Annotated in this window: 30 protein-coding genes and 1 tRNA gene (2 of these 31 only partly in view); 2 read left to right on the top strand and 29 right to left on the bottom strand. The window is 58.2% G+C overall.

Going from position 1 to position 57,671, the window contains the following annotated elements; genetic code table 11:
- The 7 genes from EXY20_RS04970 to EXY20_RS05000 all read right to left on the bottom strand — a co-directional run.
- Positions 1-1,563: the 5' portion of a CARDB domain-containing protein gene (locus EXY20_RS04970; protein WP_167858996.1), read on the bottom strand. It extends 4,593 nt beyond the left edge of the window; only the first 1,563 of its 6,156 coding nucleotides appear in the window; the start codon lies at positions 1,561-1,563; its stop codon lies beyond the left edge, outside the window.
- Between the two features lie 41 nt (positions 1,564-1,604).
- A complete protein-coding gene (locus EXY20_RS04975) occupies positions 1,605-3,950 on the bottom strand; it encodes a glycoside hydrolase family 2 protein (RefSeq protein WP_135548270.1) in 2,346 nt (781 codons plus the stop codon).
- A 266-nt stretch (positions 3,951-4,216) separates the two neighbouring features.
- Positions 4,217-4,921 (bottom strand): GDSL-type esterase/lipase family protein, encoded by a 705-nt coding sequence (locus EXY20_RS04980; RefSeq protein ID WP_135548272.1) that lies wholly within the window; start codon positions 4,919-4,921, stop codon positions 4,217-4,219.
- A complete protein-coding gene (locus EXY20_RS04985) occupies positions 4,922-6,514 on the bottom strand; it encodes an FAD-dependent oxidoreductase (protein ID WP_135548274.1) in 1,593 nt (530 codons plus the stop codon).
- Between the two features lie 60 nt (positions 6,515-6,574).
- Complete coding sequence (locus EXY20_RS04990; protein WP_135548276.1) at positions 6,575-8,128, bottom strand: ABC transporter substrate-binding protein; 1,554 nt, start codon at positions 8,126-8,128, stop codon at positions 6,575-6,577.
- Between the two features lie 85 nt (positions 8,129-8,213).
- Complete coding sequence (locus tag EXY20_RS04995) at positions 8,214-9,092, bottom strand: carbohydrate ABC transporter permease (protein ID WP_135548278.1); 879 nt, start codon at positions 9,090-9,092, stop codon at positions 8,214-8,216.
- 17 nt (positions 9,093-9,109) lie between these two features.
- The gene (locus EXY20_RS05000; RefSeq protein WP_235885355.1) at positions 9,110-10,102 is read right to left on the bottom strand and encodes an ABC transporter permease; all 993 of its coding nucleotides are present in this window, start codon (positions 10,100-10,102) and stop codon (positions 9,110-9,112) included.
- Between the two features lie 251 nt (positions 10,103-10,353).
- Here EXY20_RS05000 and EXY20_RS05005 point away from each other — a divergent pair, with 251 nt between their 5' ends.
- Positions 10,354-12,675, top strand: coding sequence for a helix-turn-helix domain-containing protein (locus EXY20_RS05005; RefSeq protein WP_135548280.1), 2,322 nt, complete (start codon positions 10,354-10,356; stop codon positions 12,673-12,675).
- A gap of 14 nt (positions 12,676-12,689) precedes the next feature.
- On the opposite strand, the gene EXY20_RS05010 is transcribed toward EXY20_RS05005, so the two are convergent.
- From EXY20_RS05010 to EXY20_RS05105, 20 genes are all read right to left on the bottom strand, one after another.
- Positions 12,690-13,751: an extracellular solute-binding protein gene (locus tag EXY20_RS05010; protein WP_235885356.1), complete on the bottom strand. Its 1,062-nt coding sequence runs from the start codon at positions 13,749-13,751 to the stop codon at positions 12,690-12,692.
- Positions 13,748-15,190 carry a HAMP domain-containing sensor histidine kinase gene (locus EXY20_RS05015; protein WP_135548284.1) on the bottom strand — a complete coding sequence of 481 codons (1,443 nt, stop codon included), beginning with the start codon at positions 15,188-15,190 and terminating at the stop codon, positions 13,748-13,750. Before EXY20_RS05015 ends, EXY20_RS05010 begins: the two co-directional genes overlap by 4 nt.
- Positions 15,187-15,870 (bottom strand): response regulator transcription factor, encoded by a 684-nt coding sequence (locus EXY20_RS05020; protein WP_135548286.1) that lies wholly within the window; start codon positions 15,868-15,870, stop codon positions 15,187-15,189. Before EXY20_RS05020 ends, EXY20_RS05015 begins: the two co-directional genes overlap by 4 nt.
- 76 nt (positions 15,871-15,946) lie before the next feature.
- Entirely contained in the window at positions 15,947-16,918 is a 972-nt protein-coding gene (locus EXY20_RS05025) for an FTR1 family iron permease (RefSeq protein WP_167858997.1), read from the bottom strand.
- A 90-nt stretch (positions 16,919-17,008) separates the two neighbouring features.
- Entirely contained in the window at positions 17,009-18,490 is a 1,482-nt protein-coding gene (locus tag EXY20_RS05030) for a copper amine oxidase N-terminal domain-containing protein (protein WP_135548290.1), read from the bottom strand.
- Positions 18,491-18,515: 25 nt separating this feature from the next.
- Positions 18,516-19,553: a hypothetical protein gene (locus EXY20_RS05035; RefSeq protein ID WP_135548292.1), complete on the bottom strand. Its 1,038-nt coding sequence runs from the start codon at positions 19,551-19,553 to the stop codon at positions 18,516-18,518.
- Positions 19,538-20,287 (bottom strand): glycosyltransferase family 2 protein, encoded by a 750-nt coding sequence (locus EXY20_RS05040; RefSeq protein ID WP_135548294.1) that lies wholly within the window; start codon positions 20,285-20,287, stop codon positions 19,538-19,540. Before EXY20_RS05040 ends, EXY20_RS05035 begins: the two co-directional genes overlap by 16 nt.
- Positions 20,235-21,773, bottom strand: a complete 1,539-nt coding sequence (locus tag EXY20_RS05045) for an alkaline phosphatase family protein (RefSeq protein WP_135548296.1) — start codon at positions 21,771-21,773, stop codon at positions 20,235-20,237. The genes EXY20_RS05040 and EXY20_RS05045 overlap by 53 nt, the downstream gene beginning before the upstream one ends.
- Positions 21,774-22,404: 631 nt before the next feature.
- Positions 22,405-23,772 carry an MFS transporter gene (locus EXY20_RS05050; RefSeq protein ID WP_135548298.1) on the bottom strand — a complete coding sequence of 456 codons (1,368 nt, stop codon included), beginning with the start codon at positions 23,770-23,772 and terminating at the stop codon, positions 22,405-22,407.
- Positions 23,773-24,021: 249 nt separating this feature from the next.
- Positions 24,022-37,017 carry a fibronectin type III domain-containing protein gene (locus tag EXY20_RS05055; RefSeq protein ID WP_135548300.1) on the bottom strand — a complete coding sequence of 4,332 codons (12,996 nt, stop codon included), beginning with the start codon at positions 37,015-37,017 and terminating at the stop codon, positions 24,022-24,024.
- Positions 37,018-37,237: 220 nt separating this feature from the next.
- Positions 37,238-38,374: a response regulator gene (locus EXY20_RS05060; RefSeq protein ID WP_135548302.1), complete on the bottom strand. Its 1,137-nt coding sequence runs from the start codon at positions 38,372-38,374 to the stop codon at positions 37,238-37,240.
- Entirely contained in the window at positions 38,349-41,513 is a 3,165-nt protein-coding gene (locus EXY20_RS05065; protein ID WP_135548457.1) for an ATP-binding protein, read from the bottom strand. Before EXY20_RS05065 ends, EXY20_RS05060 begins: the two co-directional genes overlap by 26 nt.
- Before the next feature lie 35 nt (positions 41,514-41,548).
- Entirely contained in the window at positions 41,549-44,488 is a 2,940-nt protein-coding gene (locus tag EXY20_RS05070; RefSeq protein ID WP_235885357.1) for an ATP-binding protein, read from the bottom strand.
- Between the two features lie 116 nt (positions 44,489-44,604).
- Complete coding sequence (locus tag EXY20_RS05075; RefSeq protein ID WP_135548306.1) at positions 44,605-44,832, bottom strand: hypothetical protein; 228 nt, start codon at positions 44,830-44,832, stop codon at positions 44,605-44,607.
- 56 nt (positions 44,833-44,888) lie between these two features.
- Positions 44,889-44,975: transfer RNA gene (locus EXY20_RS05080), tRNA-Leu, on the bottom strand.
- Between the two features lie 239 nt (positions 44,976-45,214).
- Complete coding sequence (locus EXY20_RS05085; RefSeq protein ID WP_135548309.1) at positions 45,215-46,918, bottom strand: right-handed parallel beta-helix repeat-containing protein; 1,704 nt, start codon at positions 46,916-46,918, stop codon at positions 45,215-45,217.
- 30 nt (positions 46,919-46,948) lie between these two features.
- Positions 46,949-48,778 (bottom strand): right-handed parallel beta-helix repeat-containing protein, encoded by a 1,830-nt coding sequence (locus tag EXY20_RS05090; RefSeq protein ID WP_135548311.1) that lies wholly within the window; start codon positions 48,776-48,778, stop codon positions 46,949-46,951.
- 18 nt (positions 48,779-48,796) lie between these two features.
- Complete coding sequence (locus EXY20_RS05095; protein WP_135548313.1) at positions 48,797-50,611, bottom strand: right-handed parallel beta-helix repeat-containing protein; 1,815 nt, start codon at positions 50,609-50,611, stop codon at positions 48,797-48,799.
- 177 nt (positions 50,612-50,788) lie between these two features.
- The gene (locus EXY20_RS05100; RefSeq protein ID WP_235885358.1) at positions 50,789-51,697 is read right to left on the bottom strand and encodes a Gfo/Idh/MocA family protein; all 909 of its coding nucleotides are present in this window, start codon (positions 51,695-51,697) and stop codon (positions 50,789-50,791) included.
- A 54-nt stretch (positions 51,698-51,751) separates the two neighbouring features.
- The gene (locus tag EXY20_RS05105) at positions 51,752-52,717 is read right to left on the bottom strand and encodes a Gfo/Idh/MocA family protein (RefSeq protein ID WP_135548315.1); all 966 of its coding nucleotides are present in this window, start codon (positions 52,715-52,717) and stop codon (positions 51,752-51,754) included.
- A gap of 314 nt (positions 52,718-53,031) precedes the next feature.
- Between EXY20_RS05105 and EXY20_RS05110 the strand changes: the two genes are divergently transcribed.
- Entirely contained in the window at positions 53,032-53,901 is an 870-nt protein-coding gene (locus EXY20_RS05110) for an AraC family transcriptional regulator (RefSeq protein WP_135548317.1), read from the top strand.
- A gap of 54 nt (positions 53,902-53,955) precedes the next feature.
- Here EXY20_RS05110 and EXY20_RS05115 read toward each other — a convergent pair whose 3' ends face one another.
- Together EXY20_RS05115 and EXY20_RS05120 are read right to left on the bottom strand one after the other, a co-directional pair.
- Positions 53,956-54,849, bottom strand: coding sequence for a phytanoyl-CoA dioxygenase family protein (locus EXY20_RS05115; RefSeq protein WP_135548319.1), 894 nt, complete (start codon positions 54,847-54,849; stop codon positions 53,956-53,958).
- Between the two features lie 180 nt (positions 54,850-55,029).
- Positions 55,030-57,671 carry the 3' portion of an S-layer homology domain-containing protein gene (locus EXY20_RS05120; protein WP_167858998.1) on the bottom strand. Its footprint extends 1,660 nt past the window's final position, so only the last 2,642 of its 4,302 coding nucleotides appear in the window; its start codon lies beyond the right edge, outside the window — the gene reads right to left on this strand; the stop codon is at positions 55,030-55,032.

Raw genomic sequence — 57,671 nt, forward strand, 5'->3', positions numbered from 1 at the left:
CCAGTCCCAGTACTTCTCGGAAATATCGAGCAGATGCGGAAAATACAATCCGATCCATTCGTCGTACGACTGAACCGTGACCGGGCCGAATTTGGCCGGCAGGTCGAGCTTCTCGTTCACGTCTTCCGCGAAGCCGTCCAGCACCATGTCCTTGTACTTGTTCAGGCTGAAATCGGTCAGCTTCTCCCACAGCCGGACGTCGGAAGCGGCGCCGAATTGCAGCTTGGCCTCTGTCGGGTATCCCTCCAGCTCGACCGTCGACGTGTTGTGAATGTTGTACGTTTGGAACGTACTCGAGCCGCCCGCATAGCCGGAGATGACGAGGTCGCCGTGCGGAATGGCCGACAGCGCCCAGTGCCGTTCCGTCCCTTCGAGCCGCGTCTGCATCAGCTTCTTCGGCGTGGCGTCGACCGTTTCGTAGAAACGCAGGTTGCCGTAGCTCGGACTGTTCCAGACGAGCTTGCGGTCCATTTTCCAGTCTCCCGGCCGGTTGACGGCGAATTGCAGCGCTTCGCTGCCTGCCGTTTCGTTCCAGAACGCGGTGGAGCGAGTGATCGCCAGGGAATTGGCCGCGAAGAGGCCCAGCTCGTAAGGCAGCTTGCCGAGCAGAGCCGGCGTCGGCGTGGCGGACGTGATTTTGCCCCGACCGTAAAAGCCGCTCAGCTTGTTCGTTTCGATGTTGTAGCCGTTGTTCGACATCGAGATGCGCCCGGTCGGATCAAGCCCGCTCGTGTAGTCGAAGCGGTAGAACAGCCCGCCGCCGTTATCGGTGCCGCTCGCGACATAATCCGCGTCGTCGAAGCCGCTCAAATATTCGTCGATCGCCGCATACGTCTCGTTATGCCGCACGGTGATGTCGACGGTGTAAACACGTCCGCCGCTGAACGTATAGGCGATCCGGTACACGAGGAACAGCGGTCCCTGCTCGACAACGGAAGTGGCGATCGAGCTGACCGTAAATCCGGTGTACTTGGCGTTCTTCAGTTCGGCAAACTGTCCTTGGCCGATGAATGCGTCCGCGGACGAATAACGGGTCGCCAGCACCGGCGCAAGCGCGTAAGTCGCGGCAACGGCCGGACTGTACGCGACCGGGCCGTACGGCACCTTGACCTGCTGCTTGTTCGCCGCGATGACCGCCGTATGGGCGACCGTGTCGATGTCGGTCAGCGCCACATGCTGCGTGAAGCCCGGCGTATACGCGCTGTCGTACGCGACGGTGAACCGCCGGGACGCCTTCTTCGGCAGATCGGCGCGGAAGCTGATCGTGGCGCCGATCAGGTCGCCGCCGCTCTCCGTTACGCCGGACAACTGGTACTCGAGCGCGTTGCCGGCCTGATCGGTCACTTTCAAATGAGTCTTGTCGACATGCGCCGAAGACGGCGGCGCAATGGCATAGCTGATCAGCTCTTCGGGAAAATCGTACAGGTTCAGCTTTTCCTCGATTGCGAACGTCTGGCTCCAGGCAACAGCCGCCCGGGCAACCGGCGCCGGGACGGCGACGAACAGTCCGGTGCAAACCAAAATCACCGCCAGCAGACAAGCAATCCATTTTTTCATAAACATCATCGCTTCATCCTTTCTCTCGATAACATAGGGGTTTCTTCTTACTTGCCGATGTACAAGTCGCGCATATACGCCGTCATTTCCCCGCCGAAAGGGGCCACCTCCTCATCGGATGCGAATACGTAGTCGTTGCGGTGCGCTTCGCTTCCGGCAGCATTGAACAGGCGCAGCCGGATGTGCAGCCGTTTCCCCGCCGCCAGCCGGGTGCGCGGCAGCGCGCGCACATAAACCGACTCCCCGGCGCCGCAAACAACGCTGCCGTCGAGCTTCTCCGCCACTCCCGCGGCAATGTCGATCAGCTCCGCCTCGTAGCGGCCGATGAACGTCTCTGTGCCGTCGTGGCTGATCCACAGCTCCGGCTTGACGGCGCGCGTCACGCAATGACTGTATCGCAGCGACGCGATCGTCGGGCGGAACGCGTTTGCAAGGAACGACCAGCCGAGCTTCGGTCGGCCGAAGTAATCGAGCAGCGCGTTGCCGGCCAGCCCGGGCCACGGCTCGTTGACGCCCCACCAGACAACGCCGGCGACGCGGCCTTGCTTGCGGCGCAGCTCCTCGATCAGGAACCGGGCCATCTCCGCCTGCATCCACTGGCTCGCGAACGCGAGCTGCTCCAGCCGGACGAAAGGCCCGAAAAGCCGCTCCGCCGACGGGATGTCGAGCCACAAGTCGTCGAGTCCGTCCCAGGCGCTGCCGAAAGCATGGTGGAGCCGCCAAACGGGATCGGTACGCCCCGGCAGCGGCAGCCCGGGCGTCTCCGCAACGGAGGCGCCAAGCACGTCGCCGATCGTCGCGAGGTTGGCGATCGACGGCACGCTCGCCTCCGAGTACAGCTGCCGGTTGGCTTGCAGCCAGAAGTCGTATGCGCTGTCGTAGTCGCGATAGCGATGGTCGCCGATGCGCGGATTCCAGCTCCAGATGCCGTGCACTTCGCCTTCGCCTTCCAACGCCGACGTGATCTGGAACGGCCGCGTGCCGTCGAGCCGGGCGCACAGCGCGCCGAGCAGCGCCAGCGCCGGCTCGTCGTAACGCCCGGCGCCCGCCAGCCATTCGCGGCTGTCTTCCGCGATGCCGAACAAGCGGCGGACGACCGGCTTCGCCCGCTCCATCTCCGCCGTCCCGGAATCGACGGCGTCCCAGTAATGATAATGCTCGTTTCCTCCGGACCAGAGCACGAGCGACGCGTGATGGCGCAAACCGCGCACGATCGCCGTCCCCTCCCGTTCCAGCAGCTCATAGAACCGCTCCGTGCGGGCCAGCAGCTGGCAAGCAAGCGGAAATTCCTGCATAACCATCAGGCCAAGCTCGTCAGCGATGTCGTAGAAGACATCCTTCTCCTTCAGTCCGCCGCCCCAGACGCGCACAAAGTTGACGCCGGCTTCGCGGAACCGCTCCAGAAACAGGCGGTAGCGCGCTTCGTCGACATCGGCGGGACAGGCGTCCGCGGGCACCCAGTTGACCCCTTTCAGAAACACGCTCCGACCGTTCACCCGCAGCTGCAGCGGCGTATCCTCCTGCCCCTGGCCGGGGCACGGCACGCGTTCGACGGCGCGCAGCCCGACGCGCCGCACGAACGGAGCCGTCTCCCGGCCCGGCACGTCCAGCTCCAGCGTCAGCTCCGTCAACTGCGGATCGCCGAGGCCGTTCGGCCACCACAGCGGCGGCGACGGCACATGCAGCGGCAGCGCCAGGCGGCTGCCGTCGTGCACAAGCGGGAACCGGCGCGTGGCGCCGCCCAGACGGACGACGATCGCGCCGGACGTCACCGCTTCGCTCAGCTCGGCGAAGACGGTGACGTCGGCCCGCTGCCGGTTCGCCAGCTTGACGTCGACGCAAGCCGACGTCACCCGCAGCTTGCGGCGCACGAGGACGCCGGCTTCGTCCCAGATGCCTGCGGATCGCAGCCGGGGGGCGAAATCCCAGCCGTCGCCGAAGCTGTACCGCGCCTTCAGCGTTTCGTACGGTTCGGCGCCCTTGTCGAACGGGAAGATGACGACAACCAACTCGTGCCGGCCGACGGGAAGCGCCAGCTCGATCGGGCTGAACATCCCTTCGTGGTCCAACACGCGCTCCCCGTTCGCATACACGGCGCAGCGATAATCGACGCCCTTCAGCAAGAGAACGGCTTCTTCCTCTGCCGTCACGGCCGGGATGTCGACCTCCGTCCGGTACAGCCAGCAGCGTGCCTCCATCCACGCCACTTCGCCAATCCGGTCGCCGGCATACAATTGACCTGCCGGCAAACCGTACGCCGACGTCTGCACATTGGACGGCACCGTCGCCGCCCGCCATTCCAGTTCTCCCCACGTCTGAGGATCGAGCCGCTCCGGCGCACAATGCGCGAGCCGCCACTCCCGGCATATGCGCCAAGCTTCGCTCCCACTCATGCCCGCACCTCTTTCTTCATTGATTCGTTTCTGGCCCGGCCAAATATATACGAAAAATCATATCCATTTCCGGACAAAGCTGCGATCTGGCAAAATATATTCGAAAAATCATATATATTTCCCGCATACAGCCGCAATTAAGCGAAATGTATGCGAAAAATCGCCTATAATCCCGGCCGCCGATAGCCATGGATCTCGACTTTGGCCGTGAAGCCCGGCTGATAGCCGTTGCTCTCCGCTCGCAGCAGCCCGTCGTGTTGTGCCTGTCAAATCTCCAGCCCATGCTCCGCCAGCGTTTCCCGCAGCGCCGCCGCCATAATGTCGTAGCCGTGCACGTTCAGGTGCACGCCGTCTTCGGCCAGTTCGGGCCGCAGCGTACGTCCGTCGGGGCCGGTGAGGCGGGCGTGATAATCGACGTACACGCCGCCGCCCGCCGCCTCGGTCGCCAAACGCAAGCCTGCATTGATCTCTGCGATCAGCGCGTTGCGCCGGTCCGTGTTGGCGTTCACGTCGACTACGGTCGGCAGCACCGAACACACGACCGGCACGATGCCGGCTTCCTGCGCCATGGCGATCATCGCGGCCACGTCCGACACGACCCGGTCGCGAATGTCGGCCGGCTCCCTTCGGTCGCCGGGCACCCAGTGATCGAGGTCGAACGTGTTGTTGACGCCGATTTTGATCACGGCAAGCTTCGGCTTCAGCTGCAGCACGTCCGCCTCGAACCGCTTGCGCGCATACTGCGAAATGTCGCCGCCGATCCCCCGGTTGACGACGAACCGCCCGGTCCGGCCGAAATAGGCGCACACGTTCCAGCCGAGTGTAATGGAATCGCCGATGAACACGATGTCGACCGGAACCTCGTGGCAGACGAGCACTTCGTTATGCTTGTCGTACAGCCCGCGCAGCTGGTCGGCGGCAACCGCCGTGCCGAACCGGCCGGGCTTGATCACTTCCTCGCGCGATTTCATTTACGCCTCCGCCTCCATCATCGCCGGCCAATGCGTCTCCACGCCATTCGCGTGCAGCAGCGACCGATAATCCTCGAACAGCTCCGCACCGGCGCGGACATCGCGCGGCCGGCACTGCCGCTCGAGGCAGAACGCGGCCAACAGCCCCGCCGCTTCGCCGACGTTCCATTCCACCGGATGCAGCCGGTAGCAGCCGTTAGTCACATGCGTTGTGCCGATGTTTTTGCATGCCGGCAGCAAATTGTCCATTCGCACCGGAATGAGACAGCCGAGCGGCAGTTGGAACGGCAGCGTGGCGAGGTCGACATACGCCCGCCCGGAAGTGCTCGGATGCAGGTCGAGCCGGTACGAGCCGAGCCCGACCGAATCGGCGAACGGCTCGGCCAGTGCGGCCCCCTGCCGGCTATCGGCAGAGATATGCTGCTCGAGCACCGTAAATTCGGCGCGAATTCGACGCGACTCGCGGATGTACGGCGCCATCGCCAGCCCGTCCTCGGTGCCGACGACATCCGGCCGCAGCCGCAGCCCCGGATAACCCGCCTTCCCGTCCGGACGGGGCGCTTCGGTCTGCATCCAGTACAGCAGCGAAAGGCTGAGCTGCTTGGCCGCCTCCAGATGCCGCACCCGCTCCGCCTCCGCCACGTCGATCACCGGCCCGAGCCAATAGTCGTTCTGCGGCCAATTGACCAGCGTGACATCGCTTTCATACAGCCCCTGCACAAAATGGCCGCGATCAAGGATGCGACGGTACAGCCATAACGAGATCCACTCGTTGTCCCCCGGTTGCGGGAACAGTGTCTTATGGTGCGGCTCCATGCTCCACGGCAGCGGCACCGTCCAGCCTAGCAGCGGATACGGCCAGAAGGCCGGCTTGTATCCGCGCCAGAACTCGTACATCGCCGGCCGCGCGATTGTATAATCCGCGCCTGGGATGAAATCCATCGCGAAGCAGTACGTGATCGCCTGCATGTCGGACGGATCGGCAGCGCCTGCCAAAGCATGCGGCTCGCCGGTTTCCCGCACCGACTCCGCGCCCGTCACGTACTCCGTGCCGGTCATCGGCAGCAGATCGCCGCACTCGGTCGCGTCGAGCACATAAGAGGCGGCGATGACGGTTTCATCGCCGGTCCGCTTGCTGCGCACCCGCACCGATCGCACGACGTCCCCATCCGTCTCCGCCGACACCGGCACGTGCTCCGTCAGCACGATCAGCCTGCCGGCGTGCACATACGGCGCCAGCATGCCCTGCAGCGCGGCGAGCGCCGCCCGCGGCTCGTGGCAGATGCGGCTGACATTGCCGCTGCCGGGATTTAGCCGCGCCTCGGCCCGCGCCCGCTCCGTCAACGGGAACCGATCGTGGTAATACCCGCGTATGGCTTCCCGCAGCTCGCGGTAGCTGCGCGTGCAGCCGAAGCGCTCGATCCACGGATGCTCGTCGGGCGGCACCGCCTGGCTCGTCAGCTGGCCGCCGATCCAGGCCGTCTCCTCGGTCAGCACGACCCTCTTCCCGGACCGCGCCGCAGCGAGGGCGGCCGCACAGCCGCCCAGTCCGCCGCCGATGACGGCGATATCCGCGCGTCTTTCTTTCGTCATACGGTTCCCTCCACCAGCTCCGGCAGCTCCGCTCGTTTGCTTGCGGCGCGAGCGCCGCGTTTATTTTTTCGCCGCCAGAAAATCGTCGAACTGCTTCTGGAATTCCTGTTTGATTTTGTCGTAGCCGGCTTTTTCCGCCTCCGATTTGAGTTGGGCCAAGCCTTTGTCATATTCCAGCACGCCGACTGCAAGCGGCGTCACGATTTGCGCGTTAAGCGGCGTAAACTTGGCCATCTCCGTCTTCACCGGATCGAGATTGACCGAGAAGCCGGCAGCGACCGTCGGACGGAAGTTGTTCGCGTCCTTGGCGAAGTCGAGCCATTTCTTGTCGTCCGGCAGCATGTTGTCCGGCGTGCGCTCCAGCTTCGGCCGCCACGACATCGTGTAGCCCGGAAACGCATATTTGCTGAGCGTCTGCATCGAGCTGTCGCCGATCGGATTCCAGTCCTTGCCGACGATGCCGTATTCGAGCAGGTCGTGATTTTCTTTGATCGACAGCCAGTTCATCACATCGATGACGCGGTCCGCATGCTTCGAATATTTGGGAATGCACAAGTAGTTCGCCTGCTTGAAGTCGGAAATCGGCTTCCAGCCCGCATCGGCGGGCACGACGACTTCGAGCTGGGCGCCCGGCACCGTTTTCAGCACATCGAGGTATTTCAGCCCTTCCGCTCCATCGGCATAATACGACGTAGCCGCGCCTTTGCCCTGGTTGAACAGCGTGACCGCGTTTTGCTCCTGCGCCACGTTTTTGGCGAAGATGCCGTCCTTGAAAAACTGCTCGCCCTTCTTCCATCCTTCCAGCAGCTGCGGGTTCTCCCACACCATGTGCACCTTCTTGTCTTCCCACACCTGGAAGCCGGTCGTGATCGAGAAGCCGTCCAGCTTGTTCGTATAGTACAGGCTGTTGAACTTGATCGCGTTGTGGGCGGCCACGCTGCCTTGCACGAGCAGCGGCGTGATGTCCTTGTCCTTCTCCTTGACGGTATAAAGGAACTTCTCCATGTCCGCGATCGTTTTGATTTCCGGCAAGCCGTACTTGAGCCGCAAGTCCTTGCGCACCGTAAAACCCATCACCGTGCCCTGCGTCGTGCCGAGCGGGATGCCCATGATTTTGCCGCCGAACTTGTTGGCGTCCCACATCTGCTGCGGAATCGAAGCTTTCAGCTCCGGCGCCTTGGCGACAAGATCGTCGAGCGCCATCAGCGAATTCGACGCGATCAGTTGGTTCATGTGCTGCCACGGCGCGTCGAGCAGCATATCGAAATCTTCGCCGGCGGCGATCTTCACGTTCGTCAGGCTCGCATAGTCGTTCCACGAAACGAACTGGATTTTGAGCGACGCACCGACGTTGTCCTTCTTCAGCTTCTCGTTTACGGCCGCGAGCACCGTATCGAAGCCTTGCGGCGCATCGCCCGGAAAAATCGCCTTCAGCTCGACAGTTTCCTTCGGCGCCGCGCTCGGCGACGGCGTTGCGCTGGCGCTTGGCGCCGTGCTCGCCGCCTTCGTCGGCGACGGAGACGCCGATCCCTCCTGCTTGCTGCAGCCCGCCAGCAAGCCCGTTGCGACCATGGCTACCGCCAGCAGCGCACTTCCCGCTTTTCGTTTGTTCACGCTGACAACCTCCCGATAACTCGATTGTATTTTCTATAATAACAGGGTTTGGCCCTGTTTATAGACACTCGCACCGTTCCCCCGCTCAGCCTTTGACGGCGCCGACCGTCAGCCCTTTGACAAAATATTTCTGCAGCAGCGGATACAACAGCACGATCGGACCGATCGTCATGATCGTCGTCGACATGCGCACGCCCATCAACGGCACGTCCACGGCCATTCCCGCCGCGTCGGGGATGAGCGTCTTGGCCGCCGCCACGTTCGAGATCATCCGGCGCAGCAGCAGCTGCAGCGGCAGCTTCTTCTCCTCGTCGATGAACAGGAGGCCCATGAACCAGTCGTTCCAATAAGCGAGCGCATAGAACAGCCCGGCTGTCGCCAGTATCGGCTGCGCGATCGGCACGACGATGCAAAAAAATACGTCGACCTCGCTCGCCCCGTCCATGCGCGCCGACTCCTCCAGCTCTTCCGGCAGCGTGCGGAAGAAGTTCACCATCAGGAACACGAGAAACGGCTGGCACAGCAGCGGCAAAATAACCGCCCACAGCGTATTCGACAGGTGCAGCGTCTTCGATACCGTAATGTAGAACGGGATCAGCCCGCCGCTGAACAGCATCGGAAAATAGGCGTACGACAGCAAGCCGCCGCGCACCACGTTGCGCTTATTCGCAAGCGAGTAGGCGAGCATCGCGGATACGCACAAGGCGAGCAGCGTGCCGACCGCGGTGATGAACATCGTGTTTCCGTAGCCGGTCCACAGCGACTTTGAGCGGAGCAGCACCGCGTAAGCGTCGGCCGAGAACGGCCGCGGCAGCAGCGAATAGCCGTGCAGAATGAGCGCAGACTCCTTCGTCAGCGAGCCCGCCGCCATCAGCCAGAACGGAAGCAGGCAGAACAGCGCAAACGCCAGCACGAACGCATGGGCCAGGGCGCCGAATGCCCGGTCTGCCGCGCTTTGTTTCATCGTGTACCCCTCCCCCGCTAAAATAAAGCCGAATCGCGCGACACTCGTTTGACGATCGCGTTCACGCCGAGCACGAACACGAAGCCCATCACCGACTGGAACAGCCCGACCGCGGACGACATGCCGAAATCGTTCAGCTGCCGCATCGCGCGGAACACATACGTATCGATGACGTCCGTCGACGGGAACAGCAGCGAATTGTCGCCGGCGATCGCGTAAATCATCGCGAAGTCGCCGTTGAAAATTTTACCGATGGCGAGCAGCGTCAGGATCGATACCGTCGGCATCAACAGCGGCAGCGTGATGCGGCGCATCGCCGCAAGCCGCGAAGCGCCGTCGATGCGGGCGGCCTCGTACAAGTCTTCGGGAATGGCGGCGATGGCGGCCAAATAAATGATCGAATAATAGCCCGCGCCGTGCCATACCTTTAACACCGTAAAAATCCACGGCCACAAGCCCGGTTCGGTAAACCAGCTCACTTCGGGCAGCCCGAGCCGTACAAGCCACTCGTTCACCATCGGCTGCTGCCCGCCGAGCAGCGATTCGACGATCATGCCGACGACGACCCAGGACATGAAGAACGGCAGGAACATGACCGACTGCGAGACGCGCTTCAGCCACTTCGTCCTCATCTCGTTCAGCAGCACTGCCACCGCCACCGCGAATATCGTCGTAAAGAACAAGAACGCCACATTCAGCAGCAGCGTATTGCGGATCACCCGGTACAACTGGTCCGAGGTGAGGAAGAAAGCGAAGTTGTCGAAACCCGCCCACGGGCTCCGCCATACGCCCGACGTCAGGCTGTAGTGCTTGAACGCGATCAGAATGCCGTACATCGGCAGGTAGCTGAACAGGAACAGCAGCGCCACGCCCGGCACCGCCATGCCGTACAGAAACGGCGCGCCGCGAATTCGTCTCCATTTGCAGGCGAAGCTTCCTTCCTTTCCGGCCGCCTGCAGACGCCCGGCCTTCCTTTCTCGTTGCCCGGTCTTGACTGCATTCAGGCCCAAGCCGCGTCCCCTCCTTCGTTCGTACACCGAGTGGCTCGGAGTTCTCAGACACACCTTAGCACGGCCGAATTGCGCCGCCTATTCCGAAAAACGAGCACGGTTCAGCAAAGTATCGATTGCCCTTGCATTCAGGAAAACATCACTTTCACAAATCAATCGGTGCCCGTACCGGCCGGCGCTTGTGTGATACAATGGGGGCATGCAACGGGGCTGTTCCACACCCAAGTTATTAATTAAAGCGGGGAATCGAAATGCGGCTGCCTTTGAAACGAATCCGGGGCAAATGGAAGTGGCGCAAAACGTATGCGCAAATCTGGACTTACCTGGTTATCGCCGGCGTCGGCGTGCTCGTCATCAGCACCGTGTTTCTGTACATGTTGTCCTCGCGCACCATTCTGCGCAACATCGGGATGCATACGGAGTCGCAGCTGTCGCAGCGGGCGGAATCGCTCTCCTTCGCGATGAACTGGATCGTCGAATACGCCCAGCGCTCCAGCCAAAATCCGGCCGTACGCGCCTATGCCCTGCAGCCGCAGAGCACCCCGTTCGAAGACTACAACTTCTGGAACCTGCTGGTCGGGATGAAAGATACGAATCCTTATATCGATTCGATTTATGTGATTAACGGCTACTCCGGCAAAGTGATCGATACGCGGCTTGGCGTTTCCGACACGGAAGCGTTCTACGACCGGGAGACGCTGCGGCTGCTGAAGCAAGGCCGGGCGGAGGTGGTGCCGTTCATGACGCCGCGGTCTGTTCCTTCCACCGTCTCCTTCTCCCCCCAGGAGCGCCTGCTGACGATCGTCATCCCGTTCGAAATCGAAAAATCGGCGACCGCATTCGTCGTCAACATCAGCTCCGACGCGCTGCTGCAGCTCAATCCGCGCCCGCCCGCTCCGTCCGGCAGCGATACGTTTGTGCTCGACCGGGACAACCGGATCGTCGCCAGCACGCGTGCGACCGACTTTCTGAAGCCGTTCTCCGAGCTCGACTACTCCTTTTCGCTTGCCGGCAAGCAAGGCTGGTTCGAATATAGCTCCGCCGCCGACAAGCTGCTGGTCGCCCATTCCGACGTAATCCTCAAAGGGTTCACGCCATGGAAAATCGTCGACCTGCTGCCGGAGCGCCGCGTGCTCGGCGACATCCGTTATTTGCAGACGTTTACCCTGCTGTTTTTCGTCTGTTTGCTGGCGGTTACCTTATGGATGATCCGGAAGCTGTCCAAAAAAATATACACTCCGATCCAGGAGCTGATCATGGACGTCACGGCGGGCCTCGAAACGCCGCCCGATGCGGGCGCCGGCGGCACGAACGAGCTGCGGATGTTGTCCAGCGTGTTCTCCGAGCAGCACCGCCAGATCGGCGACTACTCGCGCAATCGGAAATTTCTCGCCAAGGAAGCGTACTTGCGCAGCTTGCTGGAGTCCGCCTCCGCTCCCGACGTCGAACAGGTGCAGCGGCACTCCCGCGAGCACGAGCTGCATCTGGCTACCGACAACATCGGCATCGCCCTGCTGCGCATCGACCATTACGCCGCATTTACGCTGCGTTACCCGGAGCGCGACCGCCGGCTGCTGCGTTTCGCGATGGGCAACATCGCCAAGGAGCATCTGCAGCCGCTGCTGCATGTCGAAGCCGTCGACATGGGCAACGACCATATCGCGCTGCTGTTCAATCCGGAGCAGGACACCGTGCCCGACTCCATTAAAGACGCCGTGGCGCAATGCCAGCAGCTCATTCGCCAATATCTCGCGATCGACACGACGGCGGTCGTCGGACCGGTCGTCGAAAACTACCGCGAGCTGCACGACGGCTGCAAGGAAGCGTACGAGTTGTCGAACGAACGCTTTCAATCCGGCTGGGGCCGTACGATTGCGGCGGCGGAGACGGACCGTCCCGCCTATACGAAGGTGCCTTATCCGAAAGGGAAAGAGCGGCTGCTCATTCAGGGGTTGAAAAAAGGGGATGCGGACCAGACGCTGGAGGAGCTGGAATCGTTCCGGCGGCAGCTTGAGGGCAATACGCATTCGGAGGCGAAGCTGGCGATCGCGATGCTGCTGCTCGGCATCGGCGAGGCGCTGCATTCGCTGCCGCTGCCGTCGTTCCGCACGGCGCAGTGGAGCTTGTCGCCGATTCAATCGCGGATCGAGCAGCTTGAGACAAGCGAAGCCGTGTTCGACTGGCTGCGCGAGCTGCTGTCGCTCCTGTGCGCAGACGTCGCCTCGCTGCACAAGCCGTCGCGCAGCAGGAGCCTGATCGACGAAATGCGCCAGCTGGTGGAGGAGCAACTGCTCGACCAGAACTTGTCGACGAAGACGATCGCCGACCAGCTCGGCTTGTCCGTCAACTACGTGCGCAACCTGTTCAAAACCGAAACCGGCCAATCGCTGATGGATCATATCAACGACCGCCGGCTCGCTCGGGTCGTGGAGCTGATGGGCGGCACATCGCTGTCGATCGACGACATCGTGCTGCGCTGCGGCTTCGCTTCCACGGTTTCCTTCTATCCGATATTCAAGAAAAAGTACGGCGTCACCCCGGCCAAGTTCCGCAAGGATATGGCGACAGAGTGACGCCGTCAGCCGGCTTACTGCCAGCCCGACGCCTGAAAAAGCTCGTTCGCTTCGCGCTGGCGATCGCCCAGCTCGGAGAACGCCACGAGCTGCGACTTGAACGTTCCCCAGGACGCAATCAGCTCGGGCAGCTTCGCTTCCTCGTTGACCGGGTACTCGAAGCTTCGGCTCACCAGCAGCGTCTGCCCTTCCTTGCTCGTCATGAATTCGACCAGCTTGACCGCGTTGTCCTTGCGGGGAGCATAGCGCGCGAGCCCGATCCCGCTGATGTTGACATGCGTGCCGGTTGTCGCCTGATTGGGGAACACCACGCCGAGCTTGTCCGGCGCCTTCGCCTCGTCCGGGTCGGCGGAGATCGACAGCTGGCCCAAATAATACGTGTTCATAATCGCCACGTCTCCGATCCCGTCGACGATCGCCAGCGCCTGCTCGCGATCGCCGCCTTCCGGCTGGCGGGCCAGATTGCCCGCGATCCCCCTGGCCCATTGCGCGGCTTGCTTGCTGCCGTTCAGCGAAATAAAGGAAGCCAGCAGCGACTGGTTGTACAGGCTTGCCGACGACCGGACGAGCAGCCGGCCTTTCCACTTCGGGTCGGTCAGCGCCTCATAAGTCGACAGCTCTTCCCGCTTGACCCGGTCCTTGGCATAAACGAGCACTCTCGCCCGCGTCGTAACCCCGATCCAGTATTCGTCGGGATCGCGCCACTTCTTCGGCACCTGGCTGTCGATCGCCGCGGTGCGCAGCGGCTGAAGCACCTGCTCCCGCTTGGCATAGCTTAATACGCCGCCGTCCACGGCGAAGAACAGATCCGCGGACGAGTTCGGCCCGTCCTGCTTCATCTTGCCGACCAGCTCTTCGGCCGTTCCTTTCACTTCGTTCACCGGAATGCCGGTCATCTTCGTAAACGCTGCGAACAGCGCGGAGTCGGCTTCGTAATGACGCGCCGAATAGACCGTGATCGTTTCGCCGGCGGCGCTTGCCGCTTTGGCGTCGTATGACGATTCGTTGTTGAAACCGATCAGGTCGCAACCCGAGCAGAGGATGGATACGGACAAAAGGATCGCGATCACTCTCACGATAACGTTTCCCCCAATCGTCGCCCGTCCGCGGAACGGAGCAAATAGATGGTAACCGCTGTGCCCCTGTGCTCCCGGCTCTGAATCGTCAGCTTGCCTTCATACCGTTCGACCAGCCGCTTGGCGATCGCCAGCCCGAGCCCGTTGCCGCCCAGGTCGCGGCTGCGCGCCTTGTCCACCCGATAGAAACGTTCGGTCACATAGGGCAAGTCGCCCGCCGGGATGCCGATCCCCCGATCTTCGACGACGATGAACGCCTTCCGCTCCAGTTGCCCGGCCCGAACAACGATCGTTTTTTCGCGCGATGAATATTTAACGGCATTGTCCAAAATAATATGCAGCAGCTGTTCCAGATGCGGGGCGCTTACGAGCAATTCGACGCCTGCCAGCTCGTCCAGATCGAACGTGACCGCGAAGCCGGGATGCAGCGACATGAACCGTTCCGTCATGGCGCGAATCGCTTCATCCGGACGGGTCAGCAGCGCATCCGGGTCGCCCGCTTCCTTCTCCGCCCGCGTCAAGGCCAGCAGCTCCGTCACGAGCCCCTTCAACCGGCCGAACTCCTGCAGCGACGCCTGCAAGGAGTTGTTCAGCACTTCGGCGTCGTCTTTCCCCCATCTGTGCAACAGCGACAAATGCCCCTCGATGATGGCGATCGGGGTGCGCAGCTCGTGCGACGCGTCCTCGACAAACCGGCCCTGCTGCCAGAACGACTCCTCCACCTTGTCCATCATGTCGTTGAACAAGATCATGAGCGTCGATAGTTCATCGCCGTTATGGGCAGGTATCATTCGTTCCTGTATGCCCTTGCTGTTCACGTCCCGAATCGTTTGCGCCATCGCCTGCAGCGGCTTCAGCAGCTTCCGCGCAATAAGCCAGCCGACCAGTACGCTGAACACGACCGCTCCGGCCGCAAACGCCAGCATCACCTGCATAATGGTATGGAGCAGCTGCTCATAGGCAGCCAGGCTTTTCACGATCTCGACCGTTCCCGCAAATTCGAAAATCGTCAAGGGGCTGCGCATGATCAGCACGGGATTGTCGTCAATCCGGTAAAACTCGATCTGCTGCTGCGAAACGAAGCGGGGAACAATTCCGTTCTCCGTCACATCGTTGGCCACCGTAACGAGCGGCACTCCGTCGCTGCCGACGATACGAATCATTTGATCGTCCCGATTCGCTTTTTCCAGGTACAGCTTGATCTCCTTGATACGGTCCGGCGTGAAGGCGGCTTCCCGCTCCAGCAAGTCGTTCAGGATGCCGTTCATGGTGCGCTGCACGCCGCTCTTCTCGCGGTGAATGATCCATTTATCCATGACGAGATACTGCAGGGCGTAATTGCCGATGAGCAGCACCATAATGAGCACGGTCGACCATAGCGTCAGCTTGAATTTGATGGGCACGCGGAACAACAGGCCCGTCCAGCGGGTTACGCTCATTTGCGCATCACATAACCAATGCCTCTCAGCGATTTAATGTAGCTCGACTTGCCCGGAGGATCGATTTTGAGCCGCAAATACCTGACGTAAACATCGACGACGTTCGTGTCGACGGCCGCTTCGAAGCCCCATACTTTATCCAGCAGCGTCTCGCGCTCCAGCACGCGATTCACATGAGTCAGGAATACGATCAGCAGATCGTATTCGCGCTTGGTCAACTCGATTACCTTGCCGGCCCGGCTGACGATTCTCGTCTCCGGATCGAGGCTGAGGTCCTGGAACACGAGCAGGGGCGACATCCTGGGCGCCGCTTCATGGCTCCCCTGCCTGCGGAACACGACGCGCATCCGGGCCAGCAATTCTTCCATCGCGAACGGCTTGGGCAAATAATCGTCGGCGCCGCAATCCAGCCCGACCACCCGCTCGGTCACGCTGTCCCTGGCGCTCAGCATAATGATCGGCGTCATCTTGTGCATGCGAATGCGCCGGCATATTTCCAGACCGTCCAGACCGGGCAGCATAATATCGAGCAGGATGAGGTCCCACTCTTCGGCCATCGCGATATTCAATCCTTCATAACCTTCGAAAACGACGGTAACCGCAAAAGACTCGTGCCCCAGCTCGAGTGCAATGAAGGATGACATGTTTTTCTCATCTTCAATCAGCAGTACTTTTTTCATGCCGTCCTTTCCGCCCATCTCGCGTGAAAATGATTATCATTATTATTTACTATCATATTGGATTTTGCCGCTATGTTCAAGCCTCGTTTCCTGATGAACGGCTGGAGACCGACGCGTCCCGCTGCCGCGCCGCAGCGGTCGATCCGTTCGCGGACACGCTCCCGTCGCGCTTCTTCAATCGGCCGATCAAGATCAGCAAGACGAGATAATACGTCCAATACAGGACGAACTCTTCTACGGACGGATTCTGCGTATAACCGAGAAACGCTTTGAAAAAAATGCCCGCTTGCCCGTTGATAAGCGGTTTGTCGCCCGTGTCGCGAATATACTGCGTTTCATCGAGCGGATGCTCCGGCATGAACGCCGTCAAGTTGTACACTTCGCCGATTTCGCCGCCGGGCGTCCGGTATACCGAGCCGATCAGCCCGATGTCCTGCATGATCCCGACCGCTTGCACGAGCAAACCGCCGGCAATCATCAGCAAAAAAATCGAGGTAATGCGGAAAAACGTTTTGAGCTGGATTTTGCGGGAACCTTTAAAAAAGAAATAGCCTACCGCAATCGCCAACAGCAGGCCGAACAGCGCTCCCCAGCTTTGCAGCGCCTGCTGGATATCGCCGCCCGTAATCGCCGCGAAAAAAAATACGGTTTCGACGCCTTCCCTCACGACGACGAGAAAGGAGTGCACAATCATGTTGGCCACGCCGCCTGCCGTCAAAACCGCGGACAGTTTGTGCTCCACCTTGTCTTGCATATTGCGGCTTTGCCGGCTCATGAACAGCACCATATGCGACAGCAAGACGCAAGAGGCGAGCATAATGCCGATTTTCAAATAATTTTGACTGCCCATGGTAGCGAAGCCGGTCAATACGGTTTGGAACACGAGCGCAACGCCGTAGCTGGCGATCAGCGCCAGCACAACGCCTACCCATACCCACTTGTTCCACTGCGTCTGATCGATCCGCTTCAAATACGTGACAATAACGCCCACGATCAGGATCGCTTCAAGCGCTTCGCGGAACGTGATCAGAAACGACTGCAATTCCATGCGCCAGCCTCCATTTCTGCGCCCGGATGCAACAAGCGGAAGACACCCGCGCATGAAGCGCAAGCGTCCTCCCGCCTGGAATGCACCGGATTACCGGAGAATGATAATGTTGCCCTTGTCGTAAAATACGCCTTTGCCGAACAGCTCGGCGACTGCGCGCAGCGGGATGAAGGAGCTGTCGTCCTTGATCACGACCGGTTGATCCAACGCAACCGTTTCGTTCGTCTTGCCGTTCTGCACGATCGTGCTGGAGCCGACCTTGAGCTCGGTCGTTGCGCCATCCTTGACGATGCGGACCGTGCTTGTATTGCCGTCGTAGCTCACTTCGGCGCCGATCGCATCGGCGATCAGACGCACGGGAACGAGGGTCCGGCCCGTTTCCTTGCTGATGTAGGGTTCGCTCACGGCGGTGTGCGCCTGACCGTCGACGCGATACGTTTTGTCGCCGATGGCAAGCTCGATGCCGTCCACAGGAACGATATATTTCAGCATCTGGAAGCCGGCCGCTTCGGCCGCTTGCAAATTCGCTTGGTCGACGGCTTCGACGAATTGCTGCGCATATGATGCAGCAGCCGCATACGCTTCTTTCGTGAAGAACGGCTCCTGCGTCGACAGGAACATCGTGCCTTCCATGGCGTAGCCGCGCGCCCCTTGCAAATCGCCGGCAGCCAGCTTGACGAAAGCGTTGTTGACGTATTCGGACACTTTGCCGATCATCGTGCGCTGCAGCGCAAGCTTGATCCGGTTCCCGTCGATTTGGCCGGCATCGCCGGAAGCGAATGCATCCAGCACATCGTTGGCGTCTTCCACGCTTCCCCCTCTAAGATACGTGTAGACAGGGAGATACAGGAAGTAGCCTTCCGTGACGGCTGCCGGCTGGTCGGCCGCCGGCTTCGTTGCAATGCTCGACGCATAGGTGTTCGTCGCGAGCGCATACGTCTTGATCAGGAGCTTATCCAGCACCTGGCGATGAATGTTGAAGTCGTTGACGTTCTTATCCGCCAAATCCTGCTGGAGTTGTTCGATCGTCCCTTTCAGAATGCCGACCATATCAAGGCCGTACGAAGCGTCGCGCTTGGTCACCGTGCTTTGCAGCACGCCTTCGTAAATTTGCACGACTTTGTCGAAGCCTTTGGTCGCCGCTGCGTAATCTCCCTGGTTCAGGGCAGGACGAACGGTATTGCTGATCAGGTCGCGCAGCGCGAAGAAGAAGTACCATTGCAGCCCCTTGTCGACCGCTTGCTTGGCCTGGTTGACATTCAAGTCGCCTTTGACGGCGTTGTTCAGCACGAACGTAATGTTTTCGTCAATTTTGGGATCGTCGGCTTTAATGGTAGCATCGATCCGTTTCGTTTCCGTCTGGAACTTGCTCACATAATAAGCTTGCACCTCCTTGAGGTCGGTGTTGTCCGTGAACAGCGCCTTGATGTCGGCAAAAGCTTGCACCCGCGCCGCAATTTCCGGATCTTCGGCGATGTTGAACTTGGATGCGGCACCCGCCGCGGAAGCCAGGACGAACAAGGACGATACCAGCAAGGAAAAGCTCATTGCCATCGACAACCATTTACGCATGTTTATCTCTCCCAATCGTTTTTGGTTAGAAAAAGCCTTTTTTGCGGCTGTACCATAACGCCCCGCCGCCCGCAAGAACAACGCCGGCAATCACGAAAACTGTCACGAGCGGATTCACTTTGTTCGTCCGCTCCATCGGCGCGTGCTCGCCTTGCTGCAGCGCTTGCCCGGAAGCAGCCGGCGCCGCAGCGGAACTTGCCGCGGGTGTCGGTTTCGGCGCCTCTGCGGAAGCGGATGATTGCGCGGCCGATGACGCGGCCGGGGTCGTCGACGATGCGGCCGTAGGCGACGCCGACGCGGAAGCCGTAGGCGAGGCCGACGCGGAAGCGGAAGGGCTTGGCGACGCTTGAGCCGGCGATTCGGCGGCTTGCGGCTTCTCCGGCTCGGCTGTCGCTGCCGCCGGCTTCGCTTCCGGTGTGGCGGCCGCAGGCGCCACGCTTGCAGCGGCCGGCTTCGCCGGCTCCGGCGCGGGCGCCGCATACGCCTGGTAAGGGAACAACGGTTTGACCTTGTCGTAGATGAACGTGACCTTCGTCTTGAACAGCTCCGGGTCCGCCTTCTTCTTCCCTACGCCGAACAAGCCGGGATTGCCGAGCGCGTCCAACGCTTCATCGAACGACCGGTCGATCTCGTCCTTGCCGGCGCTCATATACGGAGCCAGCGTGTCGTACGTCGCTTTCGCTTTGGCCAGCAGCAGCTTGGCGCCGGCATAATCGCCCACATCTTGCAGCGCGTACGCGAACCGGCGATCCAGGTTCATGACGAGCACCGCCTTGTAATTGGCGATCAGAAGCGCGTTGTCCGCCGCTTCGATATTTTTGTCGAGCGTGGCGGCAACGGCATCTCCGAAATGCGACTGGATCTCGCTGCGCCTGACCTTGTGCGCTTCCGTTGCCGTCTTCCAGTCGGACTGCCCGCCGCCGAGCGCGGCTGCGATCGTCTTGAACGTTTCCGCCACGTCCTCGGTGTTGGCATCGCCGTAAGAGTAGGCGAACGCTTGCGCCGGAGCGAGCCAGATCAGCAGCGCCAGCGCTGCCAGCGCGCTTCTTATCCCTCTGACCACTTGCGAACTCCTCCTTCGTTGTGACGGCAAACGGGCCTTCTCATCTCCCGATAGATGGCCGGGATGACAGATGCGACATACTGCCGGAATTTGATGAACGACCGCCCTTGCGTTCTTGTCCGATACGCGATCGGCACTTCCTCCAGGCGAAAGCCTTTGCGCAGCAAGTTCAATGTCAGCACCTGGGCGTAGTTGTAATCGTGAATGATTTCCGCGCTCTCCATCGCTTGCCGGGAGAAGCCGCGCATGCCCGATTGCCCGTCGCATATCCATTGCCGCAGCAGGATCGACTGCAGCAGTGTAAACAAATAGTTGCCCAGGCGGCGATGAAGCTTCATGCCCGTTATGCTTCCTTTGAAGCGCGAGCCGAATGTGTAGTCCGCCGTCCCCCGGATGATCGGAGCGATCACGTCCGGAATTTGCTCCGGCGGGTATTCGTTGTCCGCGTCGATCATCAGCCCGATGTCTGCATCCAGCAGGCAGCATTGCGCCAAGCCCTCCCTGACGGCGGCGCCGAGCCCGCGATTGGCCGCGAAGGAAAACACGAAATCCGCCCCCGCCTGTTTGGCGACCGTCGCGGTGCCATCCGTCGAGCCGTCGTCGATGACGACGACTTGAACCGTATAGTGCGGGTGAAAGCTGCGCGGAACACGCGGGATGACCCGTTCGATATTGCCGACTTCATTGTGCGCGGGAATGAATACGACCAGCTTCTTGAAGCGATCCGCCTTCATGTCGGCCCTCCTGTCTTGTGCGCAGCGCGTCCGTCAACACGCTGCCGCGACTTGCGTTCGGAAACGGAGCGCCGAGCAAGTACGCCAGCGTGGGGGCGACGGAAACAAGCGAATGGCGTTCGTCGACTCTTACCCCCGCCCGAATCGCCGGTCCGTGCATGAAGAACGGTACGAACCGCTCCCCCTCGTCGAGGTGGCCATGCCCGCCGATGCCGTCTGCCTGGCCGTGATCCGCGCATACGACAAGGGTCGCGTTTTTCGTCAGACCGCGTTCCTCCAGCCATCCGACGAACTGCTCCACGAGCCGGTCGGCCTCCGCGATTTTTTGCAAATATTCGTCATAGAGCACGCCCATACTGTGTCCCGTCTGATCGACGGCGATCAGTTGGACGACCAGCAAGTCGGGATTTTGCTCGACCACGATCGTTTTCGCGCGCTCGATAATGTTGCGGTCGGCCGTATCGTTATGCATGACCGCGGTGATGCTCTCCACATCGTCGCCCATCGAATCGATCAGATGCGCGATCCCGAGCAGCCGGCCGCGTTTCCCGACTTTGCGCAGCGAATCGAAGATGCTCTCCACCTTGATCCCGAGCCGCCACACCATATTGGAGCGGATGCCGTGCTGCCTCGGATAAGCGCCGGTAAACATGGAGGAGAAGCAAACGACAGTGCGAGCCGGATATACGGTTTCCATCTGCGTATATTCCGTCCCTTCCGCCCGCAGCCGCTTGAGGAACGGCGCATCGGCTTCCTCGAAACGTTCCTTGCGCATGCCGTCGATGACGATGACGAACACTTTGTCGCTGGGTGTCCGCTCGGGCCGGTCCGGCGCTTCGGTCGGCTGTGTCCGCTCTTTCGGTTTCCAATCGAACAAATAGCGGTGAAGCAACCAGCTATACATCAACAGGCATCCGGTAAACACGCCGAGCGTTGCCGACTCGCCCGCGAACCCGGGCACCGGGCCGGGGGTTCCGTGACGGGCAGCCAGCAGCCGGTAAAAGTAGTCCCATACGAGCAGCACCAGCATCAGCTTCGGCAGCTGCTCTTGCGCATTGCCGCTGGTGGAGTCGCTGTTCTTAAGCACCAGCTTCCAGAACCTTTTGAAATTCCACCATGAAGTGCCGATCCGCAGATGGTAATAGAACGTTCCCCAGAAGAACACGGTAAAAAAGAAATAGAGCGCAATCGCCAGCGCGTACAGCGCTAAATGCCCCGCACCCCAGATCAGCAGCGCGGATACGACCGGGAACCACAAATAGTTGCGCAAAAATAGCGGGTAATCGAACAGGTAGTACAAGACGAGCAGCGGCGCGATCAACAGCAGACTTGCGCCTGCGCTGGCCCAAAAGCCGACGTCCGACCACCGGTCGATACGGTATAGCATAAAAGTCGCAACGGCGAATAACGGCGTAAACGGCTTGCCTTCGTTAAGCAAATTCCAGCAGCGCGCCGCTGCGATTTCAACTCGTGACGCTTGCTTCATGTCCCTTTCCTTTCCTGATGAGCGTTCATCTTCCAGCCTCCTTTCCTGGACAGTCGGACGGTCGCATGGATGGTCGCATGGATGGTCGCATGGATGGTCGCATGGATGGTCGCATGGGCGGTCGCATGGACGGTCGACCGGCAATCGACATAAGCGGCATCCGGCAGTTAGGTACGATCGAGACTTATTGAGAATGATAATCATTATTTGATCATGGACATTATAACGAACGAAAATGAGAAAATGATGTGAAACGCGGAATGCGTTTGATTTTTTGCTCGGGGGAGTAGCTATTTTCCGGTGCAGGTTGGATAAGTCAGTGGGGGAATGTTGGAGGAGGGGGCACAAGCCCCCTTGTTGCCCGTATGCGGCGTTGGCGAAGCGAAGTAGTCAGGTTTAACGGCTGCTGCTCGCGAAATAGGCCATAAAAAATGGCCTATTTCCCCGATTTCAGCCGTCTCATCAAAAATAACCAGTGAAAACACTGGTTATTTGGGCTGAACAGCCCCAATTGGGGCTGTTTGATACGAATAGCCAGTGAAATCACTGCCTATTTTGTGAAGGCTGCCTATTTTTAACGAAATAGGCCATAAAAGATGGCCTATTTCGCCATTCTGCTCCTGCATCGCCGTCACTCCCCGGCGAGCTTCCCGCTTCTTCCCGGCATCCGCACCGTCAGCGCCAGCATCAGCAAGCCCAGCACCGCACAAATCCACGCCATGCTGTGCAGGTGCGGCGTTGTGATCGTTTTGCCGAAGAGCGCCGCGAGCAGGCTCGACGACAGGATCGTCCCGAGAAAACGGGACGTCATGAACAATCCCGAGGCAATGCCGGTCTCTTCCTTCGCGACAAAATCGTAAAGCGCCGTCTGCATGCCCAGGTTGTTGAAGCCGTTGGCGATGCCAAGCACGCAGAGCACGAGGAAAATCGTCGCCGCGCTCGCCTGATCGCGAATGAGCAGCAGCAGCAAGCTTCCCGCCACGACCGACACCGTGCCGACCAGCAGCGACGGCCTGGAGCCGCTGCGGTCGATCCAGCGGCCGACGAGCGGCGTGACCAGCACGCTGAAGCCGGCGATCGACAGCATGACCAGCCCCGTCTTCTGGGCGTCCATATTTTGCACGCGCTGCAAGTACGACGGTATGCCGAACATGACCGAATAAAACGCGATATTTGTCAAAACAAACTGCACGTAAATGAACGTCACGTTCTTGTTGCCGCGCAGGAAAGCGACGTTGATGAACGGTTTGCTTCGCCCGAGCTCGAACCGGTACAGCCCGTACGACAGTCCCGCGGCGACGACCAGTTGCCACCAGCCGAATCCGTCCGCCAGCGACAGGAAAAACAACAGCCACATGAAGATCGCCACGGAGAAAAGCGCAACGCCCGGCCAATCCATGTCGGCCGCGCTTCCCGCCGCTTTTGCGTCTTTCGGGAACAGCTTCCACGCCAGCACGAAGGAACCGATAATAAACGGAAAGTTGCACAGGAAAATAAGCGGCCAGTCGCCATAATGCAGCAGCAAACCTCCGAGCGACGGCCCGAACGCGGCCGACGTGCTGGAGAAGATCGAGATGATGCCAAGCGCTTTGGCCTGGTTGGCCGAAATTTGACTGCGGATCATCCCCATGCCGGACGGGAACAGCGCCGAGCTGCCCAGCGCCTGAATGATCCGAAAGCCGATCAGCCAGCCGAACGTAGGAGACAGCGGCGCAAGACAGGAGGCCAATGTGACGAGCAGCAGGCCGGCCAAAAATACTTTTTTGCGTCCGAACAAGTCGCTCCACTTGCCCATCAGAGGTTGTCCGATCGCGCTGGCCAAGTAGTACGTCGAAATCAGCCACGACACGTCGGCAAACGAAAGCCGAAAATCCTCCTGCAGCCGCGACAACGCAACGGAAATCATCGTCGTATTGAGCGGGTTCAGCAGCGTGCCGAGCGCTACGGCCGTAATGAGCAGCAATTCCTTGCGCTTGATCGTGTTCTTAACGTGTGCCATGTTGTTCGTTGTCGCCTCGATCCCGTGGAGCGTCTCGTTGTGTCGTTTAAATGGCATTTTCGCATAGCCAAATGGTCATATTAGTTTATCAGTTTTTTACGAGGAGGTATATACGATGAAGTGGAATGAAGTCCGGAAACCAAGAAGTTGGTCCGCTCCAAGGTATCCCCACCCCCGTAAGACAAAAGCTCCGGAAAATTTCCCGGAGCTTCCTGTTTTCCGCGCTATTCGCCAAGAATCGGCCGTCCGTCAGGAATGCTTCACCCCGTAGCTCACGAGCTGGACGATTTTTTCAATCGCGAATTTGAACTTGTCCCAGTCCTTGACAATTTGACCGAAACCGGAGCTGGCAATGGCGGTTAGCACCTGGATGCCGATTTCGACGCGATAAGTCGACAACACGGCATCAAACACGTCCTCGACGCCGTATCCGGTCATAAACAGAATGAGCAGCGCGTTTTTCCAATCGCCGATGCCGCCGTCGACCTTCAGAATCGGTGCCGCTGTCGCCGCGCTGATGCCGATGGAGCGCAGCACGGTCAAGGCCACGATGTTGGAAACGTGCACGCCAAGCACCGCGTCCGCCACACCAAGCTCGGCATGAAGCGCCGTCTGCTCCTTGGTCGACAGTTCCCTGATGATCCGGAACGTCTCGTTTAAGTTGTTGTTATTGGCGTAATTGATCAGCGGCGCCAGCGCCGTCAAGGTGATCGTCTCGTTGGCGAGCAACTGTCTTACGACGTCCATCAACGGCCAACGATGCGTTTCCCCGCTCCCGTAGGTCGTCCCAAACTGGTAAATATCGTGAATGACCCATTGGAGCGGTTGACCCGAACGGTAGTAGGCCGTAACGAGGGTTGAGAGATCAGTGAAGCCGCCTTCGTCCAGGTACCGTATAATCCAATTCGCGCCCAAGTTCGCTCGATAAAGCTCCTGAGCGATTTCGGTCGCCGAGTAGCCGTTGCTCTTCAGAAGCGCGACCAGCGTGCCATCCCGGTTGCCGAGCGTAGGGAAGTAATCCTTCAGCGGATACCCGAGCCGCTTCAGCCAGACAATCTTGCTCTCGGTCGAGTAACCGGCGCTATGCAATATCGCCGAAGCTCTCGCAGCCGTAAATCCAAGCTCCTTGAGCATAGCCGCTACGGAGTCGTTGAACCCGATCGTGAGCATGCCGCTAATGACCGCCTCGTTTGTGAAGCCTGCGTTCTTCATCCCGGCTGCGATGCCGCCTCTGGTTGCGCCCGGCAGAGCAAGGGCGATGATGCGCGCAGGCGTATAGCCCTGGTTCGGGTTGAATGGCGCCCGCAACAGCTGCTTGGCGATGCCTGTCGCATCCGTGAAGCCCGCCTTGACAAAAGCCGACGCGATTTCGTCTTCGGCCGCATACTGACGAAATCGCATCAAATACTCGTACAGGACGCTTTCCTTGTCGTAGCCGAGTTTGATCAGCGTTTCGATCAAGCTGTTCCGTCCCGCGCTGCCGCCAACATTCGCAAGCTTATCGAATTCGTTCGCGGCCTGGTAGGCGGTGGCGCCTTTTATTTTCAATTGGGCCAGGTAACCGAACGTCGGGTCCGTTCCGTAAGCGGTCTGAACGGCGCTGAAAATATCCGTCTGCGCATACCGCGAAATGACGCTCAACCGGGAAATGGCGGTAATGCTGTCCACCTGATAGATTTCTTTGAGCACGCGCGCCGTCAAACCGATGCCCGCATATTTGTCGGCCATGTAACGGACCGCCGAAGCCGCGTCCGTTATACCCGCGCCGATCAGCACCTTGGCCATCGTGCCGATTTCGTTATTCGCTTGATAGACCGCCGTTATGCCGCCATTGATGTCGACCGCGTTGTAAGACCCATCCCGGAGCAGCGCGTCCGTCGCCTGTCCGGCATCCAGTCCATAGCCGTTCTTGAGCACGCGGACGACGATCGTCAGGTCGGTGCGGTTATCGATCCTGTCGTAGCCCAGCCGGCGCATCGTGGCGATTGCGGCTTGCGGGGTCGCGGCGTTCGCTGCCGCAAGCACGTCCATCAGCGTGCTCTCCTCCGTCGAGCTGTAGCCCATCGTTACTTTGGAGAGAATTTCGCTGAGCGGAATGCCGCCGTTGCCGCCGAATCGGCCCGCAAGCAGCGACGTCGTCTCGCCGGATGTTTTGTTGTACACCGATTTCAGCGCTGCAACCATCTGCGGCAGCTCATACCTGTGTGTCGCCATGAACTCCAGCGCGTCTTCCGCCTTTGTAATGCCCGCGCCCGCAAGCACCTCCGCGATGCCCACTTCTTGCCCGCCGTATACGGAGCGCAGCGCGGCAATGGCGCCAGGCATCTCGTTCACGCCGTAGTAGCGCTCCAGCACGACCTTCGTTACTTCGGCTTTTGTAAATCCGGCAGTGGCGAGCGCATTAATGAACACGCCGGCATCGGTGACGTTATGGTTGCTCAAATACGTGCCGACCTGCGCCGCGCTGTAGCCTTGCAGCTTCAGCAGCTTGACGGCGACGTCGCGCTCGGCTTCGCGATAGACGTAGCCGACTGCCCGGCTGGCTTCATCCGGCTTGCCGAGCGGCGCCAGCAAGGGCAATACTTCGGCTGCGCCCAGCCCAAGCTCCGAGCGCAGCGCCAGCACGATTTCGTTCATGCTGTACGAGCTGATTTTCGTGACGATATCCGCATTGGACGTGCCTTTGTTCTTGAAATACGCGACAGCATCGCCCGCCGTCAGCCCGTATCGCTTGAACTTGCTCACCCAGTCCGTGCCGTAACGCGCAGGGTTCGCTTCAATTGTGCCAAGAATATCCTGCATCGGCACGCCCGTATTCTTGAGCAAGGCCATAATGCCTTCTACGTTGTAGGAGCCCAGGAAGACGGCGATGCCGTCGATCAACTGGTTCAGGCTGAACTTGTCCGAGGTGCTCATTGTGTTGACGACATCCTGCAGTGTAACCGTACTGCTGCCGAACAGCGCCAGCGTGTCGCGAATGATCGCCCAGGTCGACGACGCCCCGTTGCCGCAGACTCTGCCGTCGGACGCTTGGAGCTCCATCCATTGCTTCATCGTCATGCCCATCCGGTTGCGCAGCTCCTTGGCCCGTTCGTAGCATTCGGTCGACCATCCCGTCAAGCGGATGCTGTAGAAAGCCTGTCCTACGGACTGCACATCGAGCGAAACGCCCGGATCTCCGGCAAAAGCATACAGCACGGCGGACAACACTTCGTCGCTCGTGAAGGAGTTGAAACCCGGAAAGAGGTCAAAGGCGCTTTCCAGAGTGAGCGGGTTCCCGTCCGCTTGCAGGATGTCGTGAACGATCCGCAACGCCTGATGCGTTCCCAAACCGGCAGCCCTCAGCTCGAGGATGACAACCGCCTTGTACCTGGGTTTGTAACGATCCAGGTAATACCTGGCTAACGCCTCGGGCGCGTAGTTCGCGCCGATCATCGCCTGGAATATCGTGACAGGCGCTTGATTAGTGACATAAGCGTTACGGAAGCGCTCCTCAAGCACGGGATACGCGCCTGCGACATCCAGCTCGTACACTTGTTTAACGAGAGCCGCCAGTTCAGGCAGCCCATACCCCACCGAGAGCAACGCGTCCGACGAGGCCTGAACGGAATATCCGTTTGATTTGAGCGCTACGAACAGCTCGTTGATGTCGCGACCGGTGTGCTTGACCGCATACGCGATCGTCTTCGCGCCGTCCGAATCTCCCGCAGCTTTGACTGCACCCGACACGCTGCCGAACGGATGGCCCTCGCTCAGCAGCGTAATCGCGACATCATGGCGTGCGAACGCTTTGCCCGCTCCGATGTAGACCTCATTGACGCCGAGCCCGGCGTCCTCCAGCGTTCGTACGAGCGTGCCGGCGGAAAGTCCGTAGAGCGGCGCGATTGCCGCTCCGATGTCCGGCAGTCCGTAACCGGCATTGTTCAAGAGCAAGGCCGCTTCCACCGCTGGTCGTTCGCCTGACGGCGAACTGCTCGCCCCTGCATCCGGCGCCGACGGATTGCCGGACTGTCGGTCACGCAGCACCCCGGCCGCTTGAGCAGCGGAAATATTGGCATCCTTCAGTGCCCTGTAAAGGTCTGCGGCCCCCAGTCCGTATTCGGTCGCCAGCAGCCCGGCTGTATCCGACAGGCTGACGCCGATGTCGCGCAGCAGCACCGCCGCCACGCTTGCGGGCTCCGGCAGATTTTTCAGAATGGCGGCAATATCCGCGTTGGTCAACCCGATCGTGCGCATCAGGGTCGCGATCCGTTTGCTCGAATAGCCGGTCGCCCGCAGTGTCGGGACGAAAATCGCCGCTTTGTAGCCGACGGCGACAAGCGCCTGCATCAACGGATCATCCTCTCTCGACATCGTGCGCAGCGCTGTCAGCGCCGTTAAGCCGTCTACTTGCATGTCGCGAAGTACAACCGCCATTTCCTCCACCTCATGCAATTCGTAAGCTCGGCTAATCGATCGCGCATAATTGTCTGTCCGGAAGCCGGCCTGACGCATGATGCTGCCGGCTTCCGACGCGCTGAGTCGATAACCGTCCTTCAGCTTCTGCGCCGTGTCGTAACCGTCCATCTGCGCATATCCCATCGCGTATCCGAGCGCGGTCGTAGCGACGTTAACCGGAATGTTGGCGAATGCGGCCAGATAAGTGCCGTTATCGGCTTTTATTGTGTTTCTGCCTACGAACGTAACCTCCACGGTATCGTTCGAGGCCAAGATGTAATATCTTTCGAAGTCAAGCACAATGCTCATCCGGTCGTCGCTCAGACGCGGGACTACTGCGTTAAGCCATCTGTAGTTGTACCTGATGGAGAATAACCCGGTGTTCGGTACCGCAACAAGCGGCTTATCGAAGTTCAATACGACCCGGGTACCCATGTCGTTCGTGACAACGCCGATCAGCGACGGGGCTGTCGCCTTGTTGCTGACCGACAGCGGTGCGCCGAAGTCGTAACCGGCTTTGACAAGCTGCAGTTGGTGGACGGTATTCGCTCCGAGATTTGTCCTGACCTGGTACGTATATCCGCCGTCCGCCGTTGTCGCCGACGCGATGGCAACGGACTGGCCGTCCAGCTTAAGCGAAATCGCGACGTCGTCCACGCGGGGCCGCATCGTGACCGTGAAACCGTTCGTATCTTCGTTCGTGACGGCAACGGCAACTTTGATCGGTACGAGAAACGAGATATCCGTCCCAAAATCGTAGCCCCGCTTATGAAGCTTGAGCGTATAGCGGGTGCCCTCGGCGACGTTTCCGACGATCCGGTAGGTTCCCGCCGTATCGCCGCCGATCGGCCTGAACCCCGTCATTTCTTCTCCGTCCTCGGTATACAGGCTGACGTCCGCCTCTGCCAGCTCCGTCATACCCGAACCGAGCGTCAGGACGAAGCTTCCGGCTATCGGATCGCTGACCGATGGCACCGTGACGATCGGTTTAAGCAGCTGGACCGATTCGCCGAACGGGTGATCGGGATCGTGGATTTCTACGGTGTAGACCGTGCCGAGCGCAGCTTTGAACTTCACGTCGAAGCTGTATCCCTGGCGTGCGGCGCCGCTCACGTCGAATACGTCATTGCTGCCCAGGAACGTATGGACGTTGCCCGCTTCGTCGCGTACGGTAACATATCCGCCATAGAAATTCGGCACGGCACGGCTGAAATTCAATCGGAAGGTATTCTCGTCGACGCTCCCGATGCCAAGCGCAATCGTCTGCTGAACGGTCGTCGTCGCTGCGCTGCCGAAATCGTAACCCGTTTGGTTCAGCCGGATCGTATAAGTCTCGCCGGGCTCGAGCGATGCGGCGACAAGGTAATTCTCGCCATTATCGTCCGTCGTCAGCGACGCGATCGCAATGTAGGCGCCGGAGCTGTCCGTCACATTCAGATCGCCGGCGGACAGGCCGGGGACGGCATGGCCCAGACCAATCGCAAAGCCATGCTCCGACACATAAGCGACTGTCGTCGGCACCGGAATCGGCACCGTGAACCAGGATGCATGGGCGAGCAGTTCGCCGTCAGGCGAACGACCAGCCGCCACATCTGCGGCGAAGCGGTAGCCGGTCTTCGCGACGGTCAAACGATATTGCGCGCCCAGCGTAAGCGACGTTTGCACGGTATAGGTCAAGCCGCCGTCCGTCGTGCTGACAGAGCTTATGGCCACCGGCGCTTCCTGCGCGTCTCTCAGCGCCAAATCCGACACGGTCAAGCCGGGAACGGCGACGTCGAACGCAAGCTTGAAGCCTGTCGTCTTGAAGCCGGAGGCGGAGACCGTTGCAGGAATATCGACGTGGAAGCTGCTGGATCCCGGGTTGAACACATAACCTGCCAACGCGACGCCAAGCGAGTAACTCCGCCCGCCGACCAGATTTGCCGACAGCGTGTACGTCGCGCCGCCGTCCGTCGTTGTCGCGGCATCGATTGCGACAGACTCGCCGCCTTCAAGTGCCAGGCTGAATGAATCGGCCCTCAGCCCTGCGACCGACGGGTTCAGAGAGACAACAACTCCCGTCAGCCCGGAGGATTCAACTGCAGGCACGATTTCGCTCGGAATGAATGCTTCGGAAGCGGCGCCGAAATAATAGCCGTCTTTCGCAATGCCGATCGTATAAGCCTGGCCGCCCGTAAAATCGGCTGCGATCGTGTAAGTCGCCCCGCCGTCCGCGGTCGTCGCCGACGATGCCGGCAGTGTGTGGCCGGCCGCATCCTTCAGCGTGAAGTTGTCTGCCGCAAGTCCCGCACGTGCCGGATTAAGCGCAATGCCGACCGATCTGGCGCCGATATTGCTGACGCTCGGAATAATCGTGTAAGGAACGTCAAGTGCGAGCGGCGCGCCGAAATCGTAGCCGTCCTTGACGAGCGCTACGCGATAGGTGACGCCCTCGACGAATGCCGCCGTCGTCAGCACGTAAGTCGCACCTTCGTCTTCGGTTACGGCGTCCCACACCGGAAATTCCCGCCCATCCCTCGTCACACGGAAATCTCTTGCCTCAAGATCCGGCTGAGCCGGCGAGAACGAGACGACAAACCGATTGCCCGTCCCGGGCACGATCCCGCCGAATGCGGCCGTCACTCCAGTCAGCCGAACCGTCTGATCCGGTCCGTAGTCGTTGCCCGGACTGGTCGTGTTGATGTTCAGATTTTGCACCCGCACCTTGTAATTTTTGTCCGCCGCAAGCGCGATGCCGACATGATACGTCAAGCCGCCATCCGAGGAATACAAGGTCTGAATCGGTTGACGCTTGCCGCTGTCGTCGGTCACGAGGACGTCCAGGTAGCCGAAATCCAATTTTTTAAGCAAATTCAATTTGAAGCCTTGCGCGCTTACGTTGCCCACGATGGCTCCATTCGCGTTCAGACTGACACCGGTAACGGGTTGGAAAACATAGTTGTCTTTGGTCAGCGTAATCGTATAGGTTCTGCCGCTGGACAACGCTGCTTGCACACGAAAGTTGGCGCCGAAATCGTCCGTCTCGATACCGTCGACGGCTACCGGAATCCCCGACTCGTCCTCGATCGTGAAGTCGTCCGCTTCAAGATCCCGAACGCCCGGCGTCAGACGGAGGCTGAAACCGGTTTGCGTCTGGTTGTACAGGGAAGCAGCAACCGCAATGTTGCGCGCGATCGTCATCGCCGGACCGAAGTCGTATCCCGGCTTCGCGATCGTCAAATACAAGGTGGCCGCTTCTGTCACGTTCTTCTCCAGCCCATAGAGGGTGCCCTCCCGGCTGAATCCGAACGCAACTTCCTCGCCGTTCTCGTCCTTCAATATGAAGTTGCTTGCTTCCAGCTCCAGCTCAGGGTAAATTTGCAGCGTCATGTAATCGTTGTTCGTGAAGAGCAGATTGACCTTGACCGGAATCGGTATTTCAAAGCCGACCGGCGCGACCAGCGCGAATTTGTCCTGATAGGTGCCGTAAGCGTCACTGGCCAAATCCACCGTGTAGGCTTCCGGTATGGAAAGCGTATAGGAGATTTTATACGTGAGCCCTTGATCAGTCGTCGTCAGCGTATATTGATCGAACGGGAGTCTGACACCTGCACTGTTCTTGAGCAGCAAGTCCTTCGCCTGCAAATCGGGAACCGCCTCGCCAAATCGAAGCGTGAAACCGCGCAGCGACGGGCTTGTCACCTCCGCCGAAACGATCTTCTTCACGGTGAATCGGAGCGGATCGTACGTCAGGTAATTTGCATCGGGCAAGTACGACAGCCAATACGCACGACCTGCAGGCAAGTCGGCATGCAGCACGTACGTGTATCCGTTATCCGCGGATTCCGCGGCGCCGATCGCCACAGCCGTTCCCGTCTCGTCGACCAGTTTGAAGCTCGCCGCCGTAAGTCCCGCTACCGGCGTATTAAACACCGCATCGACTTGCGACTCCGACGAGCTGCCTACCGTCAGCACAACAGGCGTTGTCACACTAAGAACAGGCGTTGTGTAGCCCGGATAACGGATGTCGACCGTATACGTCCGTCCCCAACCGAGCCAGTCGATATTGCCGACATTGACGAGATAACTCGCTCCGCTGTCGGAAGTCGCAGGCGCCTCGTATATTTCGTTGCCTTGTTCGTCCCTGATGATCACCTGGTCGTTGTTCAATCCGGGAAGGGCCGGATTCAGCACCAGCCTGAAGCCGTTCGAGGTCACATCGCGCATGCTTGCCGTCGCGTCCAAATTGACATGGAACGGGTTCTCCGCGTCGAATACATAGAACGCTTTGGCGAAAGAGACCTTATAGTCCTGACCGTTGACAAGCGCCGCGGACGCCCGGTAATGCATTCCGCCGTCTGCCGTAACAAGCGTCAGATTCGGTACGACGGCTTTCGTCGCCGCGTTTTTCAGAACGGCATTCGCCGCAGTCAATCCCGGAACGGCATGGGAAAATGCAATGGCGAAGCCGGTTGCCGACACATCCGTAATGACGGCGTTCGTCGCATCGGTATCTTCGGGAATCGCGAGCGGGACTCCGGCGCCGGAGTTGAACGATATGCCGTTCGGCAATGTGCCGCTGGCGATTATCGTATAAGCGCCGGGATTCAGACCGTTGCCCCCGCCCGCTCCCATGGTGAGTCTGTAGGTAAGCCCACTGTCTGTCGTTGCAACAGTTACAGGATTAAAATAGCTGCCGGACGAGGTCACCACCGAGAAACTGTAGATTCCCAGTCCCGCTATCGCTTCGCTTAACCCGACCGTAAATGACTTGCGGCTAAGGCTATCGGCATCAAGTGCGAGCGAGATGGATTTGGGAACCCGGATCGCCGGGAAGCTAACATTCGGTGCGGATGTCAGCGACAACGAATAGCTGCCCGGCGCCAAATCGGCTGCAAAATTGTATGACGATCCTGCGCTGTCATTCATCGTCACGGAAGGCAGTTCGACAGGATTGCCGAGACTGTCCTTCAGCACAAAATCCGAAGCGTCGACTATCATCGCCGGACTGAGCGTCAATCTGAAGCCGGCAGCCGACACGTTCTGAATATAATCGAAACGGACTGCGTTCGCGTCAATGATACGCGGCGCGCCGAAATCGTAACCCGGCACAATCACGCTGATCGTATAGGTCTCCCCGCTGACACGAGGAAACTCGATCAGGTAAAATCCGTACTGAGGCTGCCACGAAACGACAGTCGCAACCGCCTGACCGGACGAATTCGTCACCGGGAAGTTGCTGGCGTCGAGTCCCAAGATTCTGGGGTTCAAGCCGGCGTATACCGCATCTGTTCCCCATCTTTCGATCGTTTTATTGACGTATGCGAAGTTGACATAAGGCCCGAAATCATACCCGGCAGCTGTAATGAACAAGCTGTAATAGCCCGGATAGAATTCTCTGGCCGTCTTAATCTCATAGCTTTGCCCGTCGGTACCCACCTTAGCAGCCGAGAGGATAGGCACTTCTTCCCCGTCTTGCTTCTGCAAAATGAATTGCGACTGCGTCAAACCGGGCAACTCCGCACTGAAGCTGACGGTGAATCCCGCCAAGCCCAATCCCCCGACTTGCGTTGCTATCGCGATCGTGTCAGTGACTTCTACATTGCCCAGAGCCGTGCGATGTCCGGAAAGTGCAATCGTAAACGTATAGGTCTTGTTGCCGGTCAAGGGTAACCGCACGACAAAGGTTCGGCCGGCGACTTTTTCGGTTACGGAAGGAATGACGACGCGTTCGCCCGTATCGTCCTTGAGCACAATGTCAATCCCGTACAACCGATCGACCGATTCTGCGAACGTAATTTGGAAACCGTCGTGCGAAACCCAATCGACGGTTACCGGGACGAGCGTACGTTCGACGACCGGCACCGTTATTTCCACGGCATCCCGGAAAGCGTAACCTGTCTCGTCCAACGACAGCGTGTAGGTTTCGCCTTCGGTCAATTGCGTCCAGACACCATAAGCTGCACCACCGTCCGAGGTAACCATGTCTATGGGGACGGCGGTTTGTTCATGATCCTGCAGAATGAGGCTCAGCGCGTTAAGATCGGCAATGTCGCTGTCGAGCCGCATGGAAAAGCCCGTCTGTGCGATATCGTCGATTGTTGGCGTAATCAACACGTTCGGCGTCGCTTCGTCCGACGGCTCCGAAGCGGCGGATGTGCCCGCTGCGTTCGTCGCGGTTACCGTAAATTGGTAAACCTGACCGTTCGTCAGCCCCGTAACCGTAATCGGACTGTCTGTGCCGGTTTGGGTGAAGTCTCCCGACGTCGATGCCACCATGTAACTTGTGATCGCGCTGCCGCCATCGCTGGCCGGAGCCGTGAAGCTGACCGTCACTTGGCCGTTGCCTGCGGTTACGCCCGTTATGGCAGGCGCGCCCGGTACGCCTTTCGGCGTCACAGTATCCGATACCGAAGAAGCGTTTGAGGCTCCCGCTGCGTTCGTCGCAGTGACGGTAAATGTATAGGCCGTGCCATTCGTCAGCCCTGTGACGATAATCGGGCTGCCTGTGCCGGTCTGCGTGATGCCTCCCGTCGTCGATGTCACCATGTAGCTCGTGATTGCGCTGCCGCCATCGTTGGCCGGAGCCGTGAAGCTGACCGTCACTTGGCCGTTGCCTGCGGTTACGCCCGTAATAGTGGGCGCATCTGGTGCTACAGGAACGATAACCGGCGTCACTTCGTCCGACGGCGCCGAAGCCACGGACGTGCCCGCCGCGTTCGTCGCGGTGACGGTAAACCGGTAAATCTGACCGTACGTCAGCCCCGTTACGGTAATCGGGCTATCCGTACCGGTCTGGGTGAAGCCACCCGCCGTCGATGTCACCGTGTAGCTTGTTATCGCGCTGCCGCCGTTGTTGGCCGGAGGCGTAAAACGGACCGTCGCTTGGCCAATTCCCGCAGTTGCGCTTGTAATCGTCGGCGCATCCGGTGCGACCGGCGCGGATGCCGGCGTCGCGTCGTCCGACGGCGCCGAAGCTGCGGACGTGCCCGCTGCGTTCGTTGCGGTTACCGTAAACCGGTAAATCTCGCCGTACGTCAGCCCCGTGACAGTAATCGGGCTATCGGCGCCGGTCTGCGTAAAGCCGCCAACCGTTGATGTCACCGTGTAGCTTGTAATCGGGCTGCCGCCGTTGTTGGCCGGAGGCGTAAAATGGACCGTCACTTGGCCGGTGCCCCCGATCACACTTGTAATCGTCGGCGCATCCGGAGCGACCGGAGTCGGCGTTGGTGTTGCCGTTGGTTCCGACGTCGGCGTCGCCGTCGGGGTTGGGGTTGCCGTTGGCGTCGGGGTCGGTGTTGCCGTTGGGGTTGCCGTTGGCGTCGGGGTCGGTGTTGCCGTTGGGGTTGCCGTTGGCGTCGGGGTCGGCGTCAATGTTGCCGTCGGTTCCGGCGTCGGCGCAGACGTTGGCGTCGCCGTCGATATCGGCGTTGGCGTCGGTGTCGGCGCTGGTGTTGGCGTCGCCGTCGGTTCCGGCGCAGTCGATTCCACGACTGCAGGTTTATTTTCGAATTTCACATCTGTCGCGTTCACAACCGCCTTGTCGACCGTGCCCTTCCCTTCGACCGAGGAGCCTCCGTTCATTTCCATCTGGCCGACGTGCACTCCTTCGGTCAACGTGATGGTCGAATCCGTGACGGTATTGTTGACCTGAATATGCTCAATTTTTCCCGACGCTACGGTCAGTTGCACATTCGACTTGACTTCCACGCTCTTGAAATTGCCGGATAACGTCACTTCTCCCGTGTTCGAAATCGAAATTCCCGCGATTCCGCCACTCGCGCCGTCGCCTGTCGAAACGACGGTCGCATCGGATTGGATATCCATTTGTTCGATGACGGTCGTGCCTCCGACGACAACGCGCACGCGTCCGCCGACCTTTTCGATGACGATCGTGCTCAAATCGGAGTCGTCGATATGGATGCTGTTTTGCCCGCCGCCTTTGACGATCGTATGGCCCGCGACCTTCACATTGCGCAGGTACACGTCTCCTTCACCCACGGCTTCTCCGATCAACAAGTCTCCGTTAACCGTCACATTTTGCAAGACGATGCCGGGTGCGTTCAACGTCAAATCTCCGGCGACGGTCGCCGCTCCCGAAGCGGGGCCGTACGTGCCGGCTTTCGCCAATTGTTTCGGCGCGGGCTTGAACCCCGGTCCGGGCTTCCCGTTCGATTGCCCCAGCACACGATCCAGCAGCACCACGGTTTCCGCTCTGGTAATGGCTTTGCCCGGTCGCAGCGTCCCGTCGTCCAACCCGGCCAGGTATCCGGCATCGACAGCTCCCGCCAACGCTTCCCTGCCATATGCGGGAACGGCGGATCGATCGGCAAATCCGCTTAACGGGTCCGCTCCCGTCAAGGCGACCATAGGCACCAGCCTGGAAAGAATGATGGCTGCCTCGGCGCGATTCAGCGGCTGCGTCGGACGAAACGAACCGTCGCTGTCCCCTTGCATGTAGCCGGCTTGTACAGCCGATTCGACTTGCGCGGCGAACCAGTCCTCCGGGCTGACGTCCGGGAAGCGCGCTTGCCCTTTTTCGGTAAAGCCGAACAACCGGTTGACCAGCGTCGCGAACTCGACCCGCGTCACCTCCCGATCCGGCCGGAACGTGCCGTCCTGAAATCCGCTGATCAGCCCCAGATTCGACCATTCGCGGATTTCCTTTTCCGCCCAATGATCGTTCGTATCCTGGAAGCCGGGCAGCGCGGCCGGCAGCTCGCTCGACGGCAGTTGATCCGCGCTCGAAGCAGTTCCCGTCCCTTCCGCCGAAGCCCAGTTCAAGGGACACAGGTTAATCAGCATAGCGATAACAAGCAAGCAGCTCACTATGATTCGACTCGGTTTATGAAATATAAAAGCGTGCACGTTGGCTCCCTTCTCGCGGAACAAACTATGAATCAGCTATTCCTGCGCATAAATATGGATGACTAAGTATAGAGCAATACGCTGAACCGATTCTGAGCACCCATTTTCGCTTATTTTCGCAAAAAAAGCCCCAGCAGCTGTCGTTTCGACAGCATACAGGGACTTTTTCAACAAATTTCGCTTATTTTCTTTGGTTTACTAGCTGTTCATAACATTTTATCGTCTCCGCATCGGGTTCAATGCCAAGATCGGCCTGCAGGAGGCGCTCAAACTTGTCGTAATGGCACCGCACCAACTCCCAATTCCCGACGTTTGCATACGCGCTCAGGATAAGCCGGCACATTTCATCCGAATACGGCTCCTTGTCTTGCAGAACGGCCAACCGCTCCATCGCCTCCGCGACGAACCCCGCCTGCAGCTCGGCATGGGCCAATTCCAACATCGCGTTCGTATATTGCTTCTGCAGCTTGCTTCTTCTGGCGACCGCCCAAGGAAAATCGTGATGATCCAAATAATCGCCGCGATACAGCGCCAGCTTGCGATCATATGCCTCGCGGCTTTCCCGCGTCAATTCCTGCCCGCCCCCGATCGTTCCCATCAGCTGCTCGAACGCTTCCACATCGGTCGTCCAATCGATCTGTTCGAGACAGTAACTGTCATGCGCATATCCTACAACTGCCTGGCTCCCCCATTTTTTCAGCACATTCCTGACCTGATAAACGGAAGTGTGAAGATGGGTGACCGCCTTGTCGTACTCCAGATCCGGCCACAACGTTTCCAACAACCGCTCTTTGGCAACCCACTGACCGGAATGATGCAGCAAATAAGCGAATAACTCCTTGGCTTTTAAGGTCCGCCACTTGGGCGGTTTATGTCGATTGATCCGCATCACGAATTCAAGTTGACCGAAACACAAGATTCGTTTCTTGCCCGGCGCGCTGGCGTGAATCATCGTCCGATTCCAATAATGCTGGATCCGATCGAGCGTCTGAGTCAGACGCTTCGAAGTGACCGGCTTCAACAAGTAGTCGAGCGCATTCAGCCCGAACGCCTCGATCGCATAAGCGGAATGGGCCGTAACATACACGAACGGGAGATCGCCGTTCACTTGCCGCATTCGCTCGACGACTTCAAGACCGTTCATTCCCGGCATGCTGATATCGAGGAACAAAATATCCGGCTGATCGATCTCCAGACGTTCGATGCACGTTTTTGCCGACGTATATTTGCCAATGACATCCATCCGGCCATCGGCGAGAATGAGCCGTTCCAATTGCAGCAGCGCCGGCTTCTCATCGTCTACCAGAACCGCTCTCATCGTCGTTCACCGTTCCTTTCCGCTCGGCGCCCGCCGGCGCTGCCGCTTTCAGCACGTCGAACCGGACCGTCGTTCCCTTGTCCCGCTCGCTCTCGATCCGAAGCCCGCTTCCATACAGATGCATCAATCGCCGGTGAATATTCAGCAGCCCAACGCCGCCGTCTTCCCGTTGATCGGACAACAGGCGGCCGAGCCGTTCTTCGCCGATTCCGGGGCCGTCATCCGTTACCGTGATCGTAACCTTGTCTTCCGTTTCGGTCAAGCGGATGCGGATCGTCCCTCCCTGCTCCCTTTGCGTGACGCCGTGCCTGACCGCATTCTCTACAATCGGTTGGATGCACAGCGGAGGAATCAGGCTTTGCAAGTTGGCCTCGATCGAATACTCGACGTGCAATCGTTCGTCGAACCGGGCTTTTTCCAGTGACAAATACGATTTGACCAGCTCCAGCTCCTTCTTCAGCGGCACAAGCTGGTCGCGATTCTGGAAGTCGAAGCTGCCGCGCAAATACTCGCTCAATTCCTCCAGCAGCTCCATTGTCTTCTCCGGGTCGACCGGGCAAAGAGCGATCATCGTATTCAATGCGTTATATAAAAAATGGGGCTTGATCTGCGCCTGAAGAAAAGCCATTTCCGTCCGCATGATCATCTGCACCGATTTGCGCAGTTCAAGCAAGGTATGAACACGCGCCCGCAGCTCCCCGGCATCCACCGGCTTGCTGAGAAAATCGTTGATTCCCGCCTGGAAAGCTGTCCATATATGCTCCGGCCGGCCTCTTGCCGTCAGCAGCAGCACCGGCAGTTCCGACAGCAAGTATCGCTCTCTTATGCGCCGGGTCAGCTCGAGACCGGACATGCCGGGCATCATCCAGTCGGCAATCACAAGATCGATGCCCGGATTGCGGGCAATTTCCTCCCACGCCTCCGCTCCGCCGGTTACGGCGATAATCGCAACGTTCCCGGGAGACAGCAAATGCTTCAATACTTGAAGATTCACCGGATCGTCGTCCACGATCAGCACCGTCTGATCGCGGGCTATCGCTTCTTGCGACGGCTCATTGGCGGAAGCTGCTGCACTCTCGTCAGCCATTGCGGTTATCCGGCTTGCCGTCCGCGATGATGGCAACGATGTTGCTTGCGGCTGCGGGTCGGCGAGCGGCATTGTAAAATGAAACGCCGAGCCCTTGCCCAGCTCCGACTCCACCCAAATGCGGCCGCCGCACAGCTCAACCAGCTTCTTCGTTACGCTTAGCCCAAGACCAGTGCCGGCCTCTCGTTCCGACGGCTCGTGCACGAGCGGGTCCGCCTGGTCGAACGAGCGAAAGATGTCCGCGAACCGCGCTTCGGCAATGCCGATTCCGCTATCCCACACGGTGATCGTCATGTCGTCTTTGCCGACCGCGGCCTTGATGCCGATTTCCCCTTGCCGGGTGAATTTGACGGCGTTGCCGAGCAAATTGAACAAAATCTGGCGAAGGCGGTCTTCGTCCGAATCAAGCCACGGCAGCCGTTCCGGCCAGGACTGGATGAAGCGGACGTCTTTCTTTGCCGTCATTGGGCCAAGCACCTCAAGAACCGACCCGACGACCGCCTGCAGATCGACCGGCTTCCGGTGCAGGAGTAGATTGCCATTTTTCATTTTGGCAAAATCGAGAATATCGTTGATGAGCAACGATAACCTCCTGCCCGTCGAAACGATGAGGGCCAAATCGTTTTTTTGTTCGGTGTCCAGTATTCGCGATGTTCTACTAAGCAACGAATCGGCGATATTGATCATGCCGTGCAGCGGCGTCCGCAGTTCGTGAGAGGTATTGGCCATGAATTCGTCCTTCATCCCGTCCAGCGTCATCAGCCGCCGCGACAACAGCTCCGTTTCGCGGTAGGAATCGGTGTAACGGTTGGCCAAGAGCAAGCCCTGCGCGACGACCAGGAGCAGCATTTCGTACGGAATGAGGACTTGCACCTGCAACATGCCTGCCAGGATCAACGATTGGTTAATCGTGTCCATCGCAATAACCAGCATGCTGACGAGAATAAAAAGCTTGCTCTGCGCGTACTGCTTCAAGTTTATTAGCAAGGTATATCCTGTATAGGACACAACGAATATGCTGAACAACACAATCGGAATGCCCATCATAACGGTGGATAGGGTTGGCGGTAACACAAGGTAGATCAGCAACGCGATCACGGCAAATAATCGGGCGATGACCAAAGCGATTTTATGGGAAGGTCCCGGCATCGTCGACGTTATGTACTGCAGCAAAAAATAGTAAGCGGCAACCGAAGCGATATTTTGCAGCTTAAGAAACCAGACGTAAGGAAGTGCGGGAACGATCGCGTCCAGCAGCTTTTCCCCGTTCGTCAGCACATACAACAAGGCCGACAGGCAGAACAAGGCAAGAAACAGCAGCGTGGGGTCCTTCGTTCTCACACGGTAAAGCATCAACAAAAGCAGCGTGGCAAGGATAAAGCCCCCGATCGTGGTCAGATCCATAAACAGCGAAAAATCGCGGGCCTTCATCACGGCATATTGGTCTCCGAACTCGATCGGATAGGTGATGCCGCCTGCCGGGAAGTTGTAATTGGCTGCCTGAACAATAATCTCCACCGTGTCGCCGCTGACTGTCGAAAACCCGGCAAAAGGCATATTGCTGGCAATCGTCTCTTTTGCCGTCGTGCCCGTTACACCGCTCGTGCCTACCTCATGACCACCCAGAAACACCTTGCTCGACATCAAAACACTGACGACGTGAACCCCATAGGTCACATCCGGCTTATCGCCTACGCGGATTACAAGGCGGAACGTGCCGAATCCCCGGCTCGCTTCCGAGCCATTATCGGCTATGTACCGGTTCCACTTTCCGGGCACCTGCACGATGCTTGTAAGCTGCGGCGCCGGGAGCCCGGGCGGTCGATTCTCATGAAACGACTCCGGCGTAAGCAACTGGTTCCGGTAAAATTCCCAGCCGCCAACCAGCTTGACCGCACCGTCCCGCGCGAAATCCCACTCTCCGAGATCCATGATTCCCTTATGGGCGACCGGGTTTTCCTGCCAGGACTTCATCATATTGACGATCCAATACGCCGGCAGCAAAAAAACGCCGATCGAAAGGATACTCACCACAAGCCAGCTTTTTTTCATTTGCTTCACCCAAATCTCCTGAAATCCCCCCTGCGTCAGATCGACGCAGCAGGAATGCGCACCGTCACTTTCGTCCCTCGGCCAGGTTCGCTTTCCGTTTCCAGTTGCACCCCGTATTCGTGCTTCAACCGCTTATTAATATTCAACAAGCCTACGCCTTGCGGCTCGTCCGTTCCGGAGCGCTCGAGCAGCCGCTTCAATCGCTCGGGCTCTATGCCTACGCCATCGTCCGCAACGACAAACTGCCACTGCCCCTCCGCTTCGCGGGCCGTCAAGCGCACCGTACCGCCTTCGATTCGATCGCCGACGCCATGACGGATCGCGTTTTCCACCAACGGCTGAAGCAGGAGCGGCGGCATCCGCAAACGAAACGCAGCCTCCTCGATGTCACACTCGAACCGAATCCGATTTTTAAAACGTGCCTGTTCGATATCGACATACGCCCGGATCAGCTTAAACTCCTCTTCGAACGGAACGCGCCCCTCCGTATTGCTGAACCGGAAGCTGCCGCGCAAATAATCGGCGAGATCGGCAATCATCTTGCGCGCCCGCTCCACATCGGTATAGCTGGCGGCCGCAATGCTGTTTAGCACGTTATACAAAAAGTGCGGCTTGATCTGCGATTGCAAAAAGGCGACCTCCAGATGAATCGCTTTGCCGAGCGACGCTTTCATCGCCAGCAAGCTGCCGATTCTTGCCTTCAATTCCTCCAGATCGAACGGCTTCGGCAAATAGTCGTTGGCTCCCGCCTGGAAGGCCGCCACCTTGTCCTGCGGTTGAATCGCCGCCGTCACCATCAATACGGGCAATTCCGGCAGCGAATACCGCTTGCGGATTTCCTGGCACACTTCGTATCCCGACATGCCCGGCATCATCAGATCGAGGATGACGAGGTCGATCCGGTTCGGCCCATCGATCTGCTCCAGCGCCTCGTAGCCGTTCTTGACCGCGATGACGCGATAGTCGAGCGGCTGCAACGCGTCCAGCAGCACCTTCAGATTCACGAATTGATCGTCGACGATCAGCACCGTATGGTTGCCCTTGCGATTCGAATCATAAGGCGTCACGAAAGAATACTCGGATTGTTTGGGCGTAATCCGGGCATCCGTACGGAATGCTTTCGCTCCTTGCCCCCGCCCCGCGACCGGCAGCGTGATGGTAAACGTCGAACCTGCGCCTTGCGTCGAGTCCGCCGAAACCGTGCCGTTCTGAAGCTCGACCAATTGCTTCGCGATCGGCAGCCCCAATCCGAAGCCGCGGCGCCCCGCTTCATCGTTCGATACGAACGGTTCGAAAATGTGGGGCAAGTCGGACGCTGCGATGCCTCCCCCCGTATCGTGCACGGAGATGGCGATCATGCCGTCCCGTTCCTCGGCCGCAACGACAATGCTCCCATTCTCGGTATATTTAACTGCATTATCCAGTAAATTGCCGACAATTTGGCTTAAGCGACTTTCGTCGGCAAGCGCGGCGGGCAATCCGGCAGGGACATGGTTCAGCAGTTGAATATTGCGTTCGTTGCACAAATACGAGTAAATGCGCACTTGAACCTCCACGGTCGAGCGCACGTCTGTCGGAGATAACGCGATGCGAAGCTCACCCTGCTTCAGTTTCGAAAAATCCAGCATATCGTAAACCAACTGCGACAGCCTGCCCGTAATCCCGGTGATGAGTTCAATCTTCTGTCGTTGTTCCGCAGTCGGCGGATGTGCGGCATCTTCGAGCATCGACCGGGAAATGTTCATTACACCGTGAAGCGGCGACTTGAATTCATGGGACGTTCTCGCGAGGAAATCGTCTTTCATTTTGTCCGCTTTCAGCAATTGCTCGGATAAATCGCCGATTTTTTGAAACGCGTTCGAAAACCGCAGCGACATCAGCAAAGCGAGCATGAGCAAAACGAGGAACGGTTCGAGCGGCGCAACCGCATATACCTCCACGCCGAAGTAGATGTTCATATTTTGCTTCAGCGACAGCACGTTCAAGGCGATTGCCGCAAGAACCAAATATCGGCTTCCTTCGGCTTTGTGAAGGGCCGCCAATACGAAAATATACGTGGCATACAGCAACGAGACGATGATATAAAGCGTCGTCGTCAGACGCAGCAGGATGGACTGCATGCTCGTCAGTTCGACCGCGAAGCCCAAATAGAGAAGAGCGATCGCGCCCCCCAGGATCAGGCTGCCCTGGACGAACCTCCGAGAGCAAAGAGGCCGGAATGCGGTATACACGTACAGGAAAAATCCGAACCCGCAGCCAACCGCCGCGACCATCTGCAGGCGAAAGAAGAACCAGAAAGGCAAGTCGCCCACCGCTGCGAACAGCACCCTTTCCCCTCTTGCGCTTGTGAACAGAGCAATGCTCATGCACATCATACCGAACACGAGCAAGGAACGATCGTGCTTGCGCTGGGCATACAACCCGACGAAATACAGCCCCATAATCAGAAAAGCGGTGACCGTAATCCAATCGTGCGTTAGCGCCCTGTCGCGAAGCGAAGCGATTTGTCCGGCCGTTCCCAGCAAAATCGAATCGTTAATGCCGCTGCCGGCGGCATGCTCGTAATTGGCCACTTGCAGCAGCAGCTCATTCCAGCCCGGCTGCAAGGTGAAGTAAGCGACATAGGGTTTGTTCAATCCTGTATAGTCCCGCCTCTCGGCCGGATTCCCGCTTGCGCCAACGACTTCCCCGTTGACGATAAGCCTGCTGGAAATTTGGATGGACGTCGTTTTCAGTCCGTATACCGTTTTCGCATGGCTGATATGAAGCCGCAGTCGATAGGTAGCCATCCCGATCGTCTTCATCCGGCTGGACCACGAACCGGGCACCTGGATCGTTGTCGGGACGACTCCGCTGCCAACCGCCGAGGCGGAAACAAAGTCGGCGTACGACATGAGCCGGTTCGGATAAAACTCCCACTGTCCGTTCAGCGGCACGACACCATTTTCCGCGAATGACCATGCCGTCAAATCCATTGCCCCGTCCGCCGCAACCGGCGTTGGTTTTTTTTGGAGGGATATATACGCATATAACAGGCCATAAGTGGCAGTAAAAATAACGAGCGTCAAGACGATCGCAGCCAGTTTTTTTCTCATTGGTTACCTTGTGCCTGCTTCCCCGCATCGTCCAACGTATGCTGAAGCTGGCGCACCGTCCCTTTCTCCGGATTCGCCCCCAACTGATCGCGAACCGCAAATTTCAACGGCGACACATGTAGACTCGCCTTCTTGCTTTTTCGACAGAGAAGATGGTTTTCCTTCCAATTACAATGTTGGCCGGCAAATACGGCAAGCAGCGTTGCCTCACCCATCCCGGACATGCAAAAAGCTCCTGATCCGTCACAAGGACGGGATCAAGAGCTATTCTTCGAAAAGATGGTGCGGACGAGAGGACTCGAACCTCCACGGGGGTTAGCCCACTAGTACCTGAAACTAGCGCGTCTGCCAATTCCGCCACGACCGCATAAGGAGAAAAGGAATACAACAACCATAAAAGTTCAATGATCGCCCGCAGATCTTGAGTCTGCTAGTACCACAAGAGGCGATACATCTCGCAATAGCGACAGTTGTTATAGTATCAGGTTTTTGTGCTGATTGCAACCTTTTTCAGGAAAACGATGGCGCCCAAGATAATTGAAAACTCATTGCCCCGCCGGTTTTTGGGCGGGGCTTTTTCTTTTCCAAGCGCTTCATCTGCTCGCATTACGGTACGAGCGCGGCTTCCTTCCATCCGGTCGTTCCCGTGCCGGTTCGCTTCCAATACAGCTTCCCGGTAGCCGAATCGGTACATTGCGACCCGACCGGCGCGGCGTACACGCTTTCCGGATTGACGCTGGAGCGGAACCGGTAGTGGCCGCTCGATGCCGGAACAGTCGTCAAATCGAGATCGTTCGTGTTGCTGAACAGATAGACATTGGTCAAGAACAGGTTGGTCGTCGCTTTGCCGTTCGGATCGGTCAATGTCCGAATACCGTAGTTTCCGCCGTAGATGCTCCCTCTTTCAATGACGATATTGTTGCCCGCCGAAACCGTGATGCCATCCGAATTTTCAGCCAGGTGAGGCGCTGAAACACGAATGCTCGTCAGCGTCGAAGAAGCGGACGGATTCGAATATTGCTCCGCCAGGGCAATGCCCGTCACGTTACCCTTGCAGGAAGGTCCGGTAATCGCGATATTCCGGCCGGTCGCTACACGAATCCCATTGCCGTTGCTCTTCGCGCGAACACCTTCGATGACGATATTCTCGGGAAACACGTTCGAAACGGCGGATACCACAGCAATCCCGTCGGTAAAGTTGTTCAAGTATTGGCCGCCGACCACTTGCACGGCAGACGTCGGCGATGTCTCGTCCGCTTCGATCAGCAAGCCGGCTCCTTGATTGTCGTGGCTTCGGCAGTCGGAAACGATGATATTCTTGCTGCAACTGATCCGAATGCCCGGGACGTCTCCCCCGCCCGTGCAATCTCTCGCCTCGCATCCGATCACGCGCAGCTCCTGCGTGCCGGCGTCGATGTTGAAGCCGGCGCGCGTCGTCCCGGATACGAGACAGTTCGCCAGGACGCCGCTCGTTCCGCCGTTTGTCCGGATTCCGCTGCATGATACACTGCCAAGCGCGACGGGATCGGCGAAGACGCGCAGGTTGTCGGCGTTCAGGAACTCGACACCCGTACATTCGATGATACCGGCACCGGTCGGGCCGTTCCCGCTCATCGCTTCCACGATAAAGTCCCGCAGCACCACGCGCGTGACATCCGAGCTTCCGGCTCCCGCCACGATGGCGCTGACGTCCGCTTCCAGCGACAATACCGTGCCGGCCCTTCCTTCCAGCTCCACATTGCTGCCATCAATTTCAATCGTGCGATTGATCAAGTATCGACCGGGCGGGACGACGACTCTCCTCGTCTTCGCGGCTGGTTTCGTAGCCCAATTGATCGCCCCTTGAATGCCGATCCAGTCCATCTCGTCGGAAGCGTCGGCCGAATGCGGGAATACCGGATTCAGCGTTCCGCCGACCGGATGGCTGGTACCGTCGCCGATGGAACCGAACCATCTGACATCGATCTCCTCCTCGTAAATGCGCTTGAATCGGGCACCGAGCCCGCTCGCCACAACAACCGTTCCCAGATTGTCCGCCGACGTCGTATCGTTCGGATCGTAGTAGAAGACGCCCTCCTTGCCGGCATCATGAACATAGTACAGGCATTCCGGCTGCGGGTCGGTCATCGCCCGCAAATCCGCGATCGATACGGTAGCACAGCAATCTTCATCGTCGGCATGCGCAATGTTCCGCAAGCCGCCTGCTGCAAGCAAGACGCCCGCCGCGCCGATCGAGGCGAGCAGCTTTCTTCTGCTGACGCCAGCACTCGCATTCCGTGGCGAAGCTGCAAGTTCCACGTTTTTATCCATCGTTTTCCTCCTCCTTCTTACGTTTATTGTCTAAATGACCGCAACTTCGCGCCAGCCCGTGTTATTGGTAGCTGTTGTTTTTACATACGTTTTGCCGGTCGTTGTGTTGGTGAACACCGATCCGTAAGGGGCCGACAATGTCGGGGTGCCGGGCAATTGCAGCGAATAATAGCCGCTTGCAGCGACTGCCGCGCCGATGTAGAATGAGTTCTCGGCCGTTCTGGCATTGCCGTAGATGTGCACATCCTGGACAATGATGTTATCCTGAGGGTAACCCGTCACGGCAAGCGACTGAATGGAAGCGGACTGCTGGAGGACGGGAGCGGCGAAGTCAGAGTGAATCGTCCCCCCCTGAATGGTCAGGTGCTTCACGCCCCTTATCGCAATTCCGCCGTTGCTTGTAACCCTTTGATTGTTATTGTAAATTGAGCTGTTCGCAATCAGGATGTGCTGCAGCGCATACGCATTCATCGTGACGTTCGTCGTTCCGTTCATATAAATGCCGGTGTTCCCATTCTCGTAGGCGGTAAAGGCGGAAATGAGCACGTTCGAAACCCCGATCGTCATCTGCAAACCTTCGCCGTAATTGTTGTTCGCCGTACAACCGACCATTTTGACATGACGATTCCACGCACCGGTTTGATAGGGGACGCCTTGGCTGGAGAAATCGAACCCGTTCCATTCGTTGTCTCGCGACTGGCAGCCGGTAAAGAGCAGGTTCAGATTTGGCGGATCTTCCGCAGGGAAATCTTGCACCTGAAAAAGGAACCCCGTCCCTTGGCAGCCGTATGCCTGGCAGTTGGCGGCGACAAGATTTTTGGAGCCCGTCAGCACGAAGCCGGCTTGTTGCCCCAGCGGACCGCGCACGTTGCGCACGATGCAGCCTTCAACGCGGATATTCTCGCTGAAGGCGGCGACGTAGATGGCAGGTTTGCTCGAGCCGTCTACGGTGCAATTGCGAATGATGCTCGATTTGCTCGAGCTGTAGACGATGCCATTCACGTTCCTGTTCGTTATTGTCAGCCTGGACGTATCCATCCGCACGTGGCAGTTCTCGATCAGGCTGTTCTCCACGTAATTCAGCGAGATCGGCCCGCCACTGTCGGGTCCGTATCCTTCCAGCAGCTCGAAGCGCAAATCGCGAATGACGAGATTTTTGGTGGTCGGCGCTGCCGCTGGCGTCAAGATCGTATGCAAGGTATACGTCGAGCCGCTCCCCTCCGCCAGCGGCTTCGGAATCAGCACACTTTCCATCGTCCCGCGCAAGACGAGGTTGTCCACAGTCGGTTTGATATTCGTATTGACGCAGTACCGGCCCTTGGGGATGAAAATTTCCCGGGATCGCGCATTCGCCCCGTCTCGGACGCATTCGATCGCGGCTTGAATGGCAATTCCGTCAATGAGATAAGCATAATAATTCGTGACGAACGAGTAAACTGCCTTAACTTCGGTCAAGTTCGCATAGTTCAAATCAAACAGCGAACGGCTGATGCCATCTCCGACTGCTCCAAACCAGCGCACGTCGATATACTCGTCGTAGATCCGCTTGAACCTGGCGCCGCTCGCTGTTGACACGAGAATCGTCCCCAGATTATCGGCAGAAGTTGTATCCGCCTCATCGTACAGGAATATCCCTTCTTTGCCCCGATCGATCACATAATAGACCATGTTGACGACCGGCGTCGTAGCGGCCCGCAGATCGGCGACCGTCACCGATTGCCAGCAGCACGTCTCCGGATCGTCGGCGCGAACCGTCTGCGCGCCGGCAAGCGCAGCCCCCGTCGCCGCAGCGATGCCGGCCAAGCCGACAAGCGCCTGGCGCCGATCGAGCAATTGCTCCTTCAGTGGTTTATCCAACACGATTTCCTCCCCCTCCAATTAGATTAAGCTTGCCGCTTTCCAGCCGGTTGTTCCGGTGCCGGACTGCTTGATGTACAAACCTCCCGTACTCGTGTTCAGGTCCGAATAGCTGAATATCGATCCGGCCGGCGCCGCTACCTGGCTCTCCGGGCTTACAGTCGGAGCCGGTGACGATATCGGATATAATTTGCGCAGCCTGAAATAGCCGCTGGCCGCCGGTGAAGAATTAAAGTCGTAATCGTTCGCAAGCCCCTGCACGTCGATTCCTTCGAGCACAAGCTGCGCGATGGGCTTCGAGTTGGCGTCCGCAACGAATTGGATGCCATACTCCTGCGTCTGGGTCGACTGATCGTCATATACGCTGCCGCCCTTCACCGATACGCGTTCCGCTGCCGCGATGCGAATGCCCGCAGCGGTGGATGATTGTCCGTTGTCGTACGAGGCGGGGGTTTGGATATCGACCCGGCTTACGTTGTAAGGCGACGTCGCGGTGTATTTAGGCGCGATATCGATGCCGGAGCCGCCGTTATGGTGTGACGTATGGTCTGCTATCGCGATGTTGACGCCCGCTTCGATACGGATGCCGTCACCCGTGTTCTCGTGTGCTGAAGTCGTGGAGATTCGGACATGCTGCGGGTTATAGCCGTCGGCCAAGCTGGTAAGCAGGAAGCCTTGCGCGCCGTTGGAGAAAACGAACGTTTCGGAAATTTCCACATGCTGTGGCTCCGCGTCCTCATCTGCTACAAGCAACACGCCCGCTCCCTGGTTAAGATGAAGCTGGCAGCTGTCGACGATCACTTGCTCGCATGCGGCCAGCTCGATACCTGGCACATCGCCTGCCGGTCCGCTCGACAGCTTGACTTCGCACTGGGACAGGGTCACGCCGCTCGCCCCATCCTTCACCGCGATGCCGGCTAGCGTCGTCCCTTCCACCCAGACGTTGCGAACGACGCCGCTCACCTCGCTGCCAAGCGAGATGCCGTTGCATTCCCGGCTGTTCAGCGCCAGCTCCTCGTTGTCCGCCGTGATACGTATGTTGTCAAGCAACACATCTTGCGCGCAGCGCAGCGAAATAATGCCGCGGTCGGCCGGCCCATGGCCGGTATTCGCCACGAGAGTCAGGTCGCGAAGCACAAGATTGCGAGTAGGCGTTGTGCCAGCGCCAGACTGCCCGTCGACGAAAATTGCCGAGTAGTCCGAATTCAGCGACAAGACGGCGCCAGCCGATCCGCGGAGCGTCTGATTATCCGCTTCCGGCCGAATCTGCCGATTGATGATGTACGTGCCGTACGGGATAAAAACTTCCTTCCCCTTGTCGGTCGCCAGGGAGGCGTATTCGACCGCACCCTGGATGCCGATCCAGTCCATCGTGTCAGTTAGCGCAATCGCATGCGGAAATATGGCCTGGGCATCGAGCAATGTCGCATAGTGAGCGGACAGCAATTGGCCGCTGCCGTCTCCGACAGCGCCGAACCATTTCGGATTCACATATTCGCCGTGCACCCGCTTAAAGCGATAACTGCCCGCCACGATGACGGTGCCGAGATTGTCCGGCGATGCCAAATCGGTCGGGTCGTAAAGAAACACGCCTTCTTTCCCGTAATCCCGCACATAGTACATATGGTCCGCCAGGGCGGTCGTGGAAGCGCGCAGCTCCGCAATCGAGACGGCTAGACACCCTACCAGCGGCGCATCGGCGAATGCGTTGCTGCCTCCGATTAACGATCCGACGCCCGCCATTGCCAGCACCGAAGCCCCTAATCCCGCCAATACTTGCCTTCGGTGAACCGGAGGCTCTGCAGCATGCTGCCGTTCGGCGTCTTGTTTTCCCATTATCGTCACTCCTTCGATATGGATCTTATCTATGTCAAGTCCTTGCCTGCTCCCTCATGAAGGAGAAGCAGGCAGACGGAACGTCGGCAACAGGCGAATGTCCGGCGAAAACGCGGCTTCATAGCGGAAAGCTTGCCCGGGAGTATGCCTCATCCTTCCGGGCCTCAATACAATGTGCTATAAATATACATCGGCACCGGTTCTGCGGCTTTCGTTGGCAGCCTCCATAAACCGGGTCAACTCAATGGTAACGGCAGGATCAATCGGCGAAATGCCGGTTTGAAACATCTCCATTACCTTTTTCAGCAAGGGCACATATAGCGGTCTGCCGCCTTTAAACACATTGGTTACGAAGGCAGTGCTTTTTTCACGATGGATCATTGCTCCGTATTCGTAGACTCCCGTACGATTCCCCCGCACGGTTCCGATGCGGCCATCCTCCCAGACACCGACAACCTGATCGCTCCTTTCATCGCCAACGGAACGCACCTTTTTACAACCGGTGGACATGGCAGTGTAAAGCATTTCTACGCCATGAATGCCGTACCAAAACCAACCGGGGTTGGTAGGCTCAGTTGGCATGGGAGAGAAGACGTCCGCGCCTATAACCGCGCCCGCTTCGCGATCAACAAGACATTGCGTTACTTCCTCCGCATACCGGAGAGAGGAAGAACCCATCAAGACAACATTGTATTTGGCTGCCTGCTCGAATATGGCTTCGGCTTCTTGTCTGCTCAATGCGAAAGGTTTGTCGATGAATACCGGTTTTCCGTACGGCGCAATTCTGCTGAACTGCTCCGGGTGTTTTCGGCCATCCACGGAAGTTAGGAGAATGGCATCCGAACGCTCTGCGACCTCTTCGGGCGAATCAAGCATCGCGATGCCGTACTGTTCGTTCAGTTCCTTCCGGTATCCATCAACACAGGAGTAACTGGCGTATAAATCGGGCGATCCTCCGGGATAAGCGGCCATGACGCGACCGCCCGGTACATAATGCTCGTAGGACGAGTCATTCAAAATTTTCGCAAATGCAGTACAATGCGAGGTATCCAATCCGATCATGCCAAGTTTTAGTTCTTGATTCAATTTCGCTAGCCTCCTGAAATGATTCTGTCGCCCTTCCGTCGACCATAATCTCTGCTAAGGCTGGTAGCCGGCGGCCTTATAGATCATTTCCGTCAGAAGAACGACTTTTTGCGCGAACAAACCCGGCACCTCGACTTCATGCCGCCCGTATATGGCGTCGATAAAGCTCTTGTCCGGATTGGAGGTGTGGGGGGGCAATTCCGGGACTACCGTTTCTTGCCGAAACGGCAGGATACGAATGTCCCCATTCGTTACGTGGATCGCTCCCTTCTCCCCGCAATAGATATAGTGCTCGTGTTGGAACGGCGAAGACCCGACCATGTTTACCCCCGCAATGGCCCCTTCCTCGAAGGAGATAGCCGTAAATGAATCGATTTCAACCGGTGTGCCCTGTCTATGCATCTGTACGCTCACTTCCTTCGGCGTTAATCCGGTCGTCCAGAGCAATACGTCAAGAATATGGCTGCCGGAATCCATCAGCATGCCGCCGCCCGACATCGACGGGTCTAGTCTCCAAGTTCCCTCGAACGCCTGCTTCCACCCCTGATGAAGCGATGCCGTAACCGACGTCAACTTTCCAATACGTCCCTCGTCAATCGTTTGTTTGACATACCGATATACCGGCCAAAAGTGGCGTTGGTAAGAAACTTGCAGCACTTTCTCCTTCGCTTCCGCCAAAGCAACCAATTCCGTTGTTTCCTGCGAAGTACAAGCGAGCGGCTTTTCGATCAACACGTGAATGTCCCTTTGCAATGCATCCTTGGCTTGCCGATAATGCATCGTATGCGGCGAACAAATCACCACCGCATCCAACTCGACGTTATCGAGCAGGTGCAGGTAGTCCGCAAACTGCAATATGCCCGGAACGCCGACCTGACTGATAAAGGACTCGCGGCTGCTTTCGCTGATGTCGGCGATCGCCGCAATATTCACTTCCGGCAGCTCCTTCAACTGCTTTCCGTGCAGGATTGAAATCCCCCCGGTACCTATGAAGCCAACTTGCAACTGTTTATGATTCATCCTTCATTCTCCTGTCTTTTGACAATCGTTTCGTCGAGACGGCGGCGAAACCGGCTCCGTTGAGAATAAATCCTGTCGACCCGATATTAGGCATCATCAATTCCCTCCTTGTTATGGTAGTCCTATCATAATAACAACCGTAGGAAACGGAAATATTCCGTTTCAAAGCAAGTATGCCGTAATGCCGATTTCGGCAACAACCTCGGGCAAATCACTGCGCGAGTGACAGGCTGATATGTTCGATTTGCCCGGCGGGAGTTTTTTTTGGTACACTAGGGCGGAAAACTGCAACGCCAAAACGAGGAGTGCCGACTATGGACGCGATTGCCGCTTTGCGCAGCATCATGCTGCAAAGCAGCGGTATCAGCAACAAAGTGAGATGCGTGCCCGGCTGGCGATGGAATCCGTCCGTCCCATTGCCGGATTACGATCTGTGGTATGTATGCGAGGGTTCGGGAGAAATCCGGCTGTCGGGAACTACTTACGCGCTGAAGCCAGGTACATGCATGCTCGTGCGCCCCGGATCGCTCCCGCTGGCAACCCAAGATGATAAGCATCCGCTGATGGTCTTATTCGTCCATTTTGTTGTCCAGGAAAGCTCCGGCGAAACGTTCGTCTCTCCGCAGGAGTGCACCTATATCTCCGACGTGTTTGTGTTTGAAGGTTTGCTGAACCGTCTGCTGGAAGTGGACCACGGCACGAGGCTGTGGAAGGCGGACGAATTCGACTATTTGATGAAGCTGGTTTTGATTGATCTTCATCATGCGGCTTGCGAACGCCAAACGAGCCTGCCGACCATGAGCCCGAAGCAGAGCGATGCGATGCGCAGCGTCGTCGACTACATTCAAAGGGAAAGTCCGCGTATCGGCTACGCGGACGTATACAGGCATGCGGGGCTGTCTCCCCGTTATTTGAACAGCTTGTTCAAGCAGTTTACCGGCCAATCGCTCAGGCGTTATATGAACAACGCCAAAATGCAAAAAGCGCAGCACCTGTTGGCCGAATCGATGCTAAGCGTCACCGAAATCGCCGAGCTGTTGAATTATACCGACCTGTATTCGTTCAGCAAAACGTTCAAGAGGCATTTCGGCGTGTCGCCGACCTCCTATACGCACGGCAGCACGAAAATTACTCCGAACGGCCTGCGGTTTCCCGGCCGGGAAGACAACGGCAAAGCCCGGTAGCTGCATTCCCCGCACCGGCTTTTCTTTCCTTCACCCGCCTTCGCCGCGGCGGCATCAACACTCCGCGTCCATCATCTCGCCGGTAAACATCCGCTTGAACTCCTCCCGGCTCATCAGATTCACCGATGCGGGCGCGTAGCGGAATTGCAGCGCCCGTCGTTTGAACGGCGAGAAATTGGCCGGCGTCCCATGCTGCAGCAAACCGGAGAAAATGAGAGCGCCGCCCGGTTTTAAGCATACCGCTACGTCCTTTTCCACATCCACATGGGTATCGCACATTTGCCAGTCGCGGATCATGAAATGGGGAACGCCGCCTAGCAAATGGGAGCGCGGGATGATGTGCATGCCTCCGTTTTCCAGGTTCGCCTCGTCGAGCGCCAGCCAGACGGTCACGATCTGTTTCTTGAAAAACAGTCCCCCGTACGCCATATCTTGATGCCAAGGCTTTTCGCCTCCGCCGAAGGGCGGCTTGAGCAGCCCCTGCTCCCCGACCAATACCGCCCGCTCGCCGAGCAGCCGTTCCACCCGCCCGACCAGTGCCGGGTGATGGGCCAATGCGGCCAGCCGGGGGGCGTATGCGACATAGTTATATATCTTCCGGACGGCGAGCTCCCGTTCCTCGGATGTCCATCGCTCATCGACCGGCTTGAAAAATTGAATTTTTGGACCGGGCAGCCGCTCGTGAATAATATCGCCGATTTCCATCAGCGCCCCTTCCACCTCCTCCCGGCCGATCAGGTTGTCGACCACCAGGTAGCCCTGCTCCTTGTAAAAGCGGATGTGCTCCTCCGCCATAGGGTCCCCGCCGTCGAAACGGGTGTCGGCGAGCCGGTCATACCGATAATAGCGCTGTGCGATATACCGGGCCTGCTCCTCCGGCACGCCTTTGACCAGTGCGCTGCCTACATTGTCCTCGTACGAGTAATCACCGGTTATAGCTTTTGCCATGCGAACGCATCTCCTTTTTTCTTTCTATCTTAGTCCCGATGCGTTCGCCGGCAAATGGACGGACCGTACGCTCATTTGGAACGAGTTGCAGAAAACAGCAAATACCCGACTTTATTTTGATGAGAATCAAAATTTAGTCGGGTATAATACTCCACTGTATATCATACAACGATGGTTTTATTATGTGCCCTTTCGTGCTGACATTCTCAGCAGAACGGTTACACTCTCCGCTCTTGTTGTACCGGCACCCGGGTCGAATGCGTTTGAGCCCTTGCCTTCGATAAGGCCAGACTCTTTAGCCGCTGCCACTGCGCCTTTTGCCCATGCCGGAATGTCCTTGTCATCCGCGAAGCCGGTTGCGGCATTCGATTCGACAGACAGCCCTTTTGCATTTGCAAGCATTGCCGCCATTTCGGCACGTGTTATCGCTTCATCCGGACGGAAACTGCCATCCTCATAGCCGTTAATAATTCCTGCTTGTACCGCTTGCGCAACCGCTTTCTGTGCCCAATATCCGATCCTCGCTGTATCCGTGAACGTCAGCGCCGCTCCTTCTCCTTGCGGTTTTAGCGTATTCATCAGCATCACAGCAAATTCGGCGCGAGTCACGGTATGATTCGGCTTGAATGTGCCGTCCGGGTAGCCGGCGACAATTCCGCCGCTTAAGGCTTGCATGATGCTGGCCTCCGCCCAATGTCCGGCAATATCGTGAAATGCAATCGCCGGTTTCGGATCTGTCGAAGGAGCCTTTGTCGGTATATCCGACACTTGGTCTGCAGCGAATACAGCAAATTTCGTAAAATGATCCACCTCTACTGTGATGCGGTCGCCGCCGATCTTGCCGTCAGCGACTTCCACCCACGATTTCTTCGTTTCGTCATAGTAGAAGACGGCTGCCTTTTGGTTGCTCTTCAAGATAGTCGGATCGAAGGATAAGGTCAACGTGATCGGTTTACTGAAGTTTTCCGTGAAGTTTTTCAGAATCTCATAGATTGGGCTGAGTAAAATGTCTTTATTCGTTAGCAGATTTTCAACTTGCAACACTTTTTCAATCGTCAGTTTCAGCTCTTGATCGGAAGCGTCTGCCGGAATAGAGATCTTGACCGCATTCGCCAGACTAACTTCGCCTGCTCTACCCGCAGGAAGTGTCAATTTGCCATCCGCTGAGGTCGATTCATTGTCGCTTGGAAGCTTTGGCGCTGCAGAGCCGCCACTGCTGCTTTCAGCGCCAGCGCCGTCATTGGATGCGCGGTTCACTGCAACTATATATGTCTTCGTTGTACCATCCTGTGCTGTCACGACCAAGTTGATCATGTTGTTGCCTTCGTTCAGCGGAAGCGACGGGGACACAGCACCGTTTGTCAATGCAATTGGACCGCTTGTCACCATCCCCGCATTGCTGTACACCGTGGCCGTAACCGTGGCATAAACGGCATCGTTCACCGTCGCCGTTACCGTGATTCCGCTCATGCTGTTCGCCACGTTCGCCGTATAGCTTGTCGTGGCTGCCGCAAATGCCGGATTCAGTGTACTGCCAGGCAGCGTCAAACCGCTTAAATCCGCGTTGCTGCTTTTCCACTTCACATACAGCGTAACGTTGGAGGTTCCCATTGTGAAGGCCGCTCCCGCCGCATAGCTCGTTCCGCTTCCATCCGCTTGCGTGTTCCAGCCTGCAAACGTGTAACCCATTTTGACCAGATTTCCCGTGTTGCCGTACACCGACACCGTAACTCCTTGCGCATAAGAGCCGCTATCCGTTGGCGCACTTCCTCCCGTGCTGCCGTTGCCGCTATACATCACGTTGTAGTTCGGTGGCGTCGTGTCGCTAACCGTGATCGTCAGCGTCTGATCCGCTCCTGCGCTGAACGCGAACGTCAGGATCGTTGTGCCTACGGATTGGTTAGCCAAATAACTCTTTTTAATCGTCACCGTACTGCCCGTTACTGTATAGTCGGTGCCGAACACAAGCGCCGTTGCGTCGTTGCTAATGCTAACCAACGTGTTGCCATTGAGCGACAGGTTCGTCGTCATATCCGAATTCCCGGCCGACCATGCATACTTGTCGAAGTCGCCTTCTGTTGCGCCGATCGTGCTGTTCAGCGCCGGTTTGATATCCGCTATATCGACTGTCAAGGTTTTTGCGCTTGAGGCATATGTCGCTACCCGGACAGTGATTGTATTCCCGGCATTCGCAGCAATATGATCCACAGAAGTGCCCGTGATCGCCGTATAATGATTGCCGTCAAGTGAATACTCCATACCCGCCGCAACACTGACCAGCTTCGTTGTTCCGATATCCGTTCCTTGTGTCAAGGCAGTAAGCGCCCATAATTGCGGATATTGACCCGGAAGCATATACCAGTCCGAATGGAAATCCCAGCCGCTGAATGTGGCCGGATTTTGCATTTCCGCAGTGGATTTGCCTTCCCCTTTTCCTGTATCGGTTCGGGTACTTGTCGTCTTATCATAATAGCTGCTAATAATGGTTCTGCCATTATATCCTATTAAACCACCAAGGTTGCCCGATCCGCTCACAACTCCTGCAGCATAGCTGTTGGTGATGGCGGCATCAAAATCAGCATTGTAATTCTGACCCGCCAAACCGCCTATATAACTGGTCCCGCTCACGCTTGCCAAGGAGTAGCACTTGCTGATGGTTCCAAATGAGTGGGTTCCTACCAGGCCGCCTACCGTGGAAGTTCCGCTTACACTTCCTGTTGTGTAGCTGTTGCTGATGGTCCCGCTATTCATTCCCGCCAAGCCGCCTACATTTTGGTTTCCTTGCACGGCTACATTTTTTAAAACCATATTGGTGATTACGC

Source organism: Paenibacillus cymbidii (assembly GCF_004764705.1).
Taxonomy (GTDB): Bacteria; Bacillota; Bacilli; order Paenibacillales; family NBRC-103111; genus Paenibacillus_AN; species Paenibacillus_AN cymbidii.

Excerpts from the sequence above, each read along its gene's own strand:
- EXY20_RS04975 (WP_135548270.1), bottom strand. The coding sequence starts at position 3,950 with ATGAGTGGGAGCGAAGCTTGGCGCATATGCCGGGAGTGGCGGCTCGCG.
- EXY20_RS04980 (WP_135548272.1), bottom strand. The coding sequence starts at position 4,921 with ATGAAATCGCGCGAGGAAGTGATCAAGCCCGGCCGGTTCGGCACGGCG.
- EXY20_RS04985 (WP_135548274.1), bottom strand. The coding sequence starts at position 6,514 with ATGACGAAAGAAAGACGCGCGGATATCGCCGTCATCGGCGGCGGACTG.
- EXY20_RS04995 (WP_135548278.1), bottom strand. The coding sequence starts at position 9,092 with ATGAAACAAAGCGCGGCAGACCGGGCATTCGGCGCCCTGGCCCATGCG.
- EXY20_RS05005 (WP_135548280.1), top strand. The coding sequence starts at position 10,354 with ATGCGGCTGCCTTTGAAACGAATCCGGGGCAAATGGAAGTGGCGCAAA.
- EXY20_RS05015 (WP_135548284.1), bottom strand. The coding sequence starts at position 15,190 with ATGAGCGTAACCCGCTGGACGGGCCTGTTGTTCCGCGTGCCCATCAAA.
- EXY20_RS05020 (WP_135548286.1), bottom strand. The coding sequence starts at position 15,870 with ATGAAAAAAGTACTGCTGATTGAAGATGAGAAAAACATGTCATCCTTC.
- EXY20_RS05025 (WP_167858997.1), bottom strand. The coding sequence starts at position 16,918 with ATGGAATTGCAGTCGTTTCTGATCACGTTCCGCGAAGCGCTTGAAGCG.
- EXY20_RS05030 (WP_135548290.1), bottom strand. The coding sequence starts at position 18,490 with ATGCGTAAATGGTTGTCGATGGCAATGAGCTTTTCCTTGCTGGTATCG.
- EXY20_RS05040 (WP_135548294.1), bottom strand. The coding sequence starts at position 20,287 with ATGAAGGCGGATCGCTTCAAGAAGCTGGTCGTATTCATTCCCGCGCAC.
- EXY20_RS05045 (WP_135548296.1), bottom strand. The coding sequence starts at position 21,773 with ATGAAGCAAGCGTCACGAGTTGAAATCGCAGCGGCGCGCTGCTGGAAT.
- EXY20_RS05050 (WP_135548298.1), bottom strand. The coding sequence starts at position 23,772 with ATGGCACACGTTAAGAACACGATCAAGCGCAAGGAATTGCTGCTCATT.
- EXY20_RS05060 (WP_135548302.1), bottom strand. The coding sequence starts at position 38,374 with ATGAGAGCGGTTCTGGTAGACGATGAGAAGCCGGCGCTGCTGCAATTG.
- EXY20_RS05065 (WP_135548457.1), bottom strand. The coding sequence starts at position 41,513 with ATGAAAAAAAGCTGGCTTGTGGTGAGTATCCTTTCGATCGGCGTTTTT.
- EXY20_RS05070 (WP_235885357.1), bottom strand. The coding sequence starts at position 44,488 with ATGGATTTGACGGCATGGTCATTCGCGGAAAATGGTGTCGTGCCGCTG.
- EXY20_RS05075 (WP_135548306.1), bottom strand. The coding sequence starts at position 44,832 with ATGTCCGGGATGGGTGAGGCAACGCTGCTTGCCGTATTTGCCGGCCAA.
- EXY20_RS05085 (WP_135548309.1), bottom strand. The coding sequence starts at position 46,918 with ATGGATAAAAACGTGGAACTTGCAGCTTCGCCACGGAATGCGAGTGCT.
- EXY20_RS05095 (WP_135548313.1), bottom strand. The coding sequence starts at position 50,611 with ATGGGAAAACAAGACGCCGAACGGCAGCATGCTGCAGAGCCTCCGGTT.
- EXY20_RS05105 (WP_135548315.1), bottom strand. The coding sequence starts at position 52,717 with ATGAATCATAAACAGTTGCAAGTTGGCTTCATAGGTACCGGGGGGATT.
- EXY20_RS05110 (WP_135548317.1), top strand. The coding sequence starts at position 53,032 with ATGGACGCGATTGCCGCTTTGCGCAGCATCATGCTGCAAAGCAGCGGT.
- EXY20_RS05115 (WP_135548319.1), bottom strand. The coding sequence starts at position 54,849 with ATGGCAAAAGCTATAACCGGTGATTACTCGTACGAGGACAATGTAGGC.